Source organism: Pantoea phyllosphaerae, assembly GCF_051025595.1.
Taxonomy (GTDB): Bacteria; Pseudomonadota; Gammaproteobacteria; order Enterobacterales; family Enterobacteriaceae; genus Pantoea.
Map to the genome: position 1 here is coordinate 57672 of NZ_JBPFDE010000011.1, position 56980 is coordinate 114651.

At 58.6% G+C, this 56980-nt stretch carries 52 protein-coding genes and 1 other RNA gene (2 of these 53 only partly in view); 41 read left to right on the forward strand and 12 right to left on the reverse strand.

The genetic code is table 11. The annotated features are described in order from the left end of the window. The 6 genes from epd to ACR6A7_RS15150 form a co-directional block, all read left to right on the forward strand. On the forward strand, positions 1 to 84 hold the 3' portion of the coding sequence (gene epd / locus ACR6A7_RS15125) for an erythrose-4-phosphate dehydrogenase (protein ID WP_434125783.1). 936 nt of this gene lie to the left of the window's left edge; the window shows 84 of its 1020 coding nt (coding positions 937-1020); its start codon lies beyond the left edge, outside the window; its stop codon occupies positions 82 to 84. Positions 85 to 135: 51 nt separating this feature from the next. Further along, the gene (gene pgk, locus ACR6A7_RS15130; RefSeq protein WP_434125784.1) at positions 136 to 1299 is read left to right on the forward strand and encodes a phosphoglycerate kinase; all 1164 of its coding nucleotides are present in this window, start codon (positions 136 to 138) and stop codon (positions 1297 to 1299) included. Between the two features lie 104 nt (positions 1300 to 1403). Beyond that, a complete protein-coding gene (fbaA, locus tag ACR6A7_RS15135; protein ID WP_434125785.1) occupies positions 1404 to 2483 on the forward strand; it encodes a class II fructose-bisphosphate aldolase in 1080 nt (359 codons plus the stop codon). 209 nt (positions 2484 to 2692) lie between these two features. Beyond that, entirely contained in the window at positions 2693 to 3565 is an 873-nt protein-coding gene (gene mscS / locus ACR6A7_RS15140) for a small-conductance mechanosensitive channel MscS (protein ID WP_434125786.1), read from the forward strand. A 126-nt stretch (positions 3566 to 3691) separates the two neighbouring features. Continuing rightward, positions 3692 to 4315 (forward strand): arginine exporter ArgO, encoded by a 624-nt coding sequence (argO, locus tag ACR6A7_RS15145; protein WP_434125788.1) that lies wholly within the window; start codon positions 3692 to 3694, stop codon positions 4313 to 4315. 142 nt (positions 4316 to 4457) lie between these two features. Next, positions 4458 to 5198 carry an oxidative stress defense protein gene (locus tag ACR6A7_RS15150; RefSeq protein ID WP_434125790.1) on the forward strand — a complete coding sequence of 247 codons (741 nt, stop codon included), beginning with the start codon at positions 4458 to 4460 and terminating at the stop codon, positions 5196 to 5198. Between the two features lie 115 nt (positions 5199 to 5313). Here the strand turns inward: ACR6A7_RS15150 and ACR6A7_RS15155 are convergent, their stop codons facing one another. Further along, positions 5314 to 6219: a LysR family transcriptional regulator ArgP gene (locus ACR6A7_RS15155; RefSeq protein ID WP_434125791.1), complete on the reverse strand. Its 906-nt coding sequence runs from the start codon at positions 6217 to 6219 to the stop codon at positions 5314 to 5316. A gap of 207 nt (positions 6220 to 6426) precedes the next feature. Between ACR6A7_RS15155 and rpiA the strand changes: the two genes are divergently transcribed. Then, the gene (rpiA, locus tag ACR6A7_RS15160; RefSeq protein ID WP_434125792.1) at positions 6427 to 7086 is read left to right on the forward strand and encodes a ribose-5-phosphate isomerase RpiA; all 660 of its coding nucleotides are present in this window, start codon (positions 6427 to 6429) and stop codon (positions 7084 to 7086) included. A gap of 280 nt (positions 7087 to 7366) precedes the next feature. Next, entirely contained in the window at positions 7367 to 8605 is a 1239-nt protein-coding gene (gene serA, locus ACR6A7_RS15165; RefSeq protein ID WP_434125793.1) for a phosphoglycerate dehydrogenase, read from the forward strand. 75 nt (positions 8606 to 8680) lie between these two features. Here the strand turns inward: serA and ACR6A7_RS15170 are convergent, their stop codons facing one another. The 3 genes from ACR6A7_RS15170 to zapA form a co-directional block, all read right to left on the reverse strand. Next, positions 8681 to 9274, reverse strand: coding sequence for a 5-formyltetrahydrofolate cyclo-ligase (locus ACR6A7_RS15170; protein WP_434125794.1), 594 nt, complete (start codon positions 9272 to 9274; stop codon positions 8681 to 8683). 76 nt (positions 9275 to 9350) lie between these two features. Further along, a non-coding RNA gene (ssrS, locus tag ACR6A7_RS15175) (6S RNA) lies at positions 9351 to 9534 on the reverse strand. Positions 9535 to 9573: 39 nt separating this feature from the next. Then, positions 9574 to 9903, reverse strand: a complete 330-nt coding sequence (zapA, locus tag ACR6A7_RS15180; RefSeq protein ID WP_033752202.1) for a cell division protein ZapA — start codon at positions 9901 to 9903, stop codon at positions 9574 to 9576. Positions 9904 to 10073: 170 nt separating this feature from the next. Here zapA and ACR6A7_RS15185 point away from each other — a divergent pair, with 170 nt between their 5' ends. From ACR6A7_RS15185 to ACR6A7_RS15220, 8 genes are all read left to right on the forward strand, one after another. Then, positions 10074 to 10652 (forward strand): YecA/YgfB family protein, encoded by a 579-nt coding sequence (locus tag ACR6A7_RS15185; RefSeq protein WP_048785557.1) that lies wholly within the window; start codon positions 10074 to 10076, stop codon positions 10650 to 10652. A 50-nt stretch (positions 10653 to 10702) separates the two neighbouring features. Further along, positions 10703 to 12025, forward strand: a complete 1323-nt coding sequence (gene pepP / locus ACR6A7_RS15190) for a Xaa-Pro aminopeptidase (RefSeq protein ID WP_434125795.1) — start codon at positions 10703 to 10705, stop codon at positions 12023 to 12025. Beyond that, complete coding sequence (ubiH, locus tag ACR6A7_RS15195) at positions 12022 to 13200, forward strand: 2-octaprenyl-6-methoxyphenyl hydroxylase (RefSeq protein ID WP_434125797.1); 1179 nt, start codon at positions 12022 to 12024, stop codon at positions 13198 to 13200. The genes pepP and ubiH overlap by 4 nt, the downstream gene beginning before the upstream one ends. Positions 13201 to 13213: 13 nt before the next feature. Continuing rightward, entirely contained in the window at positions 13214 to 14416 is a 1203-nt protein-coding gene (ubiI, locus tag ACR6A7_RS15200; protein WP_434125799.1) for an FAD-dependent 2-octaprenylphenol hydroxylase, read from the forward strand. Between the two features lie 441 nt (positions 14417 to 14857). Then, positions 14858 to 15952, forward strand: a complete 1095-nt coding sequence (gene gcvT, locus ACR6A7_RS15205; RefSeq protein ID WP_434125801.1) for a glycine cleavage system aminomethyltransferase GcvT — start codon at positions 14858 to 14860, stop codon at positions 15950 to 15952. Between the two features lie 22 nt (positions 15953 to 15974). After that, on the forward strand, positions 15975 to 16361 hold the full coding sequence (gcvH, locus tag ACR6A7_RS15210; RefSeq protein WP_434125803.1) for a glycine cleavage system protein GcvH: 387 nt from the start codon (positions 15975 to 15977) through the stop codon (positions 16359 to 16361). 82 nt (positions 16362 to 16443) lie between these two features. After that, the gene (gene gcvP / locus ACR6A7_RS15215; RefSeq protein ID WP_434125805.1) at positions 16444 to 19317 is read left to right on the forward strand and encodes an aminomethyl-transferring glycine dehydrogenase; all 2874 of its coding nucleotides are present in this window, start codon (positions 16444 to 16446) and stop codon (positions 19315 to 19317) included. A gap of 58 nt (positions 19318 to 19375) precedes the next feature. Beyond that, on the forward strand, positions 19376 to 20128 hold the full coding sequence (locus tag ACR6A7_RS15220) for an SDR family oxidoreductase (RefSeq protein ID WP_434125806.1): 753 nt from the start codon (positions 19376 to 19378) through the stop codon (positions 20126 to 20128). A 39-nt stretch (positions 20129 to 20167) separates the two neighbouring features. Here ACR6A7_RS15220 and ACR6A7_RS15225 read toward each other — a convergent pair whose 3' ends face one another. Both ACR6A7_RS15225 and ACR6A7_RS15230 read right to left on the reverse strand, forming a co-directional pair. Next, on the reverse strand, positions 20168 to 21607 hold the full coding sequence (locus ACR6A7_RS15225; protein ID WP_434125808.1) for a 6-phospho-beta-glucosidase: 1440 nt from the start codon (positions 21605 to 21607) through the stop codon (positions 20168 to 20170). Between the two features lie 113 nt (positions 21608 to 21720). Continuing rightward, a complete protein-coding gene (locus tag ACR6A7_RS15230; protein ID WP_434125810.1) occupies positions 21721 to 22440 on the reverse strand; it encodes a MurR/RpiR family transcriptional regulator in 720 nt (239 codons plus the stop codon). Positions 22441 to 22616: 176 nt separating this feature from the next. On the opposite strand from ACR6A7_RS15230, the gene trhA reads away from it, so the two are divergent. After that, positions 22617 to 23267: a PAQR family membrane homeostasis protein TrhA gene (trhA, locus tag ACR6A7_RS15235; protein WP_434125811.1), complete on the forward strand. Its 651-nt coding sequence runs from the start codon at positions 22617 to 22619 to the stop codon at positions 23265 to 23267. Between the two features lie 48 nt (positions 23268 to 23315). Here trhA and ygfZ read toward each other — a convergent pair whose 3' ends face one another. Then, complete coding sequence (gene ygfZ / locus ACR6A7_RS15240; RefSeq protein WP_434125812.1) at positions 23316 to 24299, reverse strand: tRNA-modifying protein YgfZ; 984 nt, start codon at positions 24297 to 24299, stop codon at positions 23316 to 23318. Positions 24300 to 24516: 217 nt separating this feature from the next. Between ygfZ and sdhE the strand changes: the two genes are divergently transcribed. After that, the gene (sdhE, locus tag ACR6A7_RS15245; protein WP_434125814.1) at positions 24517 to 24783 is read left to right on the forward strand and encodes an FAD assembly factor SdhE; all 267 of its coding nucleotides are present in this window, start codon (positions 24517 to 24519) and stop codon (positions 24781 to 24783) included. Continuing rightward, positions 24758 to 25171, forward strand: coding sequence for a protein YgfX (locus tag ACR6A7_RS15250; RefSeq protein WP_434125815.1), 414 nt, complete (start codon positions 24758 to 24760; stop codon positions 25169 to 25171). The genes sdhE and ACR6A7_RS15250 overlap by 26 nt, the downstream gene beginning before the upstream one ends. Before the next feature lie 8 nt (positions 25172 to 25179). Here the strand turns inward: ACR6A7_RS15250 and fldB are convergent, their stop codons facing one another. Beyond that, the gene (fldB, locus tag ACR6A7_RS15255; protein WP_434125817.1) at positions 25180 to 25698 is read right to left on the reverse strand and encodes a flavodoxin FldB; all 519 of its coding nucleotides are present in this window, start codon (positions 25696 to 25698) and stop codon (positions 25180 to 25182) included. Positions 25699 to 25766: 68 nt separating this feature from the next. Between fldB and xerD the strand changes: the two genes are divergently transcribed. Genes xerD through recJ form a run of 3 tightly spaced genes read left to right on the forward strand, consistent with a single transcriptional unit; the run spans position 25767 to position 29165 of the window. Continuing rightward, the gene (gene xerD, locus ACR6A7_RS15260) at positions 25767 to 26693 is read left to right on the forward strand and encodes a site-specific tyrosine recombinase XerD (protein WP_434125818.1); all 927 of its coding nucleotides are present in this window, start codon (positions 25767 to 25769) and stop codon (positions 26691 to 26693) included. 21 nt (positions 26694 to 26714) lie between these two features. Continuing rightward, complete coding sequence (gene dsbC, locus ACR6A7_RS15265) at positions 26715 to 27425, forward strand: bifunctional protein-disulfide isomerase/oxidoreductase DsbC (RefSeq protein ID WP_434125819.1); 711 nt, start codon at positions 26715 to 26717, stop codon at positions 27423 to 27425. Between the two features lie 6 nt (positions 27426 to 27431). Further along, positions 27432 to 29165 (forward strand): single-stranded-DNA-specific exonuclease RecJ, encoded by a 1734-nt coding sequence (gene recJ / locus ACR6A7_RS15270; protein WP_434125820.1) that lies wholly within the window; start codon positions 27432 to 27434, stop codon positions 29163 to 29165. Between the two features lie 5 nt (positions 29166 to 29170). Here recJ and ACR6A7_RS15275 read toward each other — a convergent pair whose 3' ends face one another. Continuing rightward, the gene (locus tag ACR6A7_RS15275) at positions 29171 to 30097 is read right to left on the reverse strand and encodes an Rpn family recombination-promoting nuclease/putative transposase (RefSeq protein ID WP_434125821.1); all 927 of its coding nucleotides are present in this window, start codon (positions 30095 to 30097) and stop codon (positions 29171 to 29173) included. A gap of 270 nt (positions 30098 to 30367) precedes the next feature. On the opposite strand from ACR6A7_RS15275, the gene prfB reads away from it, so the two are divergent. The 12 genes from prfB (at position 30368) to ACR6A7_RS15335 (ending at position 42727) form a co-directional block, all read left to right on the forward strand. After that, positions 30368 to 31466 (forward strand): peptide chain release factor 2 gene (gene prfB / locus ACR6A7_RS15280; protein WP_434125822.1). Its coding sequence is split into 2 segments (ribosomal slippage): positions 30368 to 30442 and positions 30444 to 31466, totalling 1098 coding nucleotides; the frame shifts between segments, so codons are not numbered across the junction. A 9-nt stretch (positions 31467 to 31475) separates the two neighbouring features. Then, a complete protein-coding gene (lysS, locus tag ACR6A7_RS15285) occupies positions 31476 to 32996 on the forward strand; it encodes a lysine--tRNA ligase (RefSeq protein ID WP_434125824.1) in 1521 nt (506 codons plus the stop codon). Positions 32997 to 33751: 755 nt separating this feature from the next. Then, the gene (locus ACR6A7_RS15290) at positions 33752 to 34297 is read left to right on the forward strand and encodes a helix-turn-helix transcriptional regulator (RefSeq protein WP_434125826.1); all 546 of its coding nucleotides are present in this window, start codon (positions 33752 to 33754) and stop codon (positions 34295 to 34297) included. 601 nt (positions 34298 to 34898) lie between these two features. After that, positions 34899 to 35459 (forward strand): fimbrial protein, encoded by a 561-nt coding sequence (locus tag ACR6A7_RS15295; protein ID WP_434125906.1) that lies wholly within the window; start codon positions 34899 to 34901, stop codon positions 35457 to 35459. Between the two features lie 87 nt (positions 35460 to 35546). Next, entirely contained in the window at positions 35547 to 36080 is a 534-nt protein-coding gene (locus ACR6A7_RS15300; RefSeq protein WP_434125827.1) for a fimbrial protein, read from the forward strand. After that, the gene (locus tag ACR6A7_RS15305; RefSeq protein WP_434125829.1) at positions 36080 to 38623 is read left to right on the forward strand and encodes an outer membrane usher protein; all 2544 of its coding nucleotides are present in this window, start codon (positions 36080 to 36082) and stop codon (positions 38621 to 38623) included. Before ACR6A7_RS15300 ends, ACR6A7_RS15305 begins: the two co-directional genes overlap by 1 nt. A 32-nt stretch (positions 38624 to 38655) precedes the next feature. Beyond that, entirely contained in the window at positions 38656 to 39402 is a 747-nt protein-coding gene (locus tag ACR6A7_RS15310; RefSeq protein ID WP_434125830.1) for a fimbria/pilus periplasmic chaperone, read from the forward strand. Positions 39403 to 39547: 145 nt separating this feature from the next. Continuing rightward, the gene (locus ACR6A7_RS15315; protein WP_434125831.1) at positions 39548 to 40087 is read left to right on the forward strand and encodes a fimbrial protein; all 540 of its coding nucleotides are present in this window, start codon (positions 39548 to 39550) and stop codon (positions 40085 to 40087) included. Beyond that, complete coding sequence (locus ACR6A7_RS15320; protein WP_434125832.1) at positions 40080 to 40634, forward strand: fimbrial protein; 555 nt, start codon at positions 40080 to 40082, stop codon at positions 40632 to 40634. Before ACR6A7_RS15315 ends, ACR6A7_RS15320 begins: the two co-directional genes overlap by 8 nt. A 12-nt stretch (positions 40635 to 40646) precedes the next feature. Next, positions 40647 to 41156 carry a fimbrial protein gene (locus ACR6A7_RS15325; protein WP_434125834.1) on the forward strand — a complete coding sequence of 170 codons (510 nt, stop codon included), beginning with the start codon at positions 40647 to 40649 and terminating at the stop codon, positions 41154 to 41156. After that, complete coding sequence (locus tag ACR6A7_RS15330; protein WP_434125835.1) at positions 41156 to 41707, forward strand: fimbrial protein; 552 nt, start codon at positions 41156 to 41158, stop codon at positions 41705 to 41707. The genes ACR6A7_RS15325 and ACR6A7_RS15330 overlap by 1 nt, the downstream gene beginning before the upstream one ends. Positions 41708 to 41785: 78 nt before the next feature. Further along, a complete protein-coding gene (locus ACR6A7_RS15335) occupies positions 41786 to 42727 on the forward strand; it encodes a fimbrial protein (RefSeq protein WP_434125837.1) in 942 nt (313 codons plus the stop codon). A gap of 63 nt (positions 42728 to 42790) precedes the next feature. On the opposite strand, the gene ACR6A7_RS15340 is transcribed toward ACR6A7_RS15335, so the two are convergent. Next, positions 42791 to 43417, reverse strand: coding sequence for a serine protease (locus tag ACR6A7_RS15340; RefSeq protein WP_434125838.1), 627 nt, complete (start codon positions 43415 to 43417; stop codon positions 42791 to 42793). Between the two features lie 355 nt (positions 43418 to 43772). On the opposite strand from ACR6A7_RS15340, the gene ACR6A7_RS15345 reads away from it, so the two are divergent. Then, on the forward strand, positions 43773 to 44936 hold the full coding sequence (locus tag ACR6A7_RS15345) for an MFS transporter (protein WP_434125840.1): 1164 nt from the start codon (positions 43773 to 43775) through the stop codon (positions 44934 to 44936). On the opposite strand, the gene ACR6A7_RS15350 is transcribed toward ACR6A7_RS15345, so the two are convergent. Beyond that, positions 44933 to 45853 (reverse strand): LysR family transcriptional regulator, encoded by a 921-nt coding sequence (locus ACR6A7_RS15350; RefSeq protein WP_434125842.1) that lies wholly within the window; start codon positions 45851 to 45853, stop codon positions 44933 to 44935. The genes ACR6A7_RS15345 and ACR6A7_RS15350 overlap by 4 nt on opposite strands. 98 nt (positions 45854 to 45951) lie before the next feature. Between ACR6A7_RS15350 and lysA the strand changes: the two genes are divergently transcribed. Beyond that, positions 45952 to 47208, forward strand: coding sequence for a diaminopimelate decarboxylase (gene lysA / locus ACR6A7_RS15355; RefSeq protein ID WP_434125843.1), 1257 nt, complete (start codon positions 45952 to 45954; stop codon positions 47206 to 47208). 8 nt (positions 47209 to 47216) lie between these two features. Beyond that, positions 47217 to 47669, forward strand: a complete 453-nt coding sequence (locus ACR6A7_RS15360; RefSeq protein ID WP_434125845.1) for a GNAT family N-acetyltransferase — start codon at positions 47217 to 47219, stop codon at positions 47667 to 47669. Here ACR6A7_RS15360 and galR read toward each other — a convergent pair. After that, positions 47666 to 48667: an HTH-type transcriptional regulator GalR gene (gene galR, locus ACR6A7_RS15365; RefSeq protein WP_434125847.1), complete on the reverse strand. Its 1002-nt coding sequence runs from the start codon at positions 48665 to 48667 to the stop codon at positions 47666 to 47668. The genes ACR6A7_RS15360 and galR overlap by 4 nt on opposite strands. Before the next feature lie 178 nt (positions 48668 to 48845). On the opposite strand from galR, the gene ACR6A7_RS15370 reads away from it, so the two are divergent. The 4 genes from ACR6A7_RS15370 to ACR6A7_RS15385 all read left to right on the forward strand — a co-directional run. After that, positions 48846 to 51119, forward strand: coding sequence for a molybdopterin guanine dinucleotide-containing S/N-oxide reductase (locus tag ACR6A7_RS15370; protein WP_434125848.1), 2274 nt, complete (start codon positions 48846 to 48848; stop codon positions 51117 to 51119). Positions 51120 to 51392: 273 nt separating this feature from the next. Further along, positions 51393 to 53120: a penicillin-binding transpeptidase domain-containing protein gene (locus ACR6A7_RS15375; RefSeq protein WP_434125850.1), complete on the forward strand. Its 1728-nt coding sequence runs from the start codon at positions 51393 to 51395 to the stop codon at positions 53118 to 53120. Positions 53121 to 53583: 463 nt separating this feature from the next. Then, a complete protein-coding gene (locus tag ACR6A7_RS15380) occupies positions 53584 to 54813 on the forward strand; it encodes an efflux RND transporter periplasmic adaptor subunit (protein ID WP_434125852.1) in 1230 nt (409 codons plus the stop codon). After that, on the forward strand, positions 54810 to 56980 hold the 5' portion of the coding sequence (locus tag ACR6A7_RS15385; protein ID WP_434125853.1) for an efflux RND transporter permease subunit. The gene runs 1027 nt beyond the window's last position; the window shows 2171 of its 3198 coding nt (coding positions 1-2171); the start codon lies at positions 54810 to 54812; its stop codon lies off the right edge, out of view. The genes ACR6A7_RS15380 and ACR6A7_RS15385 overlap by 4 nt, the downstream gene beginning before the upstream one ends.

Here is a 56980-nt window from a genome sequence, read left to right on the forward strand (position 1 = left end):
CTGGTCTGGTGCGACAACGAATGGGGCTTTGCTAACCGAATGCTCGACACGACGTTAGCGATGGCCGCAAGCGGTTTCAGGTAAGGCGCGGTCTGCGCCTGGCAAAACTTATGAGAATCAACGAGAGGGTTCACCATGTCTGTAATTAAGATGTCCGATTTGGATCTGGCTGGTAAGCGCGTTCTGATCCGTGCCGATCTCAACGTACCAGTAAAAGAAGGGAAAGTGACGTCAGACGCACGTATCCGTGCTTCTCTGCCTACCATCGAATCGGCGTTGAAACAGGGCGCAAAAGTGATGGTCACCTCTCACCTGGGTCGCCCGACCGAAGGTGAATACAACGAAGAATTCTCCCTGCTGCCTGTAGTTAACTATCTGAAAGAGAAACTGAACGGTACCAACGTTACCCTGGCGAAAGAGTACCTCGACGGCGTTGAAGTCGGCGCGGGCGAGCTGGTGGTGCTGGAAAACGTTCGCTTTAACAAAGGCGAGAAGAAAGACGACGAAGCACTGTCGAAAAAATATGCTGCCCTGTGCGACGTCTTCGTGATGGACGCCTTTGGCACCGCGCACCGTGCGCAGGCTTCAACGCACGGCGTCGGCAAGTTTGCGCCGATCGCCTGCGCAGGCCCGCTGCTGTCAGCTGAGCTGGAAGCGCTGGGCAAAGTGATGAGCAACCCGGAGCGCCCGCTGGTGGCCGTGGTTGGCGGCTCAAAAGTGTCGACCAAATTCGATGTACTGCAGTCGCTGGTAAAAATTGCTGACACCGTTATCGTCGGCGGCGGCATCGCCAACACCTTTGTTGCTATCGACAACAACGTCGGCAAATCTCTCTACGAGCCGGACTTCGTGGAAGCGGCGAAAGGCCTGCGCGACCAGTACGGCATTCCGGTTCCGACCGACTCGCGCGTTGGCACGGAATTCTCTGAAACTGCACCCGCAACGGTGAAAAAGGTTTCCGAAGTCGCAGATAACGAAGAGATTATGGACTTCGGCGATGAAACTGCGCAGGCGATGGCGAAGGTGCTGAAAGAGGCGAAAACCATTCTGTGGAACGGCCCGGTCGGCGTGTTCGAGTTCCCGAACTTCCGTAAGGGCACCGAGATCGTGGCGAACGCCATCGCAGAGAGCGACGCCTTCTCTGTTGCAGGCGGCGGCGATACCCTGGCGGCTATCGACCTGTTCGGCATCGAAGACAAAATCTCTTACATCTCTACCGGCGGCGGCGCGTTTCTGGAGTTCGTCGAAGGCAAAAAACTGCCTGCGGTTGCCATGCTGGAAGAGCGTGCTAAGCAGTAACCCTTTGGGGGCGACGCCTGGCGCGTCGCCTGAAGACTTGCCCCGTTGGGCGTTTAAAGCGCTGTCCCCTCAGGGGATGGTCGGTCACGAAACAGGACACAATCATGTCTAAAATTTTTGATTTCGTTAAACCCGGCGTTGTCACTGGTGATGACGTTCAGAAGATCTTCCAGGTAGCGAAAGAGAACAAATTCGCGCTGCCAGCGGTAAACTGCGTTGGCACCGACTCCATCAACGCCGTGCTGGAAGCCGCCGCGAAAGTCAAAGCGCCGGTTATCGTCCAGTTCTCTAACGGCGGCGCCGCGTTTATCGCCGGCAAAGGTTTCAAAACCGACAAGCCGCAGGGCGCGGCGATTTTCGGCGCCATCTCAGGCGCGCACCACGTGCACCTGATGGCTGAACAGTATGGCGTGCCGGTTATTCTGCACACCGACCACTGCGCGAAAAAACTGCTGCCGTGGATCGACGGTCTGCTGGATGCAGGCGAAGCGCACTTCGAGAAAACCGGCAAACCGCTGTTCTCTTCTCACATGATCGACCTCTCTGAAGAGTCGCTGGAAGAGAACATTGAAATTTGCAGCAAATACCTGGCGCGCATGGACAAACTGGGCATGACGCTGGAAATCGAGCTGGGCGTGACCGGCGGCGAAGAGGACGGCGTGGACAACAGCCACGTTGACGCTTCCGCCCTCTACAGCCAGCCGGAAGATGTAGACTACGCCTACACCGAGCTGAGCAAAATCAGCAAGCGCTTCACCATCGCCGCCTCTTTCGGCAACGTACACGGCGTTTACAAGCCGGGCAACGTTAAGCTGACCCCGACCATTCTGCGCGACTCGCAGAAATACGTCTGTGAAAAACATGGCCTGCCGCACAACGCGCTGGACTTCGTTTTCCACGGCGGTTCCGGTTCTTCCGCGGCGGAAATCGAAGAGTCGATCAGCTACGGCGTGATCAAAATGAACATCGATACCGACACCCAGTGGGCAACCTGGGACGGTATTCTGCAGTACTACAAAAAGAACGAAGAGTATCTGCAGGCGCAGCTCGGCAACCCTCAGGGTCCGGACAGCCCGAACAAGAAATACTACGATCCGCGCGTCTGGCTGCGTGCGGCGCAGGCCTCAATGGTCGTGCGCCTTGAGCAGGCTTTCAAAGAGCTGAACGCTATCGATCGTCTGTAATCCGCGTCGCGGGTTAACAACAAAGGCCAGATCGTCGGATCTGGCCTTTTTTTATGCTGCGACCACGCGGTTTCGCCTAAATTTGCAACAAATTCAACGCAGATTTGGCATATACGACGAATGTTGTTTACCCTTGATAGCTGGTTTGCCGGAATTTTCTGGCTGTGATTTGATCTTCCCGGCAGGGAATTCAACAACAGGGCTCTCAAATGGAAGACTTAAACGTCGTAGACGGCATTCATAACGCCGGCGGCTGGCTGGTGCGCAATCAGGCGCTGCTCGTCAGCTATGCGGTAAATATCGTAGCAGCCGTGGTTATCTTAATTCTGGGGATGATCGTCGCGCGCATTATCTCCCGAGGCATCAACCGTGTGCTGGTGGCGCGCCACATCGATAAAACGGTGGCGGACTTTCTTTCGGCGCTGGTGCGCTACGGTGTTATCGCCTTCACCCTGATTGCCGCGCTTGGGCGGGTCGGCGTGCAGACCGCGTCTGTTATCGCCGTGCTGGGCGCCGCCGGTCTGGCGGTTGGTCTGGCGCTGCAGGGGTCGCTCTCTAACCTGGCGGCGGGCGTGCTGCTGGTGACCTTCCGTCCTTTCCGCGCGGGCGAATTCGTCGATCTCGGCGGCGTGATGGGCACGGTGCTCAACGTGCAGATCTTTTCCACCACGCTGAAAAGCGCGGACGGCAAAATGGTCGTCGTGCCGAACGGCAAAATTATTGCCGGCAACATCGTCAACTTTTCACGCGAGCCGGTGCGCCGCAATGAGTTCATCATCGGCGTCGCCTACGACGCAGACGTGGACGAGGTGATTGCGCTGCTGGAAGAGGTGGTTAAAAGCGATCCGCGCGTGCTGCAGGATATGGGCGTGCAGATTGGCCTCAACGAGCTGGCCGCCTCATCGCTCAACTTCGTGGTGCGCTGCTGGAGCAACAGCGGCGACCTGCAGAACGTCTACTGGGATCTGCTGAAGAACTTTAAGCGCGCGCTGGATGCGAAGGGCATCGGCATTCCCTATCCGCAAATGGACGTGCATCTGCATCGCGTCAGCCCGCCGGACGCGGAAGCAAAAGCAGAATAAGCCTCTCAGGACGGCGCCCGCGCCGTCCTTATTAATCTGCCTAATAGCAGATTAAATCTTTCAATTTCCGCTAATAACCTCGCCTCTTTATACTTCTTTGCATCTCGCTGATGTAAGGAAAATTCTGTGTTATCAACGTATTTACAGGGGCTTGCGCTTGGCGCCTCACTCATTCTGCCGCTGGGGCCGCAAAACGCGTTCGTGATGAATCAGGGCGTTAAGCGCCAGTACCATTTAATGACGGCGTCACTCTGCACGCTGAGCGATATTGCGCTGATTTGCGGTGGCATCTTCGGCGGCAGCGCCTTGCTGCACCAGTCGCCGCTGCTGCTGATGCTTATCACCTGGGCCGGGGTAGCTTTTCTGCTGTGGTACGGCTGGAATGCGCTACGCCGCGCCTTTAGCGGCGATGTCGACCTCGCCAGCGACAGTGAGCTTAAGCAGAGCCGCTGGCGCATTGTCGCCACCATGCTGGCGGTCACCTGGCTTAATCCTCACGTCTATATCGATACCTTCGTAGTGCTGGGCAGCCTGGGTGGGCAGCTGCCGACGCAGGAGGCGCGCCGCTGGTTCGCGCTGGGCACCGTCAGCGCCTCGGTGTTCTGGTTCTTTGGGCTGGCGCTGCTGGCGGCCTGGCTCTCGCCTCGCTTGCGCACCGCCAGGGCGCAGCGCGCGATAAATCTGCTGGTCGGTGCGGTGATGTGGCTTATCGCCAGCCAGCTGGCGCTGCAGGGAGTAGCGAATTTCTGATTTGAATTGTCCTAAAGCGGCAGAACAGGATAAGCAAAACGCGAACTTTTGCGGTATAACACGCTCTTAGCAGTGCATACTATTCCGTTCAGGCTCTGGCCTTTGATGCCGCAGCAAAACAGAGATTCCAAGGAGGATTTTCGTGAAACTGAAAGCACTGGCGCTGGTCGCCATGACAGGCGCTCTGGCGCTGCCGTTAAGCGCATTAGCCGACGAACTGCCAAACGGCCCGCATGTCGTGACGTCAGGCCAGGCGACCGTGGATGCGCGCCCCGATATCGCCACGCTCTCTATCGTGGTTAACGTCTCCTCTAAAGACGCCGCGGACGCGAAAAAGCAGGCCGACGATCGCGTCGCGCAATACTTTGATTTTCTGCAGAAAAATGGTATCGAGAAGAAAGATATCGATGCCGCTAACCTCAGCACCCAGCCGGAATATGACTATACCAAAGAGGGCAAGTCGGTGCTGAAAGGCTACCGCGCGGTGCGCCAGGTGCAGGTGACGCTGCGTCAGCTGGATAAGCTGAACGAGCTGCTGGACGGCGCGCTGAAAAGCGGCCTGAACGAGATCCGCTCGGTCGAGCTGGGCGTCACCAATCCCGACAGCTATAAGGCACAGGCGCGCAAGGCGGCGATTGATAACGCGACGCAGCAGGCCGCCGCGCTGGCGGAAGGCTTTAACGCGAAGCTTGGCCCGGTTTACAGCATTCGCTACCACGTGTCCAACTATCAGCCGATGCCGATGGCGCGCATGTATAAGGCCGCCGCGCCGGCTGCGGATACCTCCGCGCAGCAGACCTACGAGCAGCAGAGCATTCACTTTGACGATCAGGTGGATGTGGTGTTCGATATCAAACCCAATACCGCGGGTACGCAGCAGTAATGAAAAAAGGGGCGCTAAGCGCCCCTTTTTTTGTGTTTTTTAGACAGCAAATGAGTCAAATGCGGGCGGCATAAAGCGAAGGGCAAAGCGCCCCTTACTTCAGGCGCGAACGGACTCAGGCCGCTAAATCATCCTGGCGCAGCACGCGATGGCCGTGGGCGATCAGCGCGTCGGTAACGCGGCGCATCAGGCGGCTCTCCGGCGCAAAACGGTGCCAGTAGAGCATGCGGCGCTGGCAGAGGCCCGGCGTCAAATCGAGCAGCTCGCCGCCCGCCAGCTCGCGCTCAATCTGCAGATGCGGGATCATACAGCAGGTTGAACCCTGGCGCGCCAGCTGCACAAACGCCTCCGAGGAGTTCACGATATGGCAGGGGACGCTGCCCGGCGACAGATCGAAATTCTGCTGTAAAAAGGCCTGATGCATATCGTCGAGATGGTCGAAAGCGACCGCTGGCGCTTTGAGCAGCGCCGAGCGGGTGACGCCGTTGGGGAAGTAGCGCGCGGCGAACTCCGGCGAGGCGACGAACAGATAGTCGAGCGCGCCAAGCTGATCGACCAGGCAGCTCGGCAGCGGCTGCGGCTGAATACTGACCGCGCCCACCACTTCGCCGCGGCGCAGCCGTTCCTGCGTGCGGGTTTCATCTTCGACCTGCAAATTAAGGCGCACCGGCGAGTCCGCCAGCACATCCTTCAGCGCAGGCAGCAGCCAGGTCGCCAGACTGTCGGCGTTAACCGCCAGCGACAGCAGCAGCGGCGTGGTGCCGCCGTTCTCATCGCTTAGCCACTCCTCTTCCAGCAGCTCGACCTGATGCAGCAGCGCCAGCAGCTTCTGACCCTGCTCTGTAGGGCGCGGCGGCACGGTACGCACCAGCAGCGGCTGGCCGAACAGGTTCTCCAGCTGCTTGATACGCTGCGATACGGCCGACTGCGTAATGCATAACTTTTGTGCGGCGCGCTCAAAGCCGCGTTCGCGAATCACTGCATCCAGCGCCTGAAGCGTTCGATAATCCGGGCGTTTCATTGTTGTTCTCTCTCCTTCAGGGTGGACGATACTATGCCACAAAAAATGCATCTGGCGCGCGTCGAAGGGGCTTTCCCTGCGCCGCGCGTCGCTTTTTTTGCGGAGTGGCTTCCAAAGCGATCACGTCAGCGGAAACAGCCGCGCACATTCGGCAGGCGTTGCTTTATACTACGCGCACTTCGTTGTCGCACAGGTTTTAAACATATCATGACCCAGGATGAACTGAAAAAAGCCGTAGGCTGGGCTGCACTGAAATATGTGCAGCCGGGTACTGTCGTCGGCGTCGGCACTGGCTCCACCGCCGCGCACTTTATCGACGCGCTCGCCACGATGAAACAGCAGATTGAAGGCGCGGTTTCCAGCTCGGAAGCCTCGACGCTGAAGCTGAAAGCGCTTGGCATTCCGGTCTTTGATCTCAATGAGATCGACGATCTGGCGATCTATGTCGACGGCGCGGATGAGATCAACCCGCAGATGCAGATGATTAAAGGCGGCGGCGCGGCCCTGACGCGCGAGAAGATCGTGGCGGCCGTCGCGCGCAAGTTCATCTGTATCGCCGACGCCTCGAAAGAGGTGGACGTGCTGGGGCGCTTCCCGCTGCCGGTCGAGGTGATCCCAATGGCGCGCGCCTTCGTCGCCCGCGAGCTGGTTAAGCTCGGCGGCCTGCCGGAGTATCGCCAGCATGTCGTCACCGACAACGGCAATATTATTCTCGACGTGCATAACCTGACGATTCTCGATCCTGTCGCGCTGGAAAAAAGCATCAACGCGCTGCCCGGCGTGGTCACCGTTGGCCTGTTTGCTACGCGCGGCGCTGATATTGCGCTGATCGGCACGCCGGACGGCGTAAAAACCATCGAAAAATGATCTGTCCGGCGCGATAAGCGCGCCGGTTATTTCCCTGCGCAAAACATCTTTTCTTTCGCCGCCTAAATTCGGTGACTTATGTCACATAACCGACATCCACAGCAGGTTCGTTCTTTGTTCGCGGTTCAGCCCCCGATTTTGTGCGGCAATGTGCTGGGCTCAGGCTTCCCCATGCTGGCCGCAAGGCAAACGGTTGTATTGCCGCAGGCGTAAATTTTGATATTTTGACAGAAGGCGCGCTTATGGCGGCCATTGTTGAAATCACAATAGGGTCGGGGAAATGGCAAAGGTATCACTGGAAAAAGACAAGATTAAGTTCCTGCTGGTGGAAGGCGTTCACCAGAGCGCGCTGGAAAATCTGCGCGCGGCGGGTTACACCAACATCGAATTCCATAAAGGCGCGCTGGATGACGAAGCGCTGAAAGCCTCCATTCGGGATGCGCACTTCATCGGCATCCGCTCCCGCACCCAGCTGACGGAAGAGATTTTTGCCGCGGCGGAAAAACTGGTCGCCGTGGGCTGTTTCTGCATCGGCACCAACCAGGTCGATCTTAACGCAGCGGCAACGCGCGGCATTCCCGTGTTCAACGCGCCGTTCTCTAATACCCGCTCGGTCGCCGAACTGGTTATCGGCGAAATGCTGCTGATGCTGCGCGGCATCCCTGAAGCAAACGCCAAGGCGCATCGCGGCATCTGGAACAAAAACGCCGTCGGCTCGTTTGAGGCGCGCGGCAAAAAGCTTGGTATCGTCGGCTATGGCCATATTGGCATGCAGCTTGGCGTACTGGCTGAAAGCCTGGGCATGCACGTCTTTTTCTACGACATTGAAAACAAACTGCCGCTTGGTAATGCCACGCAGGTGCGCCACCTGGCCGACCTGCTGAATATGAGCGATGTGGTCAGCCTGCACGTGCCGGAAACGCCCTCGACGCAGGATATGATCGGCGCGCAGGAGCTGGCGCAGATGAAGAAGGGCGCGTTGCTGATCAACGCTTCGCGCGGCACCGTGGTCGATATTCCGGCGCTGTGCGACGCGCTGAGTAGCAAACATCTGGCGGGCGCCGCGATCGACGTTTTCCCGCTTGAGCCCGCGACCAACAGCGAACCCTTTAATTCGCCGCTGTGCGAGTTCGATAACGTGATCCTGACGCCGCACATCGGCGGTTCGACCCAGGAGGCGCAGGAGAATATCGGTATCGAAGTAGCGGGCAAGCTGGCTAAATATTCTGATAACGGCTCAACGCTCTCGGCGGTCAACTTTCCGGAAGTGTCGCTGCCGATGCACGGCGCCAGCGCCAGTCGTCTGCTGCACATTCATGAAAACCGTCCGGGCGTGCTGACGGCAATCAACCAGATCTTTGCCGAGCAGGGCATCAACATCGCTGCGCAGTTCCTGCAAACCTCGCCAATGATGGGCTACGTGGTGATTGACATTGATGCGCCGCAGGATCGGGCGGACAAAGCGCTGCAGCTGATGAAGAGGATTCCGGGCACCATTCGCGCCCGTCTGCTCTACTGATTTCGCTTTACTGAAACCGGGCCGTCTGCCTTTTTCGCAGACGGCCCTTTCTTTTCCGCCACAGGCTCACTCCCGCTATTCCCACTGCCACAGGCGCGACGGCGTCAGTACGGCGGGCAGGGGCACATCCCACTCCTCTGCGGGCAACTGCTCTACGTGCTGGCAGTCATGCGCCACGCCCACCGGTAAAAAACCGTGCTGACGCCAGTTCTGCAGGGTGCGGTCGTAAAAGCCGCCGCCCATGCCGAGCCGCTGCCCGCTGCTGTCAAAGGCCACCAGCGGCACCATCATCACATCCAGCCGATCCAGCGTAATCAGCTGGCGGATATCAAGCGGCGGTTCAGGAATACGCAGTTTATTCGGCGTTAGCGCGGTTTCCGGCGTATAGCGCAGAAACAGCAGCTGGCCAGCGGAGAAAGGGTGCAGCACCGGCAGATAAACCTGCTTTTTCTGCTGCCACAGCTTAGCGATAAGCGGCCGGGTATTGAGTTCGCCGTCTACCGATAAAAAGAGCGCGATATGGCTGGCGTTGGCAAGAGGGGCGAAGTTAACGGCGTGCTCCGCCATCAGATCGGCGGCCTGTTCCTGCTGCTCAGGCGTCAGGGCGCGGCGCAAATGGCGCACGTGCTGGCGGATATGGTGGCGATCGAGCTGAGAGGGCTGGGACACGAGAACCCCGTTGATATAGTCGCTGATTAAGCAACTATATCATTCATAACGGGGAAAGACAGATGCAGAACAGAAGGAGATCTCCGAGATGCCGCCGCAGGCTGTAACCCTTGAACCCTTGGTTCAAGGTGAATGTGCCGTCGCAACCATCAGGCTTCTCGGACGAACCGAGCATGCTCACAGGTTACAGAGCGCCACACTCTGTTGGTATGAAATATCGGCTCAGGGGACTGGCCCGCTTGCAAACATCTCAGAGAAACTGGACTTCACCGTTGCTGCTGCGCAGCAACCATGAAGTATTATTCGAATTTCGCACCCTGGCGGTCGGTTATGCGACCTTGCTCTACAAGAGCCTGTTCAATCGTCTGCTGCAGAATACGGATACGTTGTTCCATATTAGCAGCATAATCGCGCGTTTTCATTTTCTCTTGCGCCAGTTCATGGCAAATGTTTAACGCGGCGATGAACACCAGTTGCTCGGTATTTGTGACTCTAGTGCGAACTTTTAAATCTTGCAACCGTTGATTGAGGTCATCGGCAGCCGCATTCAGCGCATCTTGCTGTTCAGGCGGACAATTCACTCTCAATGAACGACCAAAAATTTGTATATCTACTGGTTGTGCAGACATGCCACCTTCCTGACTGATTACTTCGCCCGCAGCTCCCTTTGGGCTCAATGCCTTGGGAGGCGGGCAACTATATAGACCCGCGAAATAAGTTACAACCCCTTTTCTGGAAACCTTGAGGCAGCTAGTGGTAGCATAACACGAACTTATTCTGCCAACGACGATGAATCCTTATGTCTTTACAGAACGTAACCCCCGATTACAACGCGCTCGCTTCAGCGCTCTCTCAACAAGGCGTGGGGATGACGCCAGCTGAAATGCATGGCCTGCTCAGCGGCATTCTGTGCGGCGGCAATCAGGATGCCAGCTGGAAAACGCTGGTGCACGATCTCACCAACGAAGGCATGGCCTTCTCGCAGAGCCTGGCGTCACCGCTTCAGGCGCTGCACGACAGCACCGCCAGCACGCTGGAAGAAGAGGGCTACCTGTTTCAGCTGATGCTGCCGGACGACGAAGATATCAGCGTCTTCGACCGCGCCGACGCGCTGGCGGGCTGGGTGAATCACTTCCTGCTCGGTCTGGGCGTTACGCAGCCGAAACTGGAGAAAGTGACCGGCGAAACCGGCGAGGCGATTGACGATCTGCGCACCATCGCCCAGCTCGGCTATGATGAAGATGAGGACCAGGAAGAGCTGGAGCAGTCGCTGGAAGAGGTAATTGAATATGTGCGCGTCGCGGCGCTGCTGTGCCACGACACCTTCACGCGTCCGCAACCTACCGCCCCCGAAGTGAAAAAACCGACGCTACACTAAGCCAGATATCTCAGGGCGCAAACGCGCCCGTTTCTACAGGGAGTGCAAACATGATTTCTCTGGATACTTTCCAGCAGCGTCGTCAGGCGCTGCTGACGAAAATGGCTCCCGGCAGCGCCGCCCTGATTTTTGCTGCACCGGAAGTGACCCGCAGCAACGACAGCGAATATCCGTTCCGGCAAAACAGCGACTTTTGGTACTTCACCGGCTTCAACGAGCCGCAGGCGCTGCTGGTGCTGATCAAAAGCGATGAAACCCACAACCACAGCGTGCTGTTCAATCGCGTGCGGGATCTTACCGCTGAGATCTGGTTTGGCCGTCGGCTAGGGCAGGATGCCGCGCCTGAAAAATTAGGCGTCGATCGCGCGCTGCCCTGGGATGACATTGGCCAGCAGCTGCACCTGCTGCTGAACGGGCTTGACGTGGTTTATCATGCGCAGGGCGAATACGCGGAAGCGGATGCGCTGGTGTTCGCCGCGCTGGAGAAGCTGCGCCGCGGCTTTCGCCAGAATTTCAGCGCGCCGACGACGCTCACCGACTGGCGCCCCTGGGTGCATGAAATGCGTCTGTTCAAGGATGAGGAAGAGATTGCCATCCTGCGCCGCGCCGGGCAAATCAGCGCGCTGGCGCATACCCACGCTATGGAAGCCTGCCGCCCCGGCCTGTTTGAATACCATCTGGAAGGCGAAATTCACTACGTCTTCAACCGCCATGGCGCGCGCTTTCCTTCTTATAACACCATCGTCGGCTCGGGCGAAAACGGCTGTATCCTGCACTACACCGAAAATGAGAGCGAGCTGCGCGATGGCGATCTGGTACTGATTGACGCGGGCTGCGAATTTCACGGCTACGCTGGCGATATCACCCGCACCTTCCCGGTCAACGGCAAATTCACTGCGCCGCAGCGCGCCATTTACGACATCGTGCTCGCCTCGCTTTATAAAGCGCTGGCGCTCTTTGGCCCCGGCGTCAGCATTCGCGACGTTAATGAAGAGGTGGTGCGCATTATGGTCAGCGGACTGGTGGAGCTGGGCATTCTGCAGGGCGAGGTAGAGACACTGATCGCTGAAGAGGCGCACCGGCCGTTCTTTATGCACGGGCTGAGCCACTGGCTGGGCCTCGACGTGCATGACGTCGGCCACTACGGCACCCCTTCGCGCGATCGTATTCTGGAACCGGGCATGGTGCTGACCGTTGAGCCGGGGCTCTATATCGCGCCGGATGCCGACGTGCCTGCGGAATATCGCGGCATCGGCATCCGCATCGAAGATGACATCCTGATCACCGAAACGGGCAACGAAAATCTGACCGACAGCGTGGTCAAGAACGCAGACGCAATTGAGGCGCTGATGGCAGCGGCGCGTCAGGCATGACGGTGATTATCGCCGGAGGCGGCATGACCGGCGCGACCCTGGCGCTGGCTATTTCCCACCTCACGCAGGGGCAGCTGCCGGTGACGCTGATTGAGAACAGCGCGCCCGACAGTCGCGCCCACCCCGGGTATGACGGCCGCGCCATCGCGCTGGCCGCCGGCACGCGTCAACAGCTGATCGATATCGATCTCTGGCGCAGCATCGAGAAAGTCGCCACGCCGATTACCGATATCCACGTCTCCGATCGCGGCCACGCCGGTTTCGTCACGCTGGACGCCGGGGCCTATCAGATCCCCGCGCTTGGCTACGTCGTCGAACTTTTCGACGTGGGGCAGCGGCTGTTCGAGCGCCTGAAAAGTGCGCCGGGCGTGACGTTACGCTGTCCGGCACGCGTTACCGAGGCGCAGCGCCGCCAGGAGAGCGTGCAGGTGACGCTGGAGAGCGGTGAACAGCTGGAAGGGGCGCTGCTGGTAGCCGCAGACGGCTCGCGCTCGCCGCTCGCCGCCTCGTTCGGCATTCAGTGGCAGCGCGAGGATTATCAGCAGCTGGCGGTGATCGCCAATGTCTCGACGCAGTTACCGCATCAGGGACGCGCCTTTGAGCGCTTTACCGAGCACGGCCCGCTGGCGCTGCTGCCGATGTCGGACAACCGCCTGTCGCTGGTGTGGTGCCATCCTCTCTCGGCGCGTGAAGAGATCGCGCGCTGGAGCGACGACGAATTTCTGACGCAGCTGCAGCGCGCGTTTGGCTGGCGCCTGGGGCGTTTTACCCACGCGGGCCAGCGCGAGAGTTATCCGCTGGCGCTGCAGAGCGCCGGGCAGCAGACGTCGCACCGGCTGGCGCTGGTCGGCAATGCGGCGCAGACGCTGCATCCGATCGCCGGGCAGGGCTTCAACCTTGGGCTGCGCGACGTGATGTCGCTGGCGGAGACGCTGGCGGCCGCGCATCGTCAGCAGCAGGATGTGGGCAGCTACGCCGTTCTGCATCGCTATCAGCAGCGCCGTCAGCCCGATCGCGCGGCGACGATAGGCATCACTGACGGGCTGGTGCGGCTGTTCGCCAATCGCTATGCGCCGCTGGTGGTGGGACGAAATCTGGGGCTGATGGCGATGGATCATCTGCCGTGGCTGCGTAATCAACTGGCCGAGCGCACGCTGGGCTGGGTTAAGCGTTAACTAAGGGGCACCGATGCAAAGTTTTGATGTGGTTATCGCCGGCGGCGGCATGGTAGGACTGGCGGTCGCCTGCGGTTTGCAGGGCAGCGGGCTGCGCGTCGCCGTGCTGGAAAAAACGGCGGAGCCGCAGTTTGACGCCAGCGCTGCGCCGTCGATTCGCGTATCGGCGATCAACGCCGCCAGCGAGCGGCTGCTGCAGAAGCTGGACGTCTGGTCCGATATTCTGGCGCGTCGCGCCAGCGCCTATCACGGCATGGAGGTGTGGGATCGCGACAGTTTCGGCGCCATTAGCTTCGATGATGAGCAGCAGGGAGTGACCCATCTGGGACACATTGTCGAAAATCCGGCGATACACAGCGCCCTCTGGCAGCGCGCCAGCCGCTGCAGCGACGTTACCCTTATGGCGCCTTCGCAGCTGCAGCAGGTGGCGTTCGGCGAAAACGAAGCTTTTGTGACCCTGCAGGATGGCACCATGCTGACCGCGCGCCTGCTGATCGCCGCGGACGGGGCCAACTCCTGGCTGCGCAACAAAGCCGATATTCCGTTGACCTTCTGGGATTACGATCACCATGCGCTGGTGGCGAATATCCGCACCGAGCAGCCGCATGACGCGGTGGCGCGCCAGGTCTTCCACGGCGACGGCATTCTGGCGTTCCTGCCGATGCAGGATCCGCACCTGAGCTCAATCGTCTGGTCGCTCTCGCCGCAGGAGGCGAGTCGGCTGGAGAGCATGCCGCAGGCGCTCTTCAATCAGCAGCTGGCGGTGGCGTTCGATATGCGCCTCGGCCTCTGTGAACTGGCGAGCGAGCGTAAATCTTTTCCGCTGATGGCGCGCTACGCCCGTAATTTCGCGGCGCATCGTCTGGCGCTGGTGGGCGACGCCGCACATACCATTCATCCGCTGGCGGGGCAGGGCGTGAATCTCGGCTTTATGGACGCCGCAGAGCTGATTGGCGAAATCCGCCGCCTGCACCAGCAGGGCAAGGATATCGGCCAGCATCTCTATCTGCGTCGCTACGAGCGCAGCCGCAAACACAGCGCGGCGCTGATGCTGGCGAGCATGCAGGGCTTCCGCGAGCTGTTCGCCGGCACTCATCCGGCGAAAAAGCTGCTGCGCGATTTGGGGCTGAAGCTGGCGGATACGCTGCCCGGCGTCAAACCCACGATGCTGCGTCAGGCGATGGGGCTGCACGATATGCCTGCCTGGCTGCGCTAAGCCGCGCGGCGTCTTCTCGAAGCCAGCTTCGCGCTGGCTTTTTTACGCCTTTTGCTCAGCCTGCACCAAAAGCGAGCAGGGCTGCACCTTTAGCGCGCCTCGTTTGATTTATTCTAATTTCACCCCTCTCTTCGCATTAGTTTTATTTGTCTCATGCCTTCCTCTGCCAGGCGCGTTTTTAACATTTTGCGCGCCACTGCTGATTATCTTGCTGCGTATAACGGCGATGAACCTCTTTTCTGCGTGGTAAATCACAAAAACGCAGTTAATTATGCTGTCGTCTTTGCGCGGCGCTTAAAAGCCATGCTTCAATTCGACCCTGTACAGCTTATGGTTAAATCGTCTTTTCAATGATAACGTCAGGGAAAAGAGAACGTTTGCGCCGGGCGATAAGCAGGCTGACGCCCGCCCGAAACTTACCCGCTTCGCGACAGGATGGTTATGACTCAGCAAACCCCTTTGTTTGAACAGCATCAGGCCTGCGGCGCCCGCATGGTCGACTTCCACGGCTGGATGATGCCGCTGCACTACGGTTCGCAAATTGACGAACACCATGCCGTGCGTCAGGACGCCGGGATGTTCGACGTGTCGCATATGACTATCGTCGATCTGCACGGCGCGCAGACGCGCGACTTCCTGCGATATCTGCTGGCGAACGACGTTGCTCGCCTGACGCAGCCTGGCAAAGCGCTCTACACCGGCATGTTGAACGCCTCCGGTGGCGTCATTGACGATTTAATTGTTTACTTTATGAGCGAAGATTTTTTCCGTCTGGTGGTCAACTCGGCCACGCGCGAGAAGGATCTGGCGTGGATCGGCAAGCATGCTCAGGCTTATGGCGTGGCGCTGACCGAGCGCGACGACCTGGCGCTTATCGCCGTACAGGGGCCGCAGGCGCAGCAGAAGGCGCAGACGCTGTTCAACCCGGCGCAGCGCGAAGCGGTTGCCGGGATGAAACCCTTTTTCGGCGTGCAGTCCGGCGACCTGTTTATCGCCACTACCGGCTACACCGGCGAAGCGGGCTATGAAATTGCGCTGCCTGCCGCCGCGGCGGCAGATTTCTGGCAGCGTCTGCTGGCAGCAGGCGTTAAACCGGCTGGCCTGGGGGCACGCGACACGCTGCGTCTGGAAGCGGGCATGAACCTCTACGGCCAGGAGATGGACGAAGGCGTCTCGCCGCTGGCGGCCAATATGGGCTGGACCATCTGCTGGGAGCCAGCCGATCGCGATTTTATTGGGCGCGACGCGCTGGAGATGCAGCGTGAAAAAGGCACAGACAAGCTGGTTGGCCTGATCATGACGGAGAAAGGGGTGCTGCGCGGCGGCCAGCCGGTACGCTTTACCGACGCGCAGGGCCAGCCGCAGCAGGGCGTGATCACCAGCGGCTCCTTCTCGCCGACGCTCGGCTACAGCATTGCGCTGGCGCGCGTGCCGGCAGGCATCGGCGAAAGCGCTATCGTCGAAATCCGCCAGCGCGAAATGCCGGTAAACGTAACCAAACCTGTTTTTGTACGCGGCGGCAAGCCGGTTCAGTAATCTATTTTCAGGAGAAAGGGCGATGAGCAATGTGCCAAATGAATTGAAATACCGTGACAGTCATGAGTGGGTGCGTAAGGAAGCGGATGGCACCTTTACCGTCGGCATTACCGAGCACGCGCAGGAGCTGTTAGGCGACATGGTCTTTGTCGATCTGCCGGACGTCGGCAACAGCTACTCAGCGGGCGACGAATGCGCCGTCGCGGAATCGGTCAAGGCCGCGTCCGACATCTATGCGCCCGTCAGCGGCGAAATCGTCGCCGTCAATGAGGCGCTGGGCGATGCGCCGGAGCTGGTCAACAGCGAGCCCTACGCCGCCGGTTGGCTGTTCAGAATCAAAGCCAGCGACGAATCCGAGCTCGATTCGCTGCTGGACGCGGACGCCTATAAAGCCTCCATCGACGAATAAGCAACAGGGCGGCCAGACCTCGCTGGCCGCTTTTTATCCCTTGCTTTCTCTCTACTCCAGCCCGATTCAGGATTGACTGCACATGACCCAGACTTTGAGCCAGCTCGAACACAACGGCGCCTTTATTGAACGCCATATCGGTCCCTCGCCGGAACAACAGGCTTTGATGCTGGAGGCGATCGGCGCCAGCTCGCTGGACGCGCTGATCGGCACTATTGTGCCCGCCGATATCCAGCTGCCAGGCCCGCCCGCGGTGGGCGATGCGGCGACCGAGCAGCAGGCGCTGGCCGAACTCAAGGCGATTGCCAGTCAGAATCAGCGTTACAAATCCTGGATCGGTATGGGCTACAGCGCGGCGATCACGCCACCGGTGATCCTGCGCAATATGCTGGAAAATCCGGGCTGGTACACCGCCTATACCCCCTATCAGCCGGAAGTGTCGCAGGGCCGCCTGGAGGCGCTGCTCAACTTTCAGCAGGTGACGCTCGATCTGACCGGTCTGGACGTCGCCTCCGCCTCGCTGCTGGATGAAGCCACGGCGGCGGCGGAAGCGATGGCGATGGCGAAGCGCGTCAGCAAGCTTAAAAACGCCGGCAAATTCTTTATCGCCGACGATATCCATCCGCAAACGCTGGACGTGGTGCGCACCCGCGCCGAAACCTTCGGCTTCGAGCTGATTATCGACCGCGCCGAAAAAGCGCTGGATCACGACACGCTGTTCGGCGTGCTGCTGCAGCAGGTGGGCACCACCGGCGAGGCGCACGACTACAGCGCGCTGATCGCCGAGCTGAAAAGCCGCAAAGTCGTGGTCAGCGTCGCGGCGGACTTTATGGCGCTGGTGATGCTGGAAGCGCCCGGCAAGCAGGGGGCGGATATCGTGTTCGGATCGGCGCAGCGCTTCGGCGTGCCGATGGGCTACGGCGGTCCGCACGCCGCCTTTTTTGCCAGCCGCGATGAGCATAAGCGCTCAATGCCGGGCCGCATTATCGGCGTCTCGCGCGATGCTGCAGGCAACACCGCGCTGCGTATGGCGATGCAGACGCGCGAGCAGCATATCCGTCGTGAAAAAGCGAACTCCAACATCTGTACCTCTCAGGTGCTGCTCGCCAATATTGCCGGACTCTACGCGGTTTATCACGGTCCGAAAGGGCTGAAGCGTATCGCCTCTCGCATCCATCGTCTGACGACGATTCTGGCGGCCGGGCTGCAAAACGGCGGGCTGAAGCTACGTCACAACAGCTGGTTCGACACCCTGACGGTTGAGGTGGAGGATAAAGGTGCGGTGCTTAACCGCGCGCAGAGCTTCGGCGTCAACCTGCGCAGCGATATTCATCACGCGGTCGGCATTACGCTGGACGAAACCACGCGCCGCGAAGATGTGCAGGCGCTGTTCGCTATTCTGCTGGGCGACGAGCACGGTCAGGATATCGACAAGCTGGACGCCGCCGTCGCGGCCGACAGCCAGGCGATTCCTGCCGCGCTGCAGCGTCAGAGCGCCATCCTGACTCATCCGGTCTTTAATCGCCATCACAGCGAAACCGAGATGATGCGCTACATGCACAGCCTGGAGAAAAAGGATCTGGCGTTGAACCAGGCGATGATCCCGCTCGGCTCCTGCACCATGAAGCTGAACGCCGCCGCCGAGATGATCCCCATCACCTGGCCGGAGTTCGCCGAGCTGCATCCGTTCTGTCCGGCGGAGCAGGCCACGGGCTATCTGCAGATGATCGGCCAGCTGTCGCAGTGGCTGGTGCAGCTCACCGGTTATGACGCGCTCTGCATGCAGCCGAACTCCGGCGCGCAGGGCGAATACGCCGGGTTGCTGGCGATCCGTCGCTATCACGAAAGCCGTAACGAAGGCGGGCGCAACCTCTGCCTGATCCCCAGCTCCGCGCACGGCACTAACCCCGCTTCGGCACAGATGGCGGGCATGGAGGTGGTGGTGGTCGCCTGCGACAAACAGGGCAATATCGACCTTGGCGATCTGCGCGAAAAAGCGGCGCAGGCGGGGGAGCAGCTCTCCTGCATTATGGTGACCTATCCCTCGACGCACGGCGTCTATGAAGAGACCATCCGCGAAGTGTGCCAGATCGTGCATCAGCACGGCGGCCAGGTCTATCTCGACGGCGCCAATATGAACGCGCAGGTGGGCATTACCACGCCGGGCTACATCGGCGCGGACGTCTCGCACCTCAACCTGCACAAAACCTTCTGCATTCCGCACGGCGGCGGCGGCCCAGGCATGGGCCCGATCGGCGTGAAGGCGCATCTGGCGCCGTTTGTGCCGGGCCACAGCGTGGTGCAGATCGACGAGATGCTGACGCAGCAGGGCGCGGTCTCGGCGGCGCCGTTCGGCAGCGCCTCTATTCTGCCGATTAGCTGGATGTATATCCGCATGATGGGCGCCGAAGGGCTGAAGCGCGCCAGTCAGGTCGCGATTCTCAACGCCAACTATATCGCCAGCCGTCTGCAGTCGGCTTATCCGATCCTCTATGCCGGCCGCGACGGCCGCGTGGCGCACGAATGTATTCTCGACATTCGCCCGCTGAAAGAGCAGACCGGCATCAGCGAGCTCGATATCGCTAAGCGGCTCATCGACTACGGCTTCCATGCGCCGACCATGTCTTTCCCGGTCGCCGGCACCCTGATGGTGGAGCCGACCGAGTCTGAGAGCAAAATCGAGCTGGATCGCTTTATCGACGCGATGCTCTCTATCCGCATGGAGATCGATCGCGTGGCCGACGGCGAATGGCCAGCGGACGATAACCCGCTGGTGAATGCGCCGCATACCCAGGTCGAAATTGTCGGCGAGTGGAGCCATGCCTACAGCCGCGAGCTGGCGGTCTTCCCGGCGGGCAGCGACAATAAGTACTGGCCGACGGTGAAGCGCCTCGACGACGTGTTCGGCGATCGCAACCTGTTCTGCTCCTGCGTGCCGATGAGCGATTATCAGTAAACGCCGCGCAACGCTGTTATCAAGGGCCGCTTAGCTGGCCCTTTTTTGTGGAGAAAATATGACACTGGCTCTGGTGACCGGCGCAAGCCGGGGAATTGGCCGCGCGACGGCGCTTAAGCTGGCGCAGCGGGGCTACCGCGTGGCGGTTAACTATCTGAAGCGCGCTGACGAGGCGCAGCAGGTGGTGGCGCAGATTCGCGAGCAGGGCGGGGAAGCCTTTGCCGTGCAGGCGGATATCGCCGAGGAGGCACAGGTCAGGGCGCTGTTTCAGCGGCTGGACGCGGAGGCGATGCCGCTCGGCGTGCTGGTCAACAACGCGGGCATCCTCTTTACGCAGTGCCGGGTAGAGGACCTCAGCGCCGAGCGCCTGCAGCGCGTCTTCGCCACCAACGTCACCGGCACCTTTCTCTGCTGCCGCGAAGCGGTGAAACGCATGGGCACGCAGCACGGCGGCCTGGGCGGTTCAATTATCAACGTCTCTTCTGCCGCGTCGCGGCTGGGCGCGCCGGGAGAGTATGTCGACTATGCAGCATCGAAAGGGGCGATGGATTCGCTGACGAAAGGATTATCGCTGGAGGTGGCGGCGCAGGGCATTCGCGTCAACAGCGTCAGGCCTGGCTTTATCTATACTGACATGCATGCGGACGGCGGCGAGCCGGGACGCGTCGATCGCGTGGCGGCCACGGCGGGCGTCATCCCGATGGGGCGCGGCGGAGAAGCGGAAGAGATTGCTGAAGCGATTGTCTGGCTGGCGAGCGAGGCGGCCTCCTATATCACCGGCACCTTTATCGACGCCGCTGGCGGCCGCTGACCGCAGGGCCGCGCCCGTTACGGCGCAGCCCTGCGAGCATCAGAGGGTTTCGCCGTTGCTGGCAATGACCTGCTGATACCAGCCGAAGCTCTTCTTGCGCGAGCGGGCGAAGTCGCCGCTGCCGTCGTCATTTTTATTGACGTGGATAAAGCCGTAGCGCTTGTCGTACTGGCCGGTGGTAAACGAGACGCAGTCGATGCAGCCCCACGGGGTATAGCCCATCAGCTCGACGCCGTCGTGCGCCACCGCTTTTTTCATTTCGGCGATATGCGCGCGCAGGTAGTCGATGCGGTAGTCATCCTCAATCACGCCGTGCTCATTCGGCTTGTCGATAGCGCCAAAGCCGTTCTCAACGATGAACAGCGGCTTCTGGTAACGCTCATAAAGCGCGTTCAGCGCATAGCGCAGCCCGGTCGGGTCGATCTGCCAGCCCCAGTCCGACGCGCCGACGTGCGGGTTTTTTACCACGCCGTCGAAGCCGGTAATGGGATCGTCAACGCCGCTGGCGTCATGTTTTACCGCGTTGCTCATGTAGTAGCTAAAGCCGACGTAATCGGCGCAGCCGTTGCGCAGCGTCTCAGCGTCCTCCGCTTCCATTTCAATCTGATAGCCTTTGCGCGCCCACTCTTTCAGGGTATAGGCCGGCCAGGCGCCGCGCATCTGCACATCGCTAAAGACATAGCGCTGATGCATCGCTTCCTGCGCCAGCATCACGTCGTCAGGATGGCAGGAGTAGGGGTAAATCGGCACCATAGCGATCATGCAGCCGATCTGAAAATCGGGATTGATGGCGTGGCCGAGGCTGACCACTTTGGCGCTGGCGACAAACTGGTGATGCATCACCTGATACATCACCTCTTCCGGCTTCTCGTGCTCGGTGAACACCACGCCGGAGCAGCAGTAGCCGAACAGCGGATATTGCCAGTTGCGCTGGTTATTGATCTCGTTAAAGGTCATCCAGTACTTCACTTTGTGCTGATAGCGGCGCATCACCACGTCGCTAAAGCGCACGAAGAAATCGACCACTTTGCGACTGCGCCAGCCGCCGTACTGTTTTACCAGATGGTAAGGCATTTCAAAGTGGGAGAGGGTGATAACCGGCTCGATGCCATACTTGAGCAGTTCGTCGAACAGATCGTCGTAAAACTGCAGGCCCGCTTCGTTCGGCGCCTGCTCATCGCCCTCAGGGAAGATGCGCGTCCAGGCGATAGAGGTACGAAAACACTTAAAGCCCATCTCGGCAAACAGCGCGACGTCCTCTTTGTAGCGCGAGTAGAACTCCACGCCCTGATGGTTGGGATAGTGGTTACCCGGCTGCACGCCATCGGTGATGACGCGGCTGACGCCGTGCGAGCCGCCGGTCAGCACGTCGGCGATGCTGACGCCTTTGCCGCCCTGATCCCAGCCGCCCTCGACCTGATGCGCCGCCACCGCGCCGCCCCATAAAAAGTGTTGTGGAAAGCCTGATTCGTTATGCATATATCCCTCTCAGCGAAATAGATCTTGCCGCGAGTGTAGCAAAGCAAAAAAGGAAGTCACGCGATAACACCGGCGCGCCTGAGTAATATGTTACTTCGCTAAAACAGCCTGTTTTATTTATTCAGCAGGCGGCCAATAGCTTCGAGAATATACATAACCGGCACCTGCGTCGTGATGTCGGAATTGTCGCTCAGGCGGATAACCGGCACATGATAGGCCAGAGTGAAATCACTCATTTTCGCCAGCGAGCTGCTCTCAGAGTGGGTAATCGCCATGATCTGGCAGCGCCGCAGGCTGAACTGGCTGGCAAGGCGTAATATTTCTGGCGTCTCGCCGGAGACGGAGAGCAGTATCGCCAGCGTATTTTCATCCACGTTGCCGCTGACCGGATAATAGGGATCGTCGATATAGTGGCTGAATTTCCCGACGTTAGAAAAGAAGCGCGCGCCATATTTCGCCAGGCTGCCCGAGGTACCGGCGCCAATAAAGAAAAGCTGCTCGGCGCGATTAATCATCTGCGCGGCGCGGGAAATAAGCTCGCTGAATTCATCGTTATTAATACTTTTGAAAAAGCTGAGCATTTCGCTGACGCCGACGTTCGCCTGCGCGGGCTGTGCCTGCTGCTGCGCCAGCCGGAAACGAATGCGGAACTCCGACCAGCCGTCGCAATGCATTTTGCGGCAGAAACGCAGCACGGTGGTGGTCGAGACGCCCGCGCGTTCCGCCAGCTCACGGATGGTCATATAGCTGACGCTTTCCGGATGTTTAATGATGTCGTGATAAACCTGCATCTCGAGGTCATTCAGGCTGGCAAGATCGTGATGAGAGAACATCTGCGGGCGCGCTCATAAAAACGAAACTGCGCGCAGTGTAGCAGATTTGCGCGCTGCGCAGGCAGTAACAGGCATTCACAGTTTAATTTTAGCGTACACGTGTACACTCAAAATATTCCTGGCTATGCTGGAGGTCGGAAAATCTGCACCTGTCACTCGTTGAGGAACGCGCCATCATGAAAAATCGCCTGGCCCTTCAGGGCTACTCGCTCGCTGAGGAGATCGCCAACAGCATCAGCCACGGTCTCGGCTGCCTGCTCGGCATCGTCGGTCTGGTGCTGCTGCTGGCGCAGGCGACTGAAGCGGGCGCAAATGCTATCGCCATCACCAGCTACAGCCTCTATGGCGGCAGCATGATACTGCTGTTTCTCGCCTCTACGCTCTATCACGCTATTCCCCATCAGCGCGCTAAACGCTGGCTGAAAAAACTCGATCACTGCGCCATCTATCTGCTGATTGCTGGCACCTACACGCCTTTTCTGCTGGTGGGGCTGAAGTCGCCGCTGGCGCATAGGCTGATGGTGGTGATCTGGGGGCTGGCGCTGGCGGGCATCATTTTTAAGCTCACCATCGCGCACCGCTTTAAGGCGCTGTCGCTGGTGACCTATCTCTGTATGGGCTGGCTGTCGCTGGTAGTGATCTATCAGCTGGCGCTGACGCTTTCACCGGGCGGCGTCTGGCTGCTGGCGGCTGGCGGCATCATCTATTCGCTTGGGGTTATTTTCTACGTGGCGCGGCGTATCCCCTATAACCATGCTATCTGGCACGCCTTTGTGCTGGGCGGTAGCGCCTGCCACTTCTGCGCTATCTACTTTTACGTGAAGTAATCTACCGCGCCTGGCTCCCTGAGGGTGGGAGCCGGGCGCGGCCGGAGATTACGCTTCCAGCGAATAGGGCAGCGGCTTAATCAGCAGCCGTCCGCCTTCGTCGCCCTCGACGCGCAGCACGCTCTCGGGCTCCAGATCGTTGTTCATCACCACCTGTACCCACACCTCGCCATCGTCAAGCTGAACGGCGGCCAGCACCGTGCCGGTGCGGCGCCAGCGCTCGCCCATCTGTAGCTCCAGCGAATCGTTCGCCGTGGGCACCCGGCTCGCCTGACCGGCAAGCCAGTAGAGCGCGCGCTTGTTGGCGCCGCGGAATTTGGCGCGCGCCACCATCTCCTGGCCGGTATAGCAGCCCTTTTTAAAGCTGATGGCGTCAAGCGCCTGCAGGTTTGCGGCCTGTGGAATCAGCTGCGCGGCGGTTGCTGGCTCAATGACAGGGATACCCGCCTCGATGTCGAGCGCCAGCCACTGCGCGCTGTCATTCAGCTGCGCGTCGTCGGCCAGCTTCTGCTGTAGCGCCTGCGCCTGATCGCGCGTGGTGACGATCAGGAAACGCTCCGCGGGCGTCGGGAACCACAGCAGCGTGCTCTCCGCCTGCTGAACCATCGGATGATCGCCGTCCGGCAGGGCGTCGAACAGGCTGGTCAGCGCCGCGCGCGCCTGGAACCCCGCCACCCCCAGCAGCACCGCCTCATCGTCCGGCGCCAGCGTCACTTTCGAGAATACCGCATATTTTTTCAGTTCCGTCAGCTGCGTGTCGCGCAGTTCGCGGCGCACCAGATAGGCGTAACCTTCACCGCGATGGAACAGGCGCAGATTGCTCCACATCTTGCCTTTCGCGTCGCAGTGCGCCGCCGGGCGATGCTGATCCGCGCCCAGCGCGGCGACATCCAGCGTGAGCTGGCCTTGCAGATAAGAGGTGCTGTCGGCGCCCTGCACCGATACCAGCGCCCAGCCCTCCAGCGACATCAGGGTTAACGGCAGGCGAGAAGCGGCCACGGGCTGGCGCGGCGGTAAGCTGAAAATAGGCATTGGCTGTCCTGATTAAAAAGGTGAATCCTGAACTCAATGTTAAAAGAGCGCACTGGCTTTGCAACCGGTTTACGGAATCGGGCGCACAAATCGCGAGTCGGCGCGGCAACGGCAGGTCGACGTGCGCGACGCGTCGCACAGCCCGGCAACGGGCGCCTGCAGGCGTGAGAAAACCAGGTTACACTAGCCGCCTGTCTGAAATGCGGAAATCACACACATGGATATTCATGATAAATCGCGCATTCACTGGGCCTGCCGCCGCGGCATGCTGGAGCTGGATGTCGCTATTATGCCTTTCTTCAAATATGAATATGACACCCTTAACGACGTCGACAAACAGGCGTTTGTCGCCCTGCTTAAGGCCGACGATCCCGATCTTTTTAACTGGATGATGAATCATGGCGAACCCGCCGATCCGGAGCTGAAGCGTATTGTCCAGCTGATCCAGCAGCGCAACCGTGAACGCGGCCCCGTGGCAATGTAAGCTGCGGCCGTCGCGGCAGGCGCGCCTGCTGCACGGTGCACTCACGTCTGGCGCACTGCTCATCGTGGCGAGCGCGCCGCTGCCCGCCGCGTGCTGGCTGATTAAAATCCCGCTTTTGCTGCTGATGCTGCGTGAATGCTGGCAGCAGCAGCGCCGACTGACGCAGCGGCGCGGCATGCTGCAGCATAAAAGCGACGACAGCTGGCGCTGGCAGGGCGCACGCTGGCGCATTAGCGGACCCATCCGCTGGCTGCCGGGCGCGGCGCTGCTGGTGCTGCGCAGCGAGAAAGGGCGGACGCGCAGGCTGTGGCTCACGCAGGATATGATGCCGCGCGCGCGGTGGCGTCAGCTGCGCGCGCGCTTGCTTAGTCACGTGGAAAGAGAGTAGGCCGGGCGCTACAGCAGCGCGGCGGTCTCGGTCAGGATCTGCTCGCACCACTGTTCGATACGCTCATCGGTGACGTCAAACTGATTGACATCGTCCAGCGCCAGGCCGACAAACTGCGTGCCGTCGGCGCTAAGCGGACGCGGGCTGGTAAATTCATAGCCTGCCAGCGGCCAGTAGCCGACGAACGTCACGCCCATCGGCTGTAGCAGCTCATGCAGCATGCCCAGCGCGTCGAGAAACCATTCGCCATAGCCAAGCTGATCGCCCATGCCGTAGAGCGCGACGATTTTTCCGCGCAGGTTGAGCGTCGACAGCCGCGGCCAGATCGCTTCCCAGTCCTCCTGCAGCTCGCCGAAATCCCAGGTAGGGATGCCTAAAATCAGCAGGTCGTACTGCTCCATCAGCAGCGGATCGTCATCTTTCACGTTGTGCAGCGTGACCAGCTCAGCGCCGATAAAGTCGCGGATTTTCTCTGCGGCCATTTCGGTATAGCAGGTGCTTGAGCCGTAAAAAAGACCAATTTTCATGCAGATAATGCTCGAATTAAGACTGACTTTGGCGCAATTGTATCAGAAGCAGGGCGGATTCAGGCATAATGAGCACGATTTCACCTCAAGGCGGGGATACCGTGCAAGACAGCGACCTGACAGAACAGTTTCTGGATGCGCTCTGGATTGAGCGCAACCTGGCGCAAAATACCCTGTCCTCGTATCGTCAGGACCTAAAAACCCTGACCGACTGGCTGACGCATCGGGGGATGACGCTGCTGACGCTGCAGGCCGAGGATTTGCAACAGTTTCTCGCCGAACGGCTGGAAGGCGGCTATAAAGCCAGCAGTTCGGCGCGGCTGCTCAGCGCCATGCGCCGTATTTTTCAGTATCTTTACCGTGAGAAGCTGCGCAGCGACGATCCCAGCACGCTGCTGGCCGCGCCGAAGCTGCCGCAGCGGCTGCCGAAAGATCTCAGCGAAGCGCAGGTGGAACGACTGCTGCAGGCGCCCAGCACCGATATTCCGCTGGAGCTGCGCGATAAGGCGATGCTGGAGTTGCTCTACGCCACCGGGCTGCGCGTCTCTGAGCTGGTCGGCCTGACCCTGAGCGACGTCAGCCTGCGCCAGGGGGTGGTGCGCGTCATCGGCAAAGGGAATAAAGAGCGTCTGGTACCGCTGGGCGAAGAGGCCGTTTACTGGCTGGAGCACTATCTGGAACATGGCCGCCCCTGGCTGCTTAACGGAGAGACGCTGGACGTGCTGTTTCCCAGCAGCCGCGCGCAGCAGATGACGCGCCAGACCTTCTGGCACCGCATCAAGCATTACGCCGTGCTGGCGGGCATCGACAGCGAAAAGCTGTCGCCGCACGTGCTGCGGCACGCCTTTGCCACCCATTTGTTGAACCACGGCGCCGACCTGCGTGTCGTACAGATGTTGCTGGGACACAGCGATCTCTCTACCACGCAAATTTATACGCACGTCGCGACCGAGCGGCTGCGTCAGTTGCATCAACAGCATCATCCGCGCGCCTGACGCGGACATTAAGGAAAGAAGATGAAGAAATTTCTCCTGCTGGCCCTGTTGGCTGGCGCCTTCAGCAGCGTAGCGCAGGCCGATGACGGCGCGATCCTGCAGTCGCTGAAAAAGCTGGGACTGAAGCAGACGGAAATCGTGCCTTCGCCGCTGCCGGGATTTAAAACCGTGCTGACGGAAAGCGGCGTCATTTACGTGACCGAAGACGGCAAGCATATGATTCAGGGCCCGCTCTACGACGTGAGCGGCGCGCAGCCGGTCAACGTCACCAATCAGCTGCTCGACAAAAAGGTCGAGGCGCTGGCACCGCAGATGATCGTTTATAAAGCGGCGAAAGAGCAGCACGTGATTACCGTTTTCACCGACATCACCTGCGGCTACTGCCGCAAGCTGCATGAGCAGATGGCCGACTACAACGCGCTGGGCATTACGGTGCGCTATCTCGCCTTCCCGCGCGAAGGGCTGCACGGCCAGGTGGAAAGCGCCATGAAGGCGATCTGGTGCGCTGCCGATCGCAACAAGGCGTTTGACGAAGCGATGAAGGGCAACGCGCCGCAGATGAGCGCGCCAGAGAGCTGCAAGATCGATCTCGATCAGCACTACAAGCTGGGCATCCTTTACGGCATCCAGGGCACGCCAGCTATCCTGACCGACTCCGGCATGATGATCCCGGGCTATCAGGGGCCGCAGGAGCTGAAGCAGGTGTTGGATCAGCAGAAGCGCGGTGGCTAATTGGCAGTGATTAAAACAGTAGAACTGCGGCGGCGCGAGATCGGCGTCGAGGACGCGCTTCCGGCCGATCTTCCGCCGCTGCTTAAACGTCTCTATCTACAGCGCGGCGTGCGCAGCGCGGCTGAGCTGGAGCGCGGCGTAAAGCATTTGCTGCCGTTCTCCTCGCTCAACGGGCTGGATGCGGCGGTGGAGCTGCTACATCAGGCGCTGCTCGACGGACGCCGCATTATGGTGGTGGGCGATTTCGACGCTGACGGCGCCACCAGCACCGCGCTGACGGTGCTGGCGCTGCGCAGCATGGGCGGCCATAACGTGCAGTATCTGGTGCCTAACCGCTTCGACGACGGCTACGGCCTGAGCCCGGAAGTGGTGGAGCAGGCGCGCGCGCGCGGTGCGCAGCTGATCCTGACGGTCGATAACGGCATCTCGTCCCATAGCGGCGTCGCCTGCGCCCATCAGTACAACATTCCGGTGCTGGTCACCGATCACCATCTGCCCGGCGACACCCTGCCTGAGGCGGAAGCGATAGTGAATCCTAACCTGCACGACTGTGCATTCCCGTCGCGCGCGCTGGCGGGCGTCGGCGTCGCCTTCTATCTGATGATGGCGCTGCGCGCGCATCTGCGTAAGCTGGGCTGGTTTGGCGCCACGCGCGCGGAGCCTAACCTGGCGGAGCTGCTGGATCTGGTGGCGCTTGGCACCGTCGCCGACGTGGTGCCGCTCGACGTCAATAACCGCATTCTGGTGTGGCAGGGGCTTGGCCGCATTCGTGCCGGAAAATGCCGTCCCGGCATTCGCGCGCTGCTGGAGATCGCCAATCGTGACGCGCGCCAGCTGGTGGCGAGCGATCTCGGCTTCGCCCTCGGCCCGCGCCTGAATGCGGCGGGGCGGCTTGACGATATGTCGGTGGGCGTTTCGCTGCTGCTTACCGACGACATTACCCAGGCGCGGATGCTGGCCAACGAACTCGATGCGCTTAATCAGACGCGCAAAGAGATTGAGCAGGGCATGCAGAGCGAGGCGCTGGCGCTCTGTATGGCGCTGGAGCGTCAGCAGACCGAGCTGCCGCTGGGGCTGGCTTTCTATCATCCCGAGTGGCATCAGGGCGTAGTGGGCATCCTCGCCTCGCGGCTGAAAGAGCGCTTTTATCGTCCGGTTATTGCGTTCGCGCCTGCGGGCGACGGGACGCTGAAAGGCTCTGGACGGTCAATTCCCGGCCTGCACCTGCGCGACGCGCTGGAGCGGCTCGATACGCTCTATCCCGGTATGATGCTGAAGTTCGGCGGCCACGCCATGGCGGCGGGTCTGTCGCTGGAAGAGACGCAGTTTGAGGCGTTTCGCCAGCGCTTTGCCGACCTGCTGGGGGAGTGGCTGAGCGAAGAGTCGCTGCAGAGCGTTATCTGGTCTGATGGCGCGCTGCAGCCAGGCGAGTTCAGTCTGCAGACTGCCGAGCTGCTGCGCGAAGCGGGCCCCTGGGGACAGGCGTTTCCTGAGCCCGCTTTCGACGGCAGGTTCAAGCTGCTGCAGCAGCGGCTGGTGGGGGAGCGGCATCTCAAAGTGATGCTGGAGCCGCTCGGCGGCGGCCCGCTAATCGATGGCATCGCCTTTAACGTCGACACCACCCTGTGGCCCGACAACAGCGTGCGTCAGGTGGAGCTGGCCTTTAAGCTCGATATCAACGAATACCGCGGCAATCGCTCGGTGCAGTTAATTATTGACCATCTCTGGCCGCTGAGTTAAGGCTCTCAATGGCGGATCTGCTGCAGATCCGCCGCCGACAGCCCGGTCACTTCCTGCACCAGCGTCAGGTCGATTCCTCTGGCCAGCATATTGCGCGCAATCGCCAGCCTCGCCTCGCGCTGGCCTTCATTGCGGCCTTCATTGCGGCCTTCGCTAAGGCCCTGCTCTCGTCCCATCTGCTTAAGCTGTTCTGCAATCGTCATCAGTTCCTCCTTTTGCTGCGGCACGCGCTGCGCCAGCTGTTCAATAAAGCTTTTCGCCTGCGCCGCTTCGCCCGCCTGAATCATATAGTTAATCAGCGCCAGCCGCTGTTTGCGGGTCACTGAATCCTGCAGCATAAGCGTCACCAGCCGCTCAAACAACCCGGTGAGATCACGCTGGCGAATATGTTTCTGCAGCAGCGTCAGCGCGGCCATACTGCGATGACGCGCAATTTCGCTGTCGGCCATAACGGTGACGTCGACCAGCGGAAAGGGGCCGCCATAGAGGCGCGAGGCCAGTTCCGGCTCGCTGAAGAGCGCTGTCCAGCGCATGCTGAAGGGCCAGGGAGATTGCTTACCGTGATAGAAAAGCAGCGGGATCACCAGTGGCAGATGACGATGGCCAGCATCCAGATGGCGCTGCATTACCGCGATGGCGTACCGCATCAGCCGGAATGCCATCAGCCGGTCCGTCGAGCTTTGATGTTCAATGATGACGTAGACATAGCCCGTTTTTCCTGTGGTTTGCAGCGAGTAGAGAATATCACTGTAGTAAGCGCGCAGATCTTCTTCGATAAAACTGCCGGAGGTGAGGCGCAGCGTCGAGAGATCGCAGATGCGTAGCAGCCAGTCCGGCAGGTGCAGCGCTAAAAAGTCGCGTGCGGTATGCACATGGGTAAGAAAGGTTTTGAATACGGCGTCATGCGGCGTAGTGCTTTTTTTTCCTGTCATCATCGTCCCTTTGTTTTCGCTCCTGTAACGCCAGGCTAGCACGATCCCTTGGGCGGCGAGGGCTGGGAGAGAGAGTAAAGGTCATCCGCGCGACGCACCGCACAACGCGGACTGCGCCGCGCCTGCCCATCACATAAAAGCGCGCGCCGCGCCGCACATTTCACAGGCTGTCGCCGCTGCCAGCGCGCGACTGAAACCCTACAATCTCACGGCTATTTCAGTTAGACTGCGGGGTTTCTATCCCGATATTCAGCGAAAAGACCCGAAGCCATGTTTGAAATTAATCCGGTTAAAAACCGCATCCAGGACCTCACCGAGCGCAGCGCCGTTCTTAGGGGGTATCTTTGACTACGATGCCAGGAAAGAACGCCTCGAAGAAGTAAACGCCGAACTGGAGCAGCCAGACGTCTGGAACGAGCCTGAACGCGCCCAGGCGCTGGGCAAAGAGCGCTCGTCGCTGGAAGCGATCGTGCAGACGCTGGATCAGATGTCACAGGGCCTGGAAGATGTGCAGGGTCTGCTTGAGCTGGCCGTAGAAGCCGAAGACGAAGAGACCTTTGACGAAGCGGTCGCAGAGCTCGATACGCTGGAAAGCAAACTGGGCGAGCTGGAATTCCGTCGTATGTTCTCCGGCGAATATGACAGTGCCGACTGCTATATCGATCTGCAGGCAGGTTCCGGCGGCACCGAAGCGCAGGACTGGGCCAGTATGCTGATGCGTATGTATCTGCGCTGGGCCGAATCCAAAGGATTTAAAACCGAAATCATTGAAGAGTCAGAGGGCGAAGTGGCGGGCATCAAATCCGTAACTATTCGCGTCTCAGGCGACTACGCCTTTGGCTGGTTGCGTACCGAAACCGGCGTGCATCGCCTTGTGCGTAAGAGTCCGTTTGACTCCGGCGGCCGCCGCCACACCTCATTCAGCTCTGCGTTTATCTATCCGGAAGTGGATGACGATATCGATATCGACATCAACCCGGCGGATCTGCGCATCGACGTCTACCGCGCGTCGGGCGCGGGCGGTCAGCACGTTAACCGTACAGAGTCGGCGGTGCGTATCACCCATATTCCTACCGGCACGGTGACGCAGTGTCAGAACGACCGCTCTCAGCATAAAAACAAAGATCAGGCGATGAAACAGATGAAGGCGAAACTGTACGAGCTTGAGATGCAAAAGAAAAATGCTGAGAAGCAGGCGCTGGAGGATAATAAGTCCGACATCGGCTGGGGCAGCCAGATTCGCTCCTATGTGCTGGATGACTCCCGTATCAAGGATCTGCGCACCGGCGTTGAAACCCGCAACACTCAGGCGGTGCTGGATGGCGATCTTGACCGTTTTATCGAAGCAAGTTTAAAAGCAGGGCTATAAGGAACCGACATGTCTGAACAACAACCGCAGAGCGCTGATGCCGCCCTTGAGTTAAATAACGAACTAAAAGCGCGTCGCGAAAAACTCAGCGCGCTGCGTGAAAACGGCGTGGCGTTTCCTAACGATTTCCGCCGCGACACCACCTCGGACGCGCTGCACGCGCAGTATGACGAGAAGAGCAACGAAGAGCTGGAAGATTTAGGCGTTGAGGTCAGCGTTGCCGGTCGTATGATGACCCGCCGCATTATGGGCAAGGCGTCGTTCGTGACGCTGCAGGACGTGGGCGGCCGCATTCAGCTCTACGTGGCGCGCGACGATCTGGCGGAAGGCATCTATAACGAGCAGTTCAAGAAGTGGGATCTTGGCGATATCCTCGGCGCGCGCGGTAAGCTGTTCAAAACCAAAACCGGCGAGCTGTCGATCCACTGTCATGAGCTGCGCCTGCTGACCAAAGCGCTGCGTCCGCTGCCGGACAAATTCCACGGCCTGGCCGATCAGGAAACCCGCTACCGTCAGCGTTATCTGGACCTTATCGCTAACGACGAGTCGCGCAACACCTTTAAAATTCGCTCGCAGATCATGGCTGGGATCCGCCAGTTCATGGTCGGCCGTGACTTCATGGAAGTCGAAACGCCGATGATGCAGGTGATCCCGGGCGGCGCCTCTGCGCGTCCCTTTATTACCCATCACAACGCGCTCGATATCGATATGTATCTGCGCATCGCGCCGGAACTCTACCTGAAGCGTCTGGTGGTCGGCGGCTTCGATCGCGTATTCGAAATCAACCGCAACTTCCGCAACGAAGGTATCTCGCCGCGCCATAACCCTGAGTTCACCATGATGGAACTCTATATGGCCTACGCGGACTACAAAGACCTGATCGAGCTCACCGAAAGCCTGTTCCGCACCCTGGCGCAGCAGGTTCTCGGCACCACAAAGGTCCCTTACGGCGACCAGGAGTTCGATTTTGGCAAGCCGTTTGAGCAGCTGACCATGCGCGAAGCGATCAAAAAGTACCGCCCGGAAACCGATCTGGCGGATCTGGATGATTTCGATAAAGCGGTAGCGATCGCCCGTGCGATCGGCATCAAGGTCGAGAAGAGCTGGGGCCTGGGCCGCGTAGTGACGGAGATTTTCGAAGAGACGGCGGAAGCGCATCTGATTCAGCCAACCTTTATCACCGAGTATCCGGCGGAGGTGTCACCGCTGGCGCGCCGCAACGACGAGAACCCGGAAATCACCGATCGCTTTGAGTTCTTTATCGGCGGCCGCGAAATCGGTAACGGCTTCTCCGAGCTGAACGACGCAGAGGACCAGGCGGAGCGTTTCCAGCAGCAGGTTAACGCTAAAGACGCTGGCGACGATGAAGCGATGTTCTACGACGAAGATTATGTGACGGCGCTGGAGCATGGCCTGCCGCCGACGGCGGGTCTGGGCATCGGCATCGACCGCATGGTGATGCTGTTCACCAACAGCCATACCATCCGCGACGTGATCCTCTTCCCGGCGCTGCGTCCGAACGCGAAGTAAGCAGCGGTAATAATCTAAAACGGGCGATTATCTTGCCCGGTCGCTTATCTCCGCTCAGGCACCTGTAAGCAGAGCAGAGCAGAACGGCAGCATTGAATAAGGCCAGGCGAAAGCCTGGCCTTTTTTTGTCTGAGCATGCTTCCGGATAATAACAGCCGTGTCTGAGTGCCGGGAGAAAAAGCGGCTGCGTTTAGCCTGCTGTAGCAATCAAATTTATCTCAATAATTAATGCTGCCTGGTATGCAAAAATAATATACCTGTGAGGCCAGGCAATATTTAAGCTGATTATAGATTTATTGCCAAGCGATAAATAGCCTGCGCTTAACCGTCCTTAATGTTCGATAATTTTATAAGGTGCAATGCCAGGTGAACGTGTTACTGGCAAGCCTCGCTTTCCTGGCGCTGCCGTTTTTTATATTTTACATAAACAAAAACCAGGTTCCATTTTGAATGGGCTGTGTTTTCATTTTCTTCGACGAAGAGCCCGTTATGAAATCTTTTTTTACATTACAAAATAAATAATAAGCGCTCAGATTGCGGGCGGAACCTTGATGTGGGCGGTGATTTTTATAAAAAATCCTTTTAATACAATATAGTGAGTATCTCTATTTTGCAGAGCATGTTAATTAAATGATTGAGCACTTTTTGCCTGGTCTAAACCTTATATAAATATAGACGGCCTGAGCCAAGGCGTATTAGAGTGATTTCGTTTTTTTAATATGTTAATTTTTTGGGATCGGGAGATGTTTTTTCTAATGAATTGCGAACTTTTTGTTCTTGGTAATGATCAGATGCTGTTACACGGCGTAGAGCTGCTCGCGAATAAAGTCGTCGCTGGAAAACGAATATCGATTACCGTTAAACGCGTTAATCTGATGGGTCTTATGCAGGCAGATAAAAGGTTGAAGTTTAATAAAAGATATTCAATCGTGGTCGTGCCAGACAGAATTTATGATGCGCTGCGCGTGTTCACCGCGATGGAGAATATCAAAATGATTTCCTGCAAAACCAGTATTGAAGCGTTCAGCACACTCCTCATCAATACGATATATCGCTGCCCCAATGACGAGGAGAGAACAAAGACGAAGAGAAATAATATGTTTCTCACGGCCAGGGAGAGAAGGTTCTGCCATTACATCTATCATGGCGTATCCAATAAGAACATCGCGCGCCATTTTCAATGCTCAGAAAAATGTATCAGCTACATGAAGAAGAAGATCATGACAAAATGGCAGTGTAAGAACAGCGTGGAGTTCTATCGTATTATTAACTACTTTTTTTGTGAAGACAGAAACGATTAAGGTAAATGAAAAAGGCTTATCCAGAACGCCTTGCTTTAAACGACGACTACGCCCTTATACACCATCACCTTTTTTCCAGAATAGATTAACGCTTAATCTTTACGTTTTTCACTATGTCGCTTAAGGGATATCGCTTATTTTTAGCTGAGTCAGCTTTTTTGTGTCTTGAGGGTGGTGCGCAGAACGGATGTTTTATAGTGCTGGTACTTAATGCGAACAGGCGCTCTCTTATTGCATAAGCAAATTCATATTTGCTGTTTTCGTCTGTCGCGCGATAACGAAATATCTGAAAACAATCTCTGTTTATACAGTTGAAATAGCACCTTCCAGGTTGCATAACTTGTTGATTGCTTTGCTTGTTTTCATTTGTTTCCTTTTTGGGGTGTCAAATGACTATTTATGGCAGTGCTTATTTGGAATGTTCTTATATTGGTTCTGTTTTACGACTTAATTCTATGTAGATATAAATACGCCGCAGCAAAGCCTAAGGGGCTTATCGCTCAAGAAAGCGGTAGATGAAGAGGCCAGACGGCGCGTTCTCATCTATTGCATAAAATCAAAAATTTAAGGATGACTTAAAATGAAAAAAATTAAGCTGGCTATGGCGTTAGGCATGATTCTGGCAGCAGGCAGCGTATTTGCCGCCGATACCACTGCGGATAGCAGCAGTGTAGCAACCAAAGGCCAGGGACATGGGACCGTCAATTTTAAAGGCGAAATTATTGAAGCGCCTTGCTCAATTACCGCTGACACCGCTGAGCAGACGGTTGATCTGGGCCAGGTTTCAAGCTCCGCGCTAAAAGCGGGCGGAAAATCAACGCCGAAAAACTTCAGCATTAAACTTGAAGATTGTGATGTGACCGGCCTGAAAAACAAAACGGTAACCGCAACCTTTACCGGTAAAAATGCAAGTTTTGATACCACCTCAACCCTGCTGGCGCTGAGCGGTACGGCATCAGGTGCAGGTATTGCTATTACTGATAATAACAATAGCGCGGTTACACTTGGCTCTGCCAGCACGGCTTATACCTTTACGGATGCCTCTACTGAAGGCGAGCTGCTGTTCTCTGCTTATCTTCAGGGCGCTGCTGATAACTCCACTAACCCCATCGTCGCCGGTGAGTTCACCAGCGTCGCTAATTTTACCCTGGCATATCAATAATCTGATTAACCATACCAAACAGGCGTGAAAGCGCCTGTTTATTACGTTTTTACTTTCCCGTTTTTGACGCACCAGGTGCCAACCATTATGAGAACAACTCAGCTCTGTTTACTCGCATTGGCTGTGCTGAGTCTGGTTCCGTTTGCCAGCGCAGCGAATAGCATGCACGGTAATGTACGTATGCATGGTTCGATTATTGATACGCCCTGCGCCATAGCCGCTGACAGCCGCGATCAGAGCATCGATTTATCTGTTATTCCTGTCAGCACCATTATTAGTGAAGGGGTTAGTCCGTCCAGGCCTTTTACTATTCAGCTGATTAACTGCTCGCTGGAGACTTCGCAAAACAATAAAAACGACTGGTCGAAATTTGCTATTACCTTTGATGGCAAAACAACCAATGGAAATCTCTTCAGCGCTGACGGCGAAGCAACAGGCGTTGGTATTCAAATCAGCGATAGCGCAGGAAATATTGCTGTGCCAGGGCAAACAATGCCTGAAAGAAACATCGAAGCAGGCCAGATGAAACTGGACTACAGCTTGCGTCTGATGGCAAACCGGGAAACGGTCAGGGCAGGGACTTATCAAAGTACAATTCGTTTTAAAATGGATTATTACTGATGAATGGAAATCAGCAGAGTTCACAGATACCGCGACTGAGTGTTCCATTACGACCTTTATTTGTCTGGATCGCTCTGGCTTCAGGCGTGAGTTTTTGCACATTTGCAGCTGAACCTAATGATAATCAGAATATTCAGTTCAATACCGATGTGCTTGACGTTAAAGATCGCGAACATATTGACTTAAGTCATTTTGCACGGGCGGGTTATATTATGCCTGGCAAATATCCCTTAATGCTGCGAGTCAATCACCACGAGCTCAATGAGCTGGAGGTGATATTCACCGCCTCTGCCGACGACCCCCAGCGCAGTGAAGCCTGCCTGACGCCTGCGATTGTCGACCAGATTGGCCTGAAGAACAAAATGAGAAACCAGCTTAGGTGGAAAAGTAACGGTACCTGCCTGGATATCGAATCCCTACCTGGCGCGCAGGCGCGCGGTAATCTGGCAGAGAATACGCTCGATATATCCATACCTCAGGCATATATCGAATATATTTCCGATAACTGGGATCCTCCTTCTCGCTGGGATGAGGGCATACCCGGCATGATTTTCGATTACAGCCTCAATGCTCACAACACAAGCCGCGCTGAAGACAGTAAAAACGAACAAGACCTCAGCGGGAATGGGGTAGTGGGTTTAAATGCGGGCCCATGGCGAATGAGAGCAGACTGGCAAGGTTATTATAACCATGTCACCGGCAAAGCAGCTCCCTCCCAGCAGAGTTTGCGCATGAGCCGATACTATATGTATCGCGCTATCGGGGCGCTGCGCGCCAAATTAACGCTTGGCGAAAACTATCTCTATTCTGATATTTTTGACAGCTTTCGCTTTACCGGTGCGACTTTAATTTCTGACGACAGCATGCTTCCGCCTAATCTGCGCGGCTATGCGCCGGAGGTGAGCGGCGTAGCGAAAACCGATGCCAAAGTCACGATTTCTCAGCAGGGACGCGTTATCTATGAAACGCAGGTGCCCGCAGGGCCTTTCCGTATCCAGGATTTAAGCTCCGCGGTGTCCGGCACCCTGGATGTGCAGGTCAAAGAGCAGGACGGCAGCGTGCGGACGTTTCAGGTTAATACGGCTAACATTCCCTATCTTACGCGTCCTGGACTGGTGCGCTATAAGCTGGCGCTGGGCAAGCCTTCTGACTATCAGCGCAATAGCCGTGGACCAGGCTTTGCCAGCAGCGAATTTTCGTGGGGCATTAATAATGGCTGGTCGCTTTACGGCGGGGCGATCCTGGGGGGCGACTACAATGCGCTTTCTGCTGGCCTGGGTCGCGACTTGCTTGCGCTGGGCGCGCTCTCCCTGGACGTCACCCAGTCGCGCGCGCGTCTGCCAGAGCAGGGAACCAAAACGGGTGAGTCCTGGCGTCTCAGCTATTCAAAGCGTTTTGAAGAGATTGATAGCCAGGTGACCTTTGCTGGCTACCGGTTTTCTGAACGTGACTATATGAGCATGTCCCAGTACCTGGATTTGCGCTATCTGGGCACCACCGCGGGACAGGGGAAAGAGCTCTATACCATCACCTTCAATAAACAGTTCGAAAGTATTGGCCTGAGTGGTTACCTGAACTACAGCCATCAGACTTACTGGAATCAGGCAGCCAACGACAGCTATACGCTCTCTGTTGCTAAATACTTTGATCTGCTGCGCCTGAAAAATTTGAGTCTGAACCTCACAGCCTATCGTTCTGTTTATCACCACCAAAATGACGATGGCGCTTATTTAACCTTGACCGTTCCCTGGGGGAGTGGTGGGTCAGTGAGCTATGACGGACAGTATTACAATAATAAAACGTCGCATTCAGTTAGTTTATATAACCGCATCGACAGTAACAGTAATTATCAAATCAGCGCAGGCGTCGGATCGGACGGCAAGGGCACGCTCAGCGGTTATTATACCCATGACGGGGATCTTGCCAGTATGACGGCAAATGCGAGCTATAGCGGCAGTCAATATAGTTCGGTCGGGCTATCGCTCCAGGGCGGGATGACGGCGACAGCGCAGGGCGTGGCTTTGCATCGCATTACGACGCTGGGCGGGACGCGAATGATGATCGATACCGAAGGCGTTAAGGGCGTGCCGCTCGTCGGTAACGGTGGCGTCAGCCATACAAATTATTGGGGGAAAGCCATCGTTGGCGATCTTAATAATTATTACCGCAGCAGCGTGCGTATCGATCTGGATAAGCTGGCAGATAATGCTGATGCGCCTCGCTCAGTCGTGCAGGCCTCATTAACCGAGGGCGCCATTGGTTATCGTAAATTAGGTGTCATTTCCGGCGAAAAAGCCATGGCGGTTATCAAACTGTCAGACGGAACGTCTCCGCCCTTCGGCGCGACGGTCGAAAATAAAAATAATTATCAAACCGGCATTATTAATGATGACGGCAGCGTCTGGCTGACCGGAATAAATGCTGGAGAGAAAATGACGGTTAAATGGGGCGGAAAAGCGCATTGCGCGGTGATATTGCCAGCGCCACTGCCACCTTTAACCCGCGGGCTGCTTTTACCTTGTGAAACGGTCAGTAAGCCTTAATGCCGCAGCTAACATCCTGAGTGAGAAGAAAGATGAAATTAACCTGTTTGAGCTCCTTTTTAACTGGCGTGCTGGCGAGCGCCATACTGGCACCGCAGGCCAGCGCCGCAATCGCCTTAGACCGTACCCGAATAATATTCGATGGCGGCAGTCGCTCTTTGAGCCTCAATATCAGCAACAAAAATAAAGATCTTCCCTATCTTGCCCAGGGATGGATTGAGAATGCAGACGGCGTAAAAATCGATTCGCCGCTGATTGTTTTGCCACCGCTGCAGCGGGTTGAGCCTCTGGCCAAAAGCCAGGTCAAGGTTCAGGCGTTACCTGCGGTCAATACCTTGCCGCAAGACCAGGAAACCCTCTATTACTTTAACCTGCGTGAAATTCCGCCGCGGTCGAACAAGGCCAATACGCTGCAAATTGCGCTACAAACGCGTATCAAAATGTTTTATCGCCCACAGGCGCTAATAAAAAACGCCGTGGGCATGATCAACGTCTGGAAAGAGAGCATTAGCCTGAAACGCGACGGCGCAAAATATCGCGTCGACAATCAGTCCCCCTATTTTTTTACGCTGGTTGGGGTGAGCGCAGCAGGCAAAGAGATTGATGACGTCAAGCCGTTAATGATCTCGCCGCACAGCAGCGCGCTATTGCCTGTCAGCGCAGAGCGGATCGGCAGCGCACCAGCGGTGACATTTATCAACGACTACGGCGGACGGCCACAGCTGGTGTTTCACTGTGCTGGCGCAGGCTGCAGCGTAGCGGATTATAAAGAAGGCTGAGGCCAGGCGACAGACGTTAAGCACTCATTATCAGGGATCGCATATGTATAACAGGGCTTCTTCTTTAATAAAAAGTGGTTTGGCTATATGGCGTAAGGGCAACGGCTGTCGATGCCTGCTCGGTGTGCTGGCGGTGAGCGGATTAATGACTTTTCATCACGCTCAGGCCAAAGATTTCAGTCAGGTCGATGGCGAATGGGGAACGCTGCATGTGACGGGTGCCTTATCCCAGGGCGCCTGCAGGCTGGAAATGGAAAGCGCTTACCAGCAGGTTCAGCTCGGTACCATTGTGACGGGTGATTTAGCCAGGGTAGGCCAGCGCGGAGAGGCGACCCCTTTCCAGCTGATTTTACGTGACTGTCTGCTGAGCGGCGGCCGGCAGCGGGATAGCCTGACGCAGGGTTCAGTATGGGATAGCCGTCAGCCCGTGGTGTCGGTCTCTTTTATCGCACCGGCAGACACCGCGTCGCCTGATTTAGTGAAAGTCGACGGTGCTCAGGGGATAGGTCTGCGCCTGCTGGATAGCCGCATGCGGGATGTCCGGCTGGGCAGCAGAAGTGAACCGCGCTTTATCGCGCCATACCATGATGCACTGACCTGGTATGTGCTTCCAGAGCGAACCGTCGCGCCGCTGGTCGCTGGCGCCTTTAACGCCACCCTCAACTTCAGGCTGAATTATGACTAAGGGTAAAGAAATGCCTGTTTATTCACGGCTGCACCTTTTATGGCGGCTGAGCCTGTTAAGGCGTGTTGTGCAAGGCTGGCTCATCCTTAGCCTGGGATTAACCACAAAGCCGCTTTTTGCGCTCGACCCCGTCACTATCAATATCAGCGGAACGGTGGTCGCGACGGCGTCCTGCCTGTTTGGCAGTAACGAAAAAATCCAGGTTGAATTTGGCGATGTCTATATCAGTGAAATTAGCGGCGATTACTACAAAGAGTCGGTGCCTTATACGCTGAGCTGCGAAGGCGATGCCGACGGCAAAAGCGTCAGCATGCGATGGATCGGTAGTGCCGCCTCTTTCGATACGGCGCTATTAATGACGGATGTTGTCGGGTTAGGCATTAAATTACTGCAGAACAATAGCCAGATAAGCGCTAATACCTGGTTCACGCTTGATGCCGCTTCTCCGCCGGCGCTTGACGTTGTGCTGGTTAAGCAGTCAGGTGCCAGTTTTAGCAACGGGCAGGAGTTTAACGCCTCCGCTACCCTCGAAGTCGCCTATCAATAAGGAAGCAGAGAAATGAACGCCAGGCGTCCAGTACGGCACAGCATAAAAGGATTCGCTGTTCTGCTGCTGCTGTTTGTTAATTTTTTTTCCAGCGCGGAACAGACGGGCGATACGCTCAGCGTCGTTATTCATGGCACACTGAAGCGAAAGCCCTGCCATATAAATAATGACGGCGTAATCGCGGTTGAATTTGGTAATGTCGGGATTAATAAAGTTGACGGCGAGCGATATAAGCAGACGATTCCCTATACGCTGGAGTGTGACGATCCGGACGAAACGGTGAATTTAAATATGACGCTTAAAGGAACGCAGACGGCTTATGACAGCGGAGCTATTGAAACCTCCGTGAGCGGCCTCGGCATCGAAATCCTGCAAAATGGAACGCCAGTCGTTATTAATCAGCCCTTTGTAATTGACTATAGTCGCCCCCCCGTGCTGGAAGCTGTGCCCGTTTCATCTGGCGCCCCCCTTATCGAAGGCGCATTTAGCGCGACCGCGACCCTGCTGGCGGAGTATGAATAATGTTAACAACAGCCAGATGTGCTTATTTTAGGGCGATCGCCTGTTCTGTTTTGTTAATAAGCGCGGTGATAAGCCCGTCCCGTAGCGTTGCCGTGACGAATAATTTGCAATTTTCCGGTAATTTAGTGGCCGAACCCTGCGTGCTCGATCCCGAGACGGAAACGGTTGAGCTCGATTTCGGCACCATTGTCGACAAATATCTTTATATCAATGAGCGAATCCACAGCCAGCCTTTTACTATTCGGCTGCTTGAGTGCGATTTAAGCCTTGGCGAGACGGTAAGCCTGACGTTTAGCGGAACGGCGGACAGCGAACTCACCGATATGCTGGCCGTAACCGGCACCGCCAGCGGCATTGCCATTGGGCTGGAAACGCTGGATGGCACCGCGTTAGCCTTTAATAGCGCAACGCCAAATTTTTCATTAAGCGCAGGCACGACAAATTTGACGCTAAAAGGCTATGTCAGGGGAAAGCCGAGCGCTATTCAACATCACGCCATCGTGAAGGGCGAGTTTAACGCGACAGCCAACTTCACGCTGAATTATGAATAAGCTGGCTGGCATTAAGCGATGTTCTCAATCTGTTTAAAAACATATTGTCATGCAAAAGCGCCTGGCAGGAAAATAATGATGAATATATCCACGTTTTTTAATTCAAAGCTTATTAAAACGTTGCTGGCCGGAACGGTTATCTGGCTGTGGTCCGCTGGCTGCGATGCCTATGACTTTAGCGTCACCTGCTATGGCGCTAACGATCAGTGCGGACCCGGCACTAATTTCACCCTGACCAAGACCAGTACGGCGCATGACGCGGTAGGCCTGCCTTTTTTACCCTCGGGCGTTCAGCTCTACCTGGCAAACTGCACTTCTGACACCAGCTGCACAAAACTGGTGGGGCCTTTCTGGGAGAAGACCATTAGCTATCCCGCATGGGATCCCAAAACCTGGGGCAACCTGGGAAAGAAATTCCTTACCGGCACCATTCTGAATGGCACCATTAGCGCCGGCGCCAATGGTGGCGGCAGTAACGTGTGGAACGGCAAGGTATATAAAAATTTGTGCTTCAGCGTCACCGCCGTTAACGGCACCACGGGCTGGGGAATATGGGGGATCAACTATACCTATCCTGCCGGTCAGGTCATGTGTTCGGCACCGGTAAACCGCGTCGTAGCCGATACCTGTAGCGTATCGACGCCGAGTATTAACGTCGCTTTCGATCCTATTGAACGCGCCTCTATAGGCACCACGGCGGGAACGACGGCGGATAAAACCGTGAGCGTCAAGCTAAGCTGTACCGGTACCAGCACCCATAACTTTTCCCTGAAGCTCAATATGACGCCGGTCTCCTGGTCCACCTCGCAAATCGTCACCAGTAACAGCGCACTGGGCGTCAGCGTAAGAGAAGCGGGCGGCTCAACGCTCAACAACGGCGATGCATTTAGCATGAGCGTTACCGGATCGGGATCGAAAAACCTGATCTTTAGCCTGCTGAGAAACCCCTCCGTCGCCACTAGCGCTATCGCAACAGGCGGCTTTACGGCATCCGCGACGCTGATCATCACCGAACTGTAGATTGCAATACCCCGGGCGAGGGCTGCCAGATGCTCTCGCTCTTTATCCTGCCGAGGAAGATATTCAGGACTTCACCACGCCGTTCAGCCAGGCCCCGAAACGGGCATAGGGCACATAGAGCGCGACGTCGCGATAGAGCGTCTTCCCGCTCTGGTTATCATCAATGCGGCTGCTGTAGCCGACGATCACGCCCGCCAGGGTATCGTCGGACGCGTTATAGACCGCGCCGCCCGACATGCCTTTTACCACGCCCGCGTTAGCCGCCACCACGACGCACTGCGCCTTGTTCCAGCTGTTGGCCAGCGAGGTGTTAATCAGGTTCTCGCCGCTGGAGCTGACCGGCATCGCACTAATAAAGCTATAGCCGTAGAGATTCACCCTGTCGCCGATGCGGCTGTTGCGAAAGCGCGGCGGCAGGTTCGCTTCGGCATTTTTGTGGTAGACCACGGCGATATCGCACTCGGGATGCCAGGCCTTGACGCGATAGAGCGAAAATTTAGCAACGTGCGCGGCGGTCAGGCTGTACTCCGCCGTCAGCGGGATCGTGGTGCCCAGTGTTCCCAGACCGAGCGCGGTGGGAATGCCGGTATAGGTCATATCGACGCGCTTTTGCGCTTCGCTGCTGTACTCGTAGTGGCCGACGGAGCAGCCGCTGAGACAGAGCGCCGTCAGGGCGATTAGCCGCTGCATAGTCTCTCCCCGCATAAGAATGGCTTCACATTTCCAGATAGGGCAACTGGAGTATCGGCAGCGCGCACCATTCCTTTACCTGATTGAATCCACACGCAAAGCGCGCCTGCGCGCCACGCCTCTGGCGCTTACCCTCAAGCGTAGCGCGTTAAAGCGGAGAAGATTGTTAAGATTCCATCACGCGAACGGCGCGCCATTATTGCGCCTGCGGCAAAAGTTCCTTGCCGCACGCAGGGTGTATGCACGCTCACGGCTATGATTTAATACTCTCCGTGACGAAGTTCAAATTTTTATAACCGTCCGCGCCCGGCGTCCGCCGCGGCGTTCACCTGCATATCGATTGGGAGAGTGTGTTATGCCTGTTGCTTTACTGGCGCTGGCGCTGAGTGCGTTTGCGATTGGAACCACCGAGTTCGTCATTATGGGGCTCTTGCCCGAGGTGGCGGGCGATCTGCAGGTCTCGATCCCGTCAGCAGGCTGGCTGATTAGCGGCTATGCGCTGGGCGTCGCCATCGGCGCGCCAATTATGGCGCTGTTAACCGCAAAGCTGCCGCGCAAAAAGACGCTTATCCTGCTGATGATTATCTTTATTGTCGGCAACGTGCTCTGCGCGCTCGCCTACACCTATAACCTGCTGATGATGGCCCGCGTGATAACCGCGCTCTGCCACGGCGCCTTTTTCGGCATTGGCGCGGTGGTGGCGGCAAGTCTGGTGGCGCCTGGCCGACAGGCCTCTGCGGTGGCGCTGATGTTCACCGGCCTGACGCTGGCCAACGTGCTTGGCGTGCCGCTCGGCACCTGGTTTGGTCAGCTGTTCGGCTGGCGCGCCACCTTCTGGGGCGTTGCCATTATCGGCGTACTCGCCTTTATCGCGCTGATCGTCAGCCTGCCCACTAATAAAGAAGAGAAGCCGGTGCATCTGGCGAGCGAAATCAGCGCGCTGGCCAACGGCAAACTGTGGCTTTCGCTGCTGATGACGGTGTTCTTCGCCGCGGCGATGTTCGCGCTGTTCAGCTATATCGCGCCGCTGCTGCTGCAGGTTACCGGCATCAGCGCGCGCGGCGTGAGCTGGACGCTGTTCCTGATTGGCGCGGGCCTCACCGTCGGCAATATTCTCGGCGGCAAGCTGGCGGACTGGAAGGTCTCTTTCAGCCTGATTTTAAGCTTCTCGCTGATCGCCCTCTTCTCGCTGCTGTTTAGCTGGACCAGCCATGCGCTCTGGCTGGCGGAGGTGACGCTGTTTCTGTGGGCGATGGCGACGTTCGCCACCGTGCCGGGCCTGCAGATAAACGTGGTGCGCCACGGCAAAGAGGCGCCGAACCTGGTCTCGACGCTGAACATCTCCGCCTTTAACGTCGGCAACGCGCTGGGCGCCTGGGTCGGCGGCGCGGTAATCGGCCGAGGTTATGGCCTGACTGCCGTGCCGGTGGCCGCCGCCGCGCTGGCCGCTATTGGCCTGATTATCTGCCTGATCACCTTCCGTAAATCGGGCGGCAATGCCGCCGCAGTGCGCGCTTAAGCCAGCCGTTCGGCGATGCGCTGAGGAAAATCGGCCACCTGCGCCTGCAGGTGGTCGACAAAAGCCGCCACCAGCGCCGACGCGGGGCGGTGCAGCGGTCGTACCAGGCTCACGGTAAAAGGCACCGCGACGCTAAATCGGCGCATCACCACGCCGCTGTCAGCATAGTCGAGCGCCGTCAGCGGATTCACTACTGAAATCCCCACGCCCGCGCGCACCATGGCGCACACCGACGCCGCGCTGTGCGTCTCCAGCGCCAGCCTGCGCTCCACGCTCTGCTCATGAAACAGCGTATCCAGCAGCTGACGATAGCTGTCGGCGCGCGACAGGCTGACGTAGTTCTCTCCGGCGAAATCCTGCGGCGTTAACACCGCGCGCGCGCAAAGCGGGTGATCCCGCGGCAGCACGCAGACCTCGTCGCAGGTCAGCAGCGGCAGCCGCTCCGTGCCGGCGGGCGCATGCTGGGTTTCCGTCAGGCCGAGATCGTAGCGCTGCGCCGACAGCCACTCCTCCAGCAGCGGCGACTCCTGCGGAATAATATTCAGGCTGACATCGGGATAGCGCTGCATAAAGGGCTGCACCAGCGGCGGCAGCAGCGACTGCGAAAAGACCGGCAGGCAGGCGACCGACAGTTCGCCCTGGCGGAACTGGCGCAGCCCGTCGGCGGCTTCCATAATGCGATCCAGCCCGTACCAGGAGCGCTGCACCTCTTCGAACAGCCGCAGGCCCTGTACCGTGGGCTGCAGCCGACCGCGCACGCGGGTGAAAAGCGTCAACCCCAGCTGCTTCTCCAGCCGCGCCAGTTCGCGGCTGACGGTGGGCTGCGAAGTGTTCAACAGCGCGGCGGCCTGCGTCAGATTGCCGCTGGTCATCACCGCATGAAAAATCTCGATATGCCGCCAGTTGATTTTTGCCATGCGCTGCCATATCCATTTTGAATAGAAGCTATTAAAACAGATATTTTTCAGCATGGCACGCGTCTGGCCTAATAGGGGTAACTCACAGGAGAATGCTTATGCCCCGCGCCTTGACCGATCCTACTACCGCACTAAACGCCGCGCAGCTGCTGCCGCTCGCGCAGCAGTACAGCGGCCCGTTCTGGGCCTATGATGCCCAGATTATTCAGCAGCGCATCGAACAGCTGCGCGCCTTCGACGTGGTGCGCTTTGCGCAGAAAGCCTGCTCAAACATTCATATTCTGCGTCTGATGCGCGCGGCGGGCGTCAAAGTCGACTCCGTGTCCCTTGGCGAAATCGAACGCGCGCTGGCGGCGGGCTTTCAGCCGGGCGGCGAGGATATCGTCTTTACCGCCGACGTATTCGACCGGCCGACGCTGGCGCGCATTGCCGAACTCAAGGTGCCGGTGAACGCCGGATCGGTGGATATGCTGCACCAGCTGGGCCAGGTGTCACCAGGCCACGCGGTATGGCTGCGCATCAACCCCGGTTTCGGCCACGGCCATAGCCAGAAAACCAATACCGGCGGCGAAAACAGCAAGCACGGCATCTGGCACAGCGAACTGCCGCAGGCGCTGGCGGCGATCAAAACCTACGGGCTGCGCCTGATCGGGCTGCATATGCATATCGGCTCCGGCGTCGATTACGGCCACCTGCAGCAGGTGTGCGACGCGATGGTGGAGCAGGTCATCGCGCTCGGCCACGACCTTGAGGCGATTTCGGCGGGCGGCGGGCTCTCTATTCCTTATCGCTTCGGCGAAGAGGCGATCGACACCGCGCACTATTTCGGCCTGTGGGACGCGGCGCGTCAGCGTATCGCCGATCACCTCGGCCATGCCGTTAAGCTGGAGATCGAGCCGGGGCGTTTCCTGGTTGCCGAGGCGGGCGTGCTGGTGTCGCAGGTGCGCGCGGTGAAAGCGATGGGCAGCCGCCACTTCGTGCTGGTGGATGCGGGCTTTAGCGATCTGATGCGTCCCTCGATGTACGGCAGCTATCACCATATTTCGCTGCTGCCGGGCGACGGTCGCGCGATTGATGAGCACACCCTGCGCGATAGCGTGGTCGCCGGACCGCTGTGCGAGTCGGGCGACGTCTTTACCCAGCTGGAAGGCGGTAAGGTCGAAACGCGCGCGCTGCCGGCGGCGCAGGTGGGCGACTATCTGGTATTTCACGATACCGGCGCCTACGGCGTCTCCATGTCCTCTAACTACAACAGCCGCCCGCTCATCCCGGAAGTGCTGTTCGAGCAGGGCGAACCGCGTGAAATCCGCCGGGCGCAGACTATTCAGGAACTGCTGGCGCTTGAGCTGGGCTAAGGCGCGCGATGAGGATCCTCTCGTTGCGCGACGCGCCGCAGTTCGCCGAACAGGTGACCGACTGGCTGTGGCGCGCCTTTGATGCGGAAAACGGGCGCGACTTTATGGCCAGCGTGGTGGAGAGCTCGCTGCATGGGGCCGCGTTTCCCGTCACTTTCGTCGCGGTCGACGACGCGGGCAGGGCAGTGGGCACGGTGGGCTTCTGGCGCTGCGATCTGATTAGCCGCCAGGATCTCTTTCCCTGGCTCGCCGCGCTCTACGTCGATGAAAGCGCGCGCGGCACCGGCCTGAGCGCGGCGCTGCAGCAGCATGTAATTGACTATGCGCGGCAGCGCGGCCACCGCAGCCTGTGGCTCTGGTCGACCTTCGGCGGCTATTATGAGCGCTGCGGCTGGACGCCAGCGGGCGAGGCGCTGGAGTACCCCGATAAACCGGTCAAACTCTACCGGCGCGCGCTTTAACCCGGCCCGCTCACCGAATGGCGCCGTACCAGCGTTGGGCTGAACATATTGGTCACCTCCGGCAGCGGCTGCGCATGGGCCAGGGCCAGCGCCAGCTCCGCTGCCTGCTGCGCCATGGTGACGATGGGGTAGCGCACCGTGGTCAGGCGCGGGCGCACATAGCGCGACACCAGCACGTCATCGAAGCCAATCAGCGACATCTCTTCCGGCACGCGCACGCCGTTATCGCTCAGCACCGCCAGCGCGCCAGCCGCCATCGAATCGTTATAGCAGGCCACGGCGGTAAAGCTGCGGCCGCGTCCCAGCAGCTCGGTCATCGCCTGCTCGCCGCCTACTTCATCCGGTTCGCCAAAGGTCACCAGCCGATCGTTAGCGGGCAGACCGTGCTCTTTCAGCGCGTCGTAGTAGCCCTGCAGGCGATCTTCGGAGTCGGAAATGGGGTGGGTCGAGCAGATAAAGGCGATATTCTGATGTCCCTGCTGGATAAGATGGCGCGTTGCCAGCCAGGCGCCGTAGCGGTCGTCGAGCGCGATACAGCGCTGTTCAAACCCTTTCAGCAGCCGGTTCAGCAGCACCATGCCCGGCATCTGCTTCATCAGCTGCTCCAGTTCGGCGTCGGGGATCTTTTTCGCATGCACCACCAGCGCGGCGCAGCGGTGGCGCATCAGCTGCTCAATCGCCTGCCGCTCTTTTTGCTCATTGTGGTAACCGTTACCAATCAGCAAAAAGTTGCCGGTCTGTCCGGCGATCTCATCAACCGCCTTAACCATTGCGCCGAAAAAAGGATCGGAAACGTCGCCGACCACCAGGCCTAAGGTTTCGGTCGACTGCTGCGCCAGCGCGCGCGCGTTGGCGTTGGGATGATACTGCAGCTCCTCCATCGCCTGGCTGACGGCCTGACGCGAGCTTTCGCTGGCTTTAGGCGAATTATTAATCACACGGGATACCGTCGCGACGGAAACACCCGCCAGTCTGGCAACATCCTTAATCGTAGCCATGCCTCGACCTGCTTTAGGGAAAACGTTTACACATGGCAGCAGTGTTACGGAAAAGGCGGCCTGTATCAAGCTGACAGAATGTCTGCGCCGTCGCAAAAAGGGGGAAAACTCCAGGCTTAACCCGGCGCGGGGTCGCATGGTATCCTGCCTTTTTCCCTTATCTGCCGTAAAAGAAACCATGAAAAAGCGAGTGCCACATCTGGCGCACTGGGGCGCGTTCAGCGCCGTGACTGAACACGATCGTCTGATCGGCTGCGAGCCGTTCTTCGCCGACGCCGATCCGTCGCCGATGCTGAACACCATTCCCGAGCTGGTCTATTCCGACAAACGTATTCGGCAGCCGATGGTGCGCCGCTCCTGGCTGAAATCGCGCGAAAACAGCGACCGCACGCTGCGCGGCCGCGAAGATTTCGTCGCCGTCGACTGGGAGACCGCGCTGGATCTGGTGGCGGAGGAAAACCGCCGCATCCGCGAGCGCTACGGCGCCTCCGGCATTTTCAACGGTTCTTACGGCTGGTCGTCGGCGGGCCGCGTCAACCACGCGCGCACCCTGGTGCGCCGCTTCTATTTTCAGGGCGGCGGCGGCGTCGATCAGCAGGGCAATTACAGCTGGGGCGCGGCGCAGTTCTTCCTGCCCTATGTGATCGGCACCTATATGCCGCTGACCGGCCGCGTTACCGACTGGCCGCAGGTGGTGGAGCATGCGGAGATTTTCGTCGCCTTCGGCGGGCTGGCGCTGAAAAACGCCCAGGTGGCATCGGGCGGAGCAGGCCAGCACAGCCTGAAACCCGCGCTGGAGCAGCTGGCGGCCAAAGGCACACCGGTCATCAACATCAGCCCGATGCGCGACGACTGCCCGGCATGGGTTAACGCCGACTGGATCCCGATTCGCCCCAATACCGACGTGGCGCTGATGCTGGCGCTCGGCTATGAGATCGCCCAGCGCAACGCGGTGGACGAGGCGTTTCTCGCCAGCCACTGCACCGGCTGGCCGCAGCTGCGCGCTTACCTGCTGGGCGAAAGCGACGGCGTCGCCAAAACCGCCGGCTGGGCGAGCCGCATCACCGGTATTCCGCCGGAGCGCATCGTTCGCCTGGCCGAACAGCTGATCGGCAAGCGCAGCTTTATGACCTGCTCCTACTCGGTGCAGCGCGCCCATCGCGGCGAGCAGCCTTACTGGATGATGATCGCGCTCTCGTCGATGCTCGGCCAGCCCGGTCTGCCGGGCGCGGGCTTCTCGTTCGGCCACGGCTCGATGAACAGCGTCGGCAACCCGCGTCAGGATGGCCCGGCGCCGCTGATGGCGACCGGCCCCAATCCTTCCGGCCTGTCGATTCCGGTAGCGCGCATCAGCGATATGCTGCTCAATCCCGGCCAGCCTTACACCTTCCAGGGCGAGACGCTGACCTATCCCGATATTCATCTGGTGCACTGGGCGGGCGGCAATCCTTTCCACCATCATCAGCAGCTTAACCGGCTGGTTGAAGGCTGGCAGAAGCCGGACACCGTGGTGGTGCAGGATATCGTCTGGACGCCGGCGGCGCAGATGGCGGATATCGTCCTGCCCGCCACCACCACGCTGGAGCGCAACGATATCGGCGGCTCCTCGCGCGACCGTTTTGTGCTGGCGATGCATCAGGCGATTAAGCCGCAGCATCAGGCGCGCAACGACTTCGATATTTTCGCCGATCTGGCCGAACGCCTCGGCTATCGTCAGCAGTTCACCGAGGGGCGCAACGAGCGTCAGTGGATCGAACATCTTTATCAGCAGTGCGCGACGGCGCATGCGCGCAAGGGCATCGACTTTCCGGAGTTCGCCGAGTTCTGGTCGCGCGGCTTCGTTGAGATCCCGGAAGGCGGCAAGCCCTACATCTTTATGGAGGATTTCCGCGCCGATCCCGTGCGTCACCCGATCAAAACCGCCAGCGGCAAGATTGAGCTCTTCAGCCAGACCATCGCCGACTACGATCTGGCCGATTTCGCCGGTCATCCGGAGTGGCGCGAACCTCAGGAGTGGCTGGGCGCGGCGCTGAGCGAGCAGTTCCCGCTGCATATGATCTCAATCCAGCCGTCAGATCGACTGCATAGCCAGCTTGACGCCACCCCGACGGTGCAGGGCAACAAAACCGCCGGCCATGAAACGCTCTATCTGCATCCGCAGGACGCGGCGGCGCGCGACATTGCCGACGGCGAGGTGGTTGAGGTGCGTAACGCGCGCGGCGCGATGCTGGCGGGCGCGCGCCTGACCGACGGGCTGACGCCGGGCGTGGTGATCGTCGCTACCGGCGCCTGGTTCGATCCCGGCTTCGGCGCGGAGTGGCAGCCGTTTGACCGTGCGGGCAATCCCAACGTGCTGACGCTGGATATCGGCACTTCATCGCTGACGCAGGGGCCCAACGCCATGAGCTGCCTGGTGGACATCAAAAAACATGCGGTTTGCAAAATCGCTTAACAAACACATGGCTGGTTACATTTTGCCGGACACTGTTGCGTTTAGGTGATGGCAGCCGGTCTCGTGGCCTTGTTACAGTCATGGTCCCAGAGGTATTGATGGGTGAACATCAATAGATTTTCTTGATTACACCGACCTGCGCAGATGCGCAGGTTTTTTTTTGCCTGGCGCACCGATTACGAACTGATACACAGTTTTCCTGTTAACGGCGTAGCGCTTTCTTTATAACTGCTCGCGTGGATATTTTTTTAATTTTCTTTGCAGCGGACAGCTATGCCCCGGATAAAAAAACTACTGGGAAAAGACCAGATCAAAGCCCCGTTTAACCCGTTTCGCTTTCGCCTGATTTGCCTTGGCGTGCTGACCTGCATGGTGATACTGATGGCGCGTATCGCTGATCTGCAGTTTCTGAATCAGCCGATGCTGGAGCATGAGGCGGATCAGCGCTCGCTGCGCACCGTGACGCTGCCAACCAACCGCGGCACGCTGCTGGATCGCAACGGCGAAGCGCTGGCGCTTTCGGTGCCGTCGCGCGACGTTATTGCTGACCCGATGCGCGTGCTGGAGGCGAACCCTGATTTCCTGAGCGCTAAGTGGGCCTACCTGGCCTCGGCGCTGAATATGCGCCCGGAACAAATTGCCGCGCAGATTACCGCCAATCCCAAACGCCGCTTTCTCTATCTGGGGCGCAAGATTGAGCTCGGCATTGCCAAAGATATCGCCGAGCTGCACCTGAAGGGCATCAGCGAAGTCTATGACGACAGCCGCTTCTACCCGATGAGCGAGGCGGCGGCGCCGCTGATCGGCATCGTCGGCGCGGACAATGTCGGCCTGAACGGGCTGGAAAAAGGCTATGACAAGGTGCTGCAGGGGACGCCGGGCAAAGAGGTTTATCGTCAGGACGCCGCGGGCAATATTATTTCCATGCTGAGCTATACGCCGCCGACCCAGCCGCCGACGGTACAGCTCAGCATCGACAAGTTCGATCAGTACACGCTCTACAGCCAGCTGCGCGACGGCGTGCTGCGCAACAAGGCGGACTCCGGCGCGGCGGTGCTGGTCAAAATCGATACCGGCGAAATTCTCGGTATGGCCTCTTATCCCTCCTTTAACCCAAACAATTATGATGGCGCCACGCCGGCGCAAATGCGCAATACGGCGATTAACGACAGCTATGAGCCGGGTTCGACGGTGAAGCCACTGGTGGTCATGGAAGGGCTGGAGCGTCATCTGGTCCGCCCTGATTCAGTGATTGATACCACGCCGTACAGCGTCAACGGCCACCTGATCCGCGACGTCGGCCACTGGCCGCGCCTGACCATGACCGGCATTCTGCAAAAGTCGAGCGACATCGGCGTTTCCCATATTGCGCTGGCAATGCCTGCCGAAGCGCTGGTTAATACCTATCAGGCGTTTGGCCTGGGTAAACCCACTGGTCTGGGGCTGACCGGCGAGAGCGTCGGCTACTTCCCGGCGCACCGCCAGCGCTGGGCCGATATCGAGCGCGCCACCTTCTCCTTCGGCTATGGTCTGCGCGTCACGCCGCTGCAGATTGCGCGCGAATATGCGACGCTGGGCTCGTACGGCATCTACCGTCCGCTGTCGATTACTCGCGTGACGCCGCCGGTGCTCGGCAGGCAGGTGGCGAATCCGGAAACGGTCAAGGAGGTGGTGCATATGCTGGAGAGCGACGTGCTGCCAGGCGGTACCGGTATCAAAGCGGCGGTGCCGGGCTACCGGCTGGCGACCAAAACCGGTACCGCGGAAAAGATGGGCAGCAGCGGAAAATATGACGGCGGCTATATCAACTACACGGCCGGTATCGCCCCCGCCAGCCATCCAGAGGTGGCGCTGGTGGTCATGATTAACCATCCTACCGCTGGCGATCACTTCGGTGGCTCGGTCGCCGCCCCGATTTTCGGCAACATTATGGGGCCGGTGCTGAAGCATATGAATATTGCGCCGGACGCCATCTACAGTAATCCTTCAGATAAATCTTAGTAAAATCAATCTGTAACCGGGTATGGAACTTATTCATACCTGGTTTCATTTCCCCGAATTCCGTTGCGTTTTCGCGCTGTTTTGTCGCGCCGCAGAGTGCGACGATAGCAGTCCCAGAGGTATTGATAGGTGCGAAAACGCGCTGCTCCAGGCAGCGGCATCCGCAAGGATAATCCACCCTGTTTATTGCACCAACCCACGCGGATGCGTGGGTTTTTTTTTTGCCTGTTGTTAACCGCTTACCTTTTTTGGCTCACGTCGGCGCCAGCGCGGTAAATAGCGCTGCATGCGGCGCTGAACGTCGGCTGGAAAGTCTGACCATTCTTAACGCAACCCTTACGGTTTGCCGATAGAAAAACAGCCGGGGCTTCGCAGATAATACACGGCGTGATGATTGATAAACGTAATAATCCCCTGAAAAATAGGGGGTTTTTCTTTCTACCTCTGCAAAGACTTTTTAACCATGACGCATACCTCCCGCCTCTCCCGTTCCCGCTGGCTTAAATGGCTGCTGCTGTTCATCCTGATGGTGATGATTGCCGGCGCCATCTGGCGCGTGTTGCCGTTCGGCAAAGGGCAGGGTGCGATGCCGCCTGGCGGTCGTCACGGCGGACGCGGCGGGCCGCCGGGCATGGCGATGATGGGCGGCGGCGCGACGCTGGTGCACAGCGGCGTGGCGACCACCGCCGACGTGCCGGTCTATCTCAACGCGCTCGGCACGGTGATCCCCAACGCCAGCGTCACCGTCACCAGCCGCGTCGACGGCCAGCTGGAGAAGGTTTACTTTACCGAAGGGCAGAAGGTAGAGGCGGGCCAGCTGCTGGCGCAGATCGATCCGCGCGGCTTTCAGGCGACGCTGAATCAGTATCAGGCGGAGCTGAGCGAAAACCAGGCGCTGCTGAAAAGCGCCGAGCTGACGCTGGCGCGCTACCGCAAGCTCTACGCGCAGGACTCGCTGGCACGTCAGGATCTCGACACCCAGACCGCGACCGTCGGGCAGTACCGCGGCGCCGTCGCCGCCGACCAGGCGCAGATCGCCAGCGCGAAGCTGAGCATTGAATATGCGCGCATCACCGCGCCGGTCAGCGGTCGCGTCGGGCTGCGGCTGGTGGACCCTGGCAATATGGTGCAAAGCTCCAGCAGCACCGGGCTGGTCACCATTACCCAGATGCAGCCCGCCGCCGTGACCTTTAGCGTGCCGCAGAGCTATATTCCCGCGCTGATTAAGGCGCTGCACAACGGTCAGGCGCTGCCCGCCACCGCCTTCGACCAGGACAACAGCCGCGCGCTGGCGCAGGGGGAAGTGAAATTCATCAGCAACCAGATCGACACCAGCACCGGCACCGTGGCGCTGAAGGCGACCTTCGCCAACGAGGATGAGGCGCTCTATGCCAACCAGTTCGTCAATCTGCGTTTGCAGATGGCAACCCTGACAGGGGCGACGGTGATCCCGTCGCAGGCGCTGCAGTTGAGCAGCGACGGCAGCTTTGTCTATGCGATCAATAAAGACAATACCGTGACGCGCAAGGCGGTCTCCGCTGGTCCGGCGTTCGGCGACGACAGGCAGGCGATTCTTAAAGGCGTCGAGCCCGGTGAGCGTCTGGTGACCGAGGGCATCGATCGCCTGACCAACGGCAGCAAAGTCGCGCTGGCGGATGAGACGCAACCGACCGCGACCACCGAGGCAAAATGAACCCGTCACGTCTCTTTATCCTGCGGCCGGTCGCTACCATTCTGCTGATGGTCGGCGTGCTGGTTGCTGGCATTTTTGCCTACAAATTCCTGTCGACCTCGGCGCTGCCGCAGGTGGACTATCCCACCATCCAGGTCACCACGCTCTATCCCGGCGCCAGCCCCGACGTGATGGCGTCGTCGGTGACCTCGCCGCTGGAGCGCCAGCTGGGGCAGATGGCCGGGCTGAGCCAGATGACCTCCACCAGCTCCGGCGGCTCCTCTGTTATCACCCTGAAGTTCAGCCTCGATCTTTCGCTCGACGTGGCGGAGCAGGAAGTGCAGGCGGCGATCAACGCCGCCAATAATCTGCTGCCGAGCGATCTGCCCAATCCGCCGACCTACAAAAAGGTCAATCCGGCGGACAGCGCGGTGATCACCCTGGCGGCCAGTTCAGACACCCTGCCGCTGACGCAGGTGCAGGATCTGGTCAATACCCGCGTGGCGCTAAAGCTGTCGCAGATTTCCGGCGTTGGCATGGTGACGCTGGCGGGCGGCCATCAGCCAGCGATCCGCGTGCAGATGAACCCGACCGCGCTTGCCGCTCATCATCTGACGCTGGAAGATGTCAACACGCTGATCGGCAACAGCAACGTTAACGGTTCCAAAGGCGGCTTCGACGGCAAATATCACTCGGTCACCATCGACGCCAACGATCAGCTGCGCACCGCCGACGAGTACGGCAACCTGATTCTCACGTATCAGAACGGCGCGGCGCTGCGCCTGAAGGATATCGCCCATATTGAGCAGGGGCCGGAAAACAGCTTCCAGTCCGCCTGGGCCAACCGCAGCCCGGCAATTGTTATCAGCGTGCAGCGCCAGCCGGGCGCTAACGTGATTCAGGTGGTGGACAGCATCAAGGCGGCGCTGCCTACGCTACAGGCCGCGCTGCCGGACGGCGTGAAGATAACGATACTTTCCGACCGTACCCAGACCATCCGCGCCTCCATCAGCGACGTGCAGTTTGAGCTGATGCTGTCGATCGCGCTGGTGGTGATGGTGACCTTTCTCTTTCTGCGCAACGTGGCGGCGACGCTGATCCCCAGCGTGGCGGTGCCGCTGTCGCTGGTCGGCACCTTTGGCGTGATGTATCTGGCGGGCTTTAGCCTCAATAACCTGTCGCTGATGGCGCTCACCATCGCCACCGGCTTCGTCATCGACGACGCCATCGTGGTGGTAGAGAATATCTCGCGGCGGCTGGAGGAGGGCGAAACGCCGATGCAGGCGGCGCTAAAGGGCTCGCAGCAGATCGGCTTCACCATTATCTCGCTGACCTTCTCGCTGATTGCGGTGCTGATCCCGCTGCTGTTTATGGGCGACGTGGTCGGGCGGCTGTTCCGCGAGTTCGCTATCACCCTGGCGGTGTCGATCCTGGTGTCGATGCTGGTGTCGCTGACCTTAACGCCGATGCTGTGCGCTTATCTGCTGCGCCATATTCCGCCGGAGCGGCAGTCGCGCTTTGCGCGCAAGGGCGGCGAGCTGTTCGACAAGCTTATCCGCGGCTACGATCGGCTGCTGACGGTGGTGCTCAACCACCAGAAGCTGACGCTGCTGGTGGCGCTGGCGACCTTTGCGCTCACCGCGCTGCTCTATATAGCGGTGCCGAAAGGCTTTTTCCCGACCCAGGATACCGGGCTGATTCAGGGCATTACGCTGGCGTCGCAGGATGTCTCCTTTAGCGAGATGGCAAAGCGTCAGCAGGCGCTGGCGAAGGTGGTGCTGGCCAACCCGGCGGTGCAGAGCGTCTCCTCTACCATCGGCATCGACGGCAGCAACACCAGCCTGAACAGCGGACGCCTGCAGATTAACCTGAAGCCTTTCGACCAGCGGGACGACAAGGCCGGTGCGGTGATTAAGCAGCTGCAGCAGGCGGCGACGCAGGTGGCAGGCATCCAGCTCTATATGCAGCCCGCGCAGGATCTGACGGTCAACGATCAGGTGACGCCGAGCCAGTATCAGTTCACCCTCGACGACGCCGACAGCGAAAATCTGGTGACCTGGTCGCCGAGGCTGGTGGCGGCGCTGCAAAAGCGCCCGGAATTTAACGGCGTGGTAAGTAACCTGCAGGATCAGGGCCGCGTCGCCTGGGTCGAGCTGAACCGCGATAAAGCGGCGCGCTACGGCATTAC

Excerpts from the sequence above, each read along its gene's own strand:
- pgk (WP_434125784.1), top strand. The coding sequence starts at position 136 with ATGTCTGTAATTAAGATGTCCGATTTGGATCTGGCTGGTAAGCGCGTT.
- fbaA (WP_434125785.1), top strand. The coding sequence starts at position 1,404 with ATGTCTAAAATTTTTGATTTCGTTAAACCCGGCGTTGTCACTGGTGAT.
- mscS (WP_434125786.1), top strand. The coding sequence starts at position 2,693 with ATGGAAGACTTAAACGTCGTAGACGGCATTCATAACGCCGGCGGCTGG.
- ACR6A7_RS15155 (WP_434125791.1), bottom strand. The coding sequence starts at position 6,219 with ATGAAACGCCCGGATTATCGAACGCTTCAGGCGCTGGATGCAGTGATT.
- rpiA (WP_434125792.1), top strand. The coding sequence starts at position 6,427 with ATGACCCAGGATGAACTGAAAAAAGCCGTAGGCTGGGCTGCACTGAAA.
- serA (WP_434125793.1), top strand. The coding sequence starts at position 7,367 with ATGGCAAAGGTATCACTGGAAAAAGACAAGATTAAGTTCCTGCTGGTG.
- zapA (WP_033752202.1), bottom strand. The coding sequence starts at position 9,903 with ATGTCTGCACAACCAGTAGATATACAAATTTTTGGTCGTTCATTGAGA.
- ACR6A7_RS15185 (WP_048785557.1), top strand. The coding sequence starts at position 10,074 with ATGTCTTTACAGAACGTAACCCCCGATTACAACGCGCTCGCTTCAGCG.
- pepP (WP_434125795.1), top strand. The coding sequence starts at position 10,703 with ATGATTTCTCTGGATACTTTCCAGCAGCGTCGTCAGGCGCTGCTGACG.
- ubiH (WP_434125797.1), top strand. The coding sequence starts at position 12,022 with ATGACGGTGATTATCGCCGGAGGCGGCATGACCGGCGCGACCCTGGCG.
- ubiI (WP_434125799.1), top strand. The coding sequence starts at position 13,214 with ATGCAAAGTTTTGATGTGGTTATCGCCGGCGGCGGCATGGTAGGACTG.
- gcvT (WP_434125801.1), top strand. The coding sequence starts at position 14,858 with ATGACTCAGCAAACCCCTTTGTTTGAACAGCATCAGGCCTGCGGCGCC.
- gcvH (WP_434125803.1), top strand. The coding sequence starts at position 15,975 with ATGAGCAATGTGCCAAATGAATTGAAATACCGTGACAGTCATGAGTGG.
- gcvP (WP_434125805.1), top strand. The coding sequence starts at position 16,444 with ATGACCCAGACTTTGAGCCAGCTCGAACACAACGGCGCCTTTATTGAA.
- ACR6A7_RS15220 (WP_434125806.1), top strand. The coding sequence starts at position 19,376 with ATGACACTGGCTCTGGTGACCGGCGCAAGCCGGGGAATTGGCCGCGCG.
- ACR6A7_RS15225 (WP_434125808.1), bottom strand. The coding sequence starts at position 21,607 with ATGCATAACGAATCAGGCTTTCCACAACACTTTTTATGGGGCGGCGCG.
- ACR6A7_RS15230 (WP_434125810.1), bottom strand. The coding sequence starts at position 22,440 with ATGTTCTCTCATCACGATCTTGCCAGCCTGAATGACCTCGAGATGCAG.
- trhA (WP_434125811.1), top strand. The coding sequence starts at position 22,617 with ATGAAAAATCGCCTGGCCCTTCAGGGCTACTCGCTCGCTGAGGAGATC.
- ygfZ (WP_434125812.1), bottom strand. The coding sequence starts at position 24,299 with ATGCCTATTTTCAGCTTACCGCCGCGCCAGCCCGTGGCCGCTTCTCGC.
- sdhE (WP_434125814.1), top strand. The coding sequence starts at position 24,517 with ATGGATATTCATGATAAATCGCGCATTCACTGGGCCTGCCGCCGCGGC.
- fldB (WP_434125817.1), bottom strand. The coding sequence starts at position 25,698 with ATGAAAATTGGTCTTTTTTACGGCTCAAGCACCTGCTATACCGAAATG.
- xerD (WP_434125818.1), top strand. The coding sequence starts at position 25,767 with ATGAGCACGATTTCACCTCAAGGCGGGGATACCGTGCAAGACAGCGAC.
- dsbC (WP_434125819.1), top strand. The coding sequence starts at position 26,715 with ATGAAGAAATTTCTCCTGCTGGCCCTGTTGGCTGGCGCCTTCAGCAGC.
- ACR6A7_RS15275 (WP_434125821.1), bottom strand. The coding sequence starts at position 30,097 with ATGACAGGAAAAAAAAGCACTACGCCGCATGACGCCGTATTCAAAACC.
- lysS (WP_434125824.1), top strand. The coding sequence starts at position 31,476 with ATGTCTGAACAACAACCGCAGAGCGCTGATGCCGCCCTTGAGTTAAAT.
- ACR6A7_RS15290 (WP_434125826.1), top strand. The coding sequence starts at position 33,752 with ATGAATTGCGAACTTTTTGTTCTTGGTAATGATCAGATGCTGTTACAC.
- ACR6A7_RS15295 (WP_434125906.1), top strand. The coding sequence starts at position 34,899 with ATGGCGTTAGGCATGATTCTGGCAGCAGGCAGCGTATTTGCCGCCGAT.
- ACR6A7_RS15300 (WP_434125827.1), top strand. The coding sequence starts at position 35,547 with ATGAGAACAACTCAGCTCTGTTTACTCGCATTGGCTGTGCTGAGTCTG.
- ACR6A7_RS15305 (WP_434125829.1), top strand. The coding sequence starts at position 36,080 with ATGAATGGAAATCAGCAGAGTTCACAGATACCGCGACTGAGTGTTCCA.
- ACR6A7_RS15310 (WP_434125830.1), top strand. The coding sequence starts at position 38,656 with ATGAAATTAACCTGTTTGAGCTCCTTTTTAACTGGCGTGCTGGCGAGC.
- ACR6A7_RS15315 (WP_434125831.1), top strand. The coding sequence starts at position 39,548 with ATGACTTTTCATCACGCTCAGGCCAAAGATTTCAGTCAGGTCGATGGC.
- ACR6A7_RS15320 (WP_434125832.1), top strand. The coding sequence starts at position 40,080 with ATGACTAAGGGTAAAGAAATGCCTGTTTATTCACGGCTGCACCTTTTA.
- ACR6A7_RS15325 (WP_434125834.1), top strand. The coding sequence starts at position 40,647 with ATGAACGCCAGGCGTCCAGTACGGCACAGCATAAAAGGATTCGCTGTT.
- ACR6A7_RS15330 (WP_434125835.1), top strand. The coding sequence starts at position 41,156 with ATGTTAACAACAGCCAGATGTGCTTATTTTAGGGCGATCGCCTGTTCT.
- ACR6A7_RS15335 (WP_434125837.1), top strand. The coding sequence starts at position 41,786 with ATGAATATATCCACGTTTTTTAATTCAAAGCTTATTAAAACGTTGCTG.
- ACR6A7_RS15340 (WP_434125838.1), bottom strand. The coding sequence starts at position 43,417 with ATGCAGCGGCTAATCGCCCTGACGGCGCTCTGTCTCAGCGGCTGCTCC.
- ACR6A7_RS15345 (WP_434125840.1), top strand. The coding sequence starts at position 43,773 with ATGCCTGTTGCTTTACTGGCGCTGGCGCTGAGTGCGTTTGCGATTGGA.
- ACR6A7_RS15350 (WP_434125842.1), bottom strand. The coding sequence starts at position 45,853 with ATGGCAAAAATCAACTGGCGGCATATCGAGATTTTTCATGCGGTGATG.
- lysA (WP_434125843.1), top strand. The coding sequence starts at position 45,952 with ATGCCCCGCGCCTTGACCGATCCTACTACCGCACTAAACGCCGCGCAG.
- ACR6A7_RS15360 (WP_434125845.1), top strand. The coding sequence starts at position 47,217 with ATGAGGATCCTCTCGTTGCGCGACGCGCCGCAGTTCGCCGAACAGGTG.
- galR (WP_434125847.1), bottom strand. The coding sequence starts at position 48,667 with ATGGCTACGATTAAGGATGTTGCCAGACTGGCGGGTGTTTCCGTCGCG.
- ACR6A7_RS15370 (WP_434125848.1), top strand. The coding sequence starts at position 48,846 with ATGAAAAAGCGAGTGCCACATCTGGCGCACTGGGGCGCGTTCAGCGCC.
- ACR6A7_RS15375 (WP_434125850.1), top strand. The coding sequence starts at position 51,393 with ATGCCCCGGATAAAAAAACTACTGGGAAAAGACCAGATCAAAGCCCCG.
- ACR6A7_RS15380 (WP_434125852.1), top strand. The coding sequence starts at position 53,584 with ATGACGCATACCTCCCGCCTCTCCCGTTCCCGCTGGCTTAAATGGCTG.